We start from the raw sequence: 57671 nt of genomic DNA on the forward strand, positions 1-57671 counted from the left end.
AATCTAATGAAGTATTAGACTATCAAAGTTTAATCGAGTTAATATCAAAAAACAAGCTATGTAGGTATGGACTCTATATTGAAACAAACAAACACAAACGTGTCAATAAAATCATAGAATATATTTTAAACTTAAGAATAGTTAGAATATATTTCAAAAAATACATTCCGAGCTTTTACGAGTCTTTATATGTATTAAATAATAAAAACAAAAAAATAAGTAATTTTAATAATAAGTCAATAATTAAAAATATAAATAATGATTGGGTAAATAAATATGAAAAAACTATCGAACGTATATTAGATAGTAACGGTTGTAAATATTATAGTAAATTTGATATAAAAATTGGAATTATATGTGATGAAATATATTTTAATTCTATTGAAAATATAGCTAATTTCACATATTTAACACCAACAAATTGGAAAAATCAATTAAGTAATATTGATGCTTTTATGATTGTATCTACTTGGCGCGGACTAAATGAAGAATGGTTAGGATTAGCAAATAAAACAAGCATAAACAAAATTATAGTACTCGAAATTTTAGATTACTGCAAGAACAATAATATAAAAAGTATATTTTATTCTAAAGAAGACCCACCAAGCTATGAGCAATTTTTAGACTATGCTAAAAAATGTGATTACATTTTAACATCAGATAATGGTAGTGTTGAAAATTATAAAAAAGACTGTAAAAATAATGAAGTATATACTATGAGCTTTTGTATCAATCCAACTCTACATAATCCAATTGGATTAAATGTAATTACTAATAAAGAAAAAGTAGTATTATTTTCTGGTTCGTGGGTAAAAAAATTTTCACAAAGATGCGAGGATTTGACCATACTGTTTGATGGCATCATTAATAGCGACTATAAATTAAAAATTATAGATAGAAATTACCCAAAATTTCAACAATACAGTTATCCAGATAAGTATATTCAATATTTATCACCTAGTGTTGATGTTAAAAAACTATATAAACTACATAAGTTATTTGATTATGCAATAAATGTTAATTCTGTAAAATACTCTGAAACAATGTTTGCTAATAGAGTTATAGAATTGCAAGCATGTGGAATTTTGCTATTTTCTAACTATAACACTGCTATTAGCAATATCGTTCCAACAACAATAATAAATGAAGATTCGCAAGAATTAGTTGCATATATAAACAACCAGAATAACGATTATCTATACGAAAGAAAAATTAATAATATACGGTATATTATCGATAACTTTACTTCATTTGAACTATATAATAGTTTATTTCAATTGATAAAAAAACAAAAACAACAGAATGCAAGATCTATATTGGTAATTTTAAATACAAAAAACGATAGAGTACTAAGAATGTTTCACTGCCAAGATTATCAAAATAAAACATTTATAGAACATAATAAACTTACCGCAGAAATCACAAATCAATATGATATAATAACTTGGTTTAACGAAAAATCTACTTATGATGAATTTTATTTAACAGATATGATAAATGGCTTTAAGTACACAAATGCTAGTTTTATCACAAAAAATACATTCTATGATGCAGACAAACTAATACAAAACAATGAACATAACTATACAAATTTTTTTATCTGTAAAACACATACTATTTTCTGGACAAAAGACTTTCAATATAGTGAGCTGATAGAATTACAAGAAAATACTAAATATACATATAAAAATGGGTATAGCATAGATAGGTTTAATTATAACAAACAAATAGCGGAAAAGAAGCTGCATGATACCCAATACTTAATTTCTATCATAATACCAATTTATAACACTGGACATTATTTATTACATAGATTATTACCAACTCTTATAAATTTACCGTTATTTAAGCAACTAGAAATAATATTAGTAGATGATGGTTCTGATACTCAAACAAAAAATATATTATCATATATTAACAAAAAATTTTTAAATGTGAAGCTTTATAATTTTAGCACATCTAGCGGCTCTGCATCAAAACCAAGAAACAAAGGTATTGAAATAGCTACTTCAAAATATATTGCTTTTTTAGATCCGGATGATGATATTTTAATCGATGGTTATTCTAAATTAATTCAACAAGCTATTGATGGCGATTATGATTTATGTATAGGTAATTTGTTAAAATATCAAAATAATAAGAAAATAAAATTTAATAATTATTTAATATTGCAAAATAAAATAGGAGATAACATACTAGAAAATGTTAACTTTCATGCTCCAAACTTGCAAACAATGATTATCAAAAAATCTTTGCTTAAAAACAACAATTTAATAAACATAGAAGGCGCTGTAGGTGAAGATACTTTACTATCATGGCAATTAATATATACAGCAAAAAATATTAAACTTATCAACACAACAGTTTATGTGTATTATGGTTATCTAACAGATTCCATAACAAATAATATAAAAAAAGATTATTTTGATAAATTACTACGTTTACAAAAACACAAAATTAAATGGTTAAAAAGCACCAATAATCTAGAAAAATTTATGCAATTAAAATATAATCAATATACGGAAAATTGGGTTTTCGATAGAATTTTAAGAGTCAAAGAAGAGGATTTGAATGCTTCTATCAGACTTGTATATGAATATTTAATGATTTATAATGAGTTTTATAATAAAAATAGTATTTTAATAAATAAATTTATTCAACTATATAACAAAAAAGCACTAGCAATTGAAATTATAAATTATATAAAAGAAAAAAAAGGAAAACAATGAAATTTAATTTTATTATGCCTATCATTTATAACAAAGACTTTAATCAACAAATAAAAAATGCATTAAATTGCACATATTACAGTGTAATGCAATCAGCTAATTTTGTTGACTATAATATCGATGTTAATTTCATTGTAGTAGGAACAGATGAAAAATTAATAAGTCAAGATAATATTTTTTATATTAATGCAAATAGCAATATAGAAAAACCAGTTTTAGATAGAGAAAATAAAAGATTAATTGGTTTAAAATACGTATTAAAAAACAATCATAATAGTTGGAATATGTATTTAGAGGCTGGTGATTTAATATCAGAAAACTTCTTTATATTAATATGTGAATATATAAAAAACAATATAAATAGTAAAGCTTTTATATTTAAAAGTGGATATATTAAAACTGAACAAGAAGTGTTATTTGTTAAAGGAAACAATAAAAAATTTTATAAGAATTTCCAATCTTCTATTATTTTTCACGTAAATAGTTTAGATACCATATTTTATCAATTGAATTCTCTAATAAAATCAGTAGAGTTTTTAGTCAATAACAATATTAATTTTATCTTTATAGATGAACCAATAGTATGCTCATTAATCGATAGTAAAGTTTCTTATAATTATTTTTTTTATAATGAAACAACAATAAACAATATAACAAAAGTATTTCAAACCAAAGAGTCTATAAAATCTAATTTTAGATTATATTTCTAAATAAATTAAATGGAGTGTTTTATGAACTATACATTAATTCAAGCGATTAATAATTCTGAAAATGAAGTAATTTCTTATCTAAATAATCTAAAAGAATTAGATATTTTATATAAAGAAATTTTATTTTTAAGAAGTAATATTTATACTAATCCTAATATTTATTATAAATTTAAAAAAATAATTATGAATAACATAGTTATTATTAATCCAAAATATAAGGAATTTTTTAATTTATATTTTTTAATTTCAAATATTAACATAGAAAATATTGAGTATATAAGAATTGAATTAGGAAATCGTTTTTTACATCTGTTACTTTTATCCGAACTTGGCAAAAATCATGAACTAATACAAAAATATATCACAAAATATTTAATAAATTTTGATGAAAAATTGATATATTTATTTAGACAATATTTATGCTCTAAAAATATTTCTTTCTCTGAAATAGACTCAATTTTACAAAATAAAAATAAAAAAGGCAACCTAAGCATTGCTTTAATGGTAAGTGGGCAAATAAGAGGGATTGAACTTGCTGTTCAATCTTGGATAAAAAAATTAGGTCTAGAAGATAACAATATGGAAATAGATGTTTACATATCTACTTGGGATATTAGTTATAGACCTAATAGTATTGATTTTTCTAGAATCGGTAACCAAACAATTATAAACAATTTAAATTTAGAGTTAAGTAAATTTATTAATGATAAAGAAAAATTACATTATCTTAAACAATACCTACCGCCATTGCGTATTACAAAAAGCTATCTATACAAAGTATTCTCAAAAATTGAAAATATTAATAATATTTATATAGATATTGAAGATGAGAAACTTTTTTCAAATTTTACAAATTCTATGAAAATGTATTATAAAATCAATAGATGTTTTAATCAAATAAGTAAACAATATGATTTATACTTAAGAATAAGGCCTGATTTATACATAGAAAATACTAAAATAGACTTATTTGATATCTATGAAGATATATTGAATATGCCTAAAATTTATACTTGCTATCCATATGTATATGAATACTATGGTTTTGGAGTTGATGATAAATTAGCTATATCAAATTACACACTAATGAATACATACTGCAATTGTTGGAATTTATCAAAAAATAAACATAGTCTTATTGGTCACAGAGATTTAGCTGAAAAATTATTTGAAAATAAAATACAAGTTAAAGCAATTTCTGAAATTAAAACAATATTTGTAAATTACAATTTATTAAACAAGGATTAAGCTGTGAAAACCTTAATAATAGATTTAGATGGAACCATAACAGTTGACACAGATTGTGAGTATGATGATAAACCAGTCAATCAAGAAGTAGTTAAAAGACTAATGGAATATAAAAAAATGGGATTTAAATTAGTTATCAACACAAGTAGAAATATGAAAACTTATAAAGGAAATATAGGCAAGATAAATATTAACACTTTACCTAAAATAATAGAGTGGTTAAATAAACACAATGTCCCATATGATGAAATAATTATTGGAAAACCTTGGTGCGGAGAAGATGGATTTTATATAGATGATAAAGCTATTAGACCTAGTGAATTTATATCTAAAAGTTATGACGAAATAAAAGAATTGCTAAATAAAGAAGCTTTGCATCAAAAATCAAATAATTCAAGCGACCATAAAGTTACAAACATTAGTGGGGGGGGGTATAAATGATTATCATAACCTCTGCTCGTTATGTAAATCCGGAACTAGAAACAGAATTTGGAAAAGTACCACCATCGTTTCTACCAGTAGGCGGAAAAAAATTATATGAATACCAATCTTCATTATTTAAAAATATAAATGATAAAATTATACTAACTATACCAAAAAGTTACGAACTAAATAAATATGATAACCTAAAATTAAAAGAACTTAAAATAAATATTCTAAGACTAGATGAAAACTTAACATTAGGGCAATCATTATCTCAGGCAATTTGTTTAAATTTAACTAATACAAATTTAAAAAAAGGTTTAAAAATTTTACATGGTGATACATTTTTTAAAAATTTAAACTTTTTAGATAATAGCATAGGAGTATCAAGAAGCAATGATAATTATAATTGGACTTATCTACTTAAAGATACAAAGCCTATATTCCATATAAAAAATAATCAAGAATTGAATACTAAAGATATACTCAATGGTTTTTTTGAAGTTCAAAACATAAATTATTTTTTAAAATGCCTAATTGAATGCGATTATGATTTTAAACAAACACTATTAAATTATTCAAAAAAATATAATTTTAATTTAAACACAAATCAAACTTGGCTTGATTGTGGTATTGCGACAAATTATTTTAATACCAAAAAGACTATAACCACAGAAAGAGCATTTAATTCCTTAAAAATCATCAATGGTTATGTATGTAAAAGTTCTTCTATGGATAATAGGATAAAAGCAGAACAAAATTGGTTTGGCTCTTTACCAAAGGAATTATCTTTATATATACCTCATTTTTATTTAGAAAATAACAAATACTATACAGAATATCTTTATTTAAATACATTATCAGAGCTTTATGTTTTTGGAAAAATCAATAAAATTACCTGGGAAAGAATATTTTTAAGTTTAAAAAATTTTCTAACTATATTACATAGTCATAAAACAAAAGAAGCAGTTAGCTATGATTATAAATTCAAAACACAACAAAGATTAAAAGAATTCTCTAAAGAAGCTAACTTTAACATTGATAAAAACATTATTTTTAATCAAAAAATTAATACTAGTATAAATGAAATTATAAAGGACATTGATAGTAATCTTATAGAGCAAAAACAAAATAGTTTTATTCACGGAGACTTTTGTTTTAGCAATATTTTATATGATTTTAAATCTGCTTCTATAAAAACAATTGATCCTAGAGGAATGGATTTCAAAAACAACATAACACCTTACGGAAATAGTTCGTATGATTATGCTAAGTTATTTCATTCAATTATTGGACTATATGATTTTATAATTGCAAAACACTATAAATTAAAATTTAAAAACACAAATGACAATTACATAATAGATTTTAGTTTATATAAAAATAAAAGTATTGATGAAATACAAAGTAAATTTTTAGAAATTTTTCAAAATACTTTTAATATAAAAGAGATTTATATTATAACAATTCATCTTTTTTTATCAATGCTTCCGCTTCACAGCGATGATTTAAAAAAACAATATGCCTTACTTGCAAACGCAATAAGATTATATATAGAATTTAAGGAATTATAATGACAATAATATTTCCAATGGCAGGACTTAGTAGTAGATTTTTTAAAGCAGGATATAAAATACCAAAATATATGCTTCTTATAAATAACAATACTTTATTTTATGAAGTAATAAGTGGCTTTAATAAGTATTTTAATGGCTGTAATTTTTTATTTATTTGTAAAAAAGATTATAGCACTAAAGATTTTATTATTAAAGAATGTAAAAAGTTAAATTTAAAAACTTATATGGTTATTGAACTAGATTTTGATACTTTAGGTCAAGCGCATACCGTATACTTAGGTTTAGAAAAGTCTAATATAAAAGATGATATTTTAATTTTTAATATAGATACAATTAGACCTAATTTTCAATTACCAAATGAAGAATTTTTAGCCAATTGTGATGGCTATTTAGAAGTTTTTGAAGCAGATGGAGATAATTGGTCGTTTATTCTACCTGGCACTGATAACTTAGTCTTAAAGACAACAGAAAAAGAACGCATATCATCTTTATGTAGTAGTGGGCTTTATTATTTTAAAAACTCAAACGATTTTATAACAATTTTTCAAACAATGTTAGTAAATAATGAAACTTCAAAAAATGAATATTATATAGCACCTATGTATAACTATCTTATAAAAGATAAAAAAGTAATTAAATACTACCAGATAAAACAAAACGAAATTATCCCCTGTGGAACACCTAATGAATATGAAATGATAATAAAAGAAATTGAAAGCTATAAATAATTTTTTAATATTCAACAAAACTAATTAAAAATTAATTTTTAAATTCTCTTTTAGTATTTTAATAACTTCTGAAATATTTGCACAAATATCACCGAAACCATGCTTATGATAATCAAAATAACCTTTATCATAAATATGGCTATAATATTCTTCTTCGCTAAATTGAAAATATATAATTTTCTTTTTAAGTAATGCAAAATCAAAAGCTATTGATGAATAATCCGTTATTAAAATACTAGCTTTGCATAAATATTCTTGAATATCAATATCTTGCATATTTACAACTTCTACAAAAGAAGATAATTTAAAATCATCTAAATATTCAAGCATTGCAAAATGTGGCATAAAAACTACTTTATATCCATTATTTTTACACAATTCTTCCAATTCTTTACCGGTTAAAAGTTCTTTATAATTTTGATAATATAAACTAGTATAAAATTTATCATTTTTCTTTCTTTTATATGTTTGTTTATCAATTTTATCTGCCAAATACTCTCTCCAAGTAGGAAAAATCAAAATCATCTTTTCTTGTTTAATCGCCCTACTTTTTTCTATAAGTTTTTCAAACCTAGGCATGCCAGTAAGCACAACTTCTTTTGAACTTAGCTTATAATCAGAATAATCACTAACAATAGAATTATATTCATCAGTTGTGCTTGTAATTATTAGCGAAATATCTTTAAAATTAAGCCAGTTTGATATATTATCCTTAGTTACTCCATGTTGTAAAAATATATAATCTTTATTAAATAAAGTATATTTACCAATACCTTTTAATAAATAATTATCAGTATGTGAACTTATAATCTTTCTAGCTTTAAACAATTGTATTTTAAACCAAATTCCAGAACTAGATACTACATTAAAATTCTTGTTTTTTAATCTTATATAATCAGATGAGTTCTTGTCTATGACAAAGGCAATTTTTTGTTCTGGATGATTTTTTTGAATATATTCATAAAGATACTCTGCATTATCATTTGCTTTATACTTCCTATCAGCAAATAACCATAATTCATGTTTTTTATATCCTAAATGATGTCGTATTTCTTGATATATCGCTTCATTTATTTGAATATTTTTACTAAAGCTTTTATTGTTTATATATTCCATAAATTCAAAATTATCTGATTTTATCGTTGTATCATACTGAATACCCAATTGTAAAAAATACTTGATTTTATAATAACTTTTATCTTTATTAACCAATGTTTGATTATTTAACACTACTTCTATATTTTTTATATACCCTACTTCTTTAAGATATATAATTTTCTTATAAATAACAAATTCATCTAATAAATTAATTTGTTGAATTTTAATCAAATCTATATTAAATTTTTTATTGTTTATAAAAATTTCTAGTTTATCTTCTTTTGTAACAGAATAATAACTTATTCTTAAATATTTTTTTGTGTATTTTTCTAAAACACAAGCATTTGTATATTCTAAATAATTTTTATATTTTTTTAAAACTCCTAATAATAAATAATTATTTCTTAATAAAAAAGAATTCTTAATCACATCAACATCTAAATACTTAAATATATCTATTAGTATATTTTCAAGACATTTTTTTTCCTCAATAGCTAAACTAATAACTTTTAAATAATTTTCAATTAGCTCCTTTATCATCCAATAAACATCATAAATAATAGTCTGCTGTATAAAATTAGGGATATACCCTAACTCATTTTGTGTATATTCAAGTAAAGCTAAGTATCCACGAGATGAAACATCTAAAAAATATCTTTTATCTTTTAATTTTTTATCAAGCGTAGAATTACCATCAACTCTTTTTCTATAAAAATATCTAGCATTTTCAATAAATATTGCATCTTTTTCTAAATTATCCAATAAATACTCATTTATAAATTTAGCATCTTCAAAACAAGGTTTTAAATCTTCATCAAATTTAAATTCCTTTATTAATTCAATTTTTATAATTGCACTAGCAGCTGAAAGCTGTATATTTTTATCCAAATCCTTAATTTTAATTGATTTTTTATTTTTATATTTATAATTTAGTGGGTGATTGTCTTTATAAAAATTATCTTTTTCATGGTAAAAAATAATATTTGAACTTACCATCGCTAAATTATTATTTTTTGATATTTCTATATCTATATTTTTAAAAAAGTCTTTATCTAAAAAATCATCAGGGTCTGTAAAAGTCACCCAAGGAGTTTTAACGTATTTTAGTCCAAGATTTCTAGCACTTGCTTGTCCGCCGTTTTCTTTATAAATATAAGTAATATTGTTTGGGTATAGTTTTTGATACCTTTTAATAATATTAACTGAATTATCACTAGAACCATCATCTACCATTATTAATTGAATTGATTTTTCAAACCCTATACTTTGATTTATTATTGAAGTAAAAAAATCATCTAAATATTTTTCTACATTATAAACAGCTGAGACTATTGTGTAGGTTGAATATGATTTATAAGGTAGTTTAAATATTTGTTTTTTAAATAATTTAATTTTAAAATCATAAAAAAATTCATTTAAATGTGTAATTTTATATTTGTATGTCATAATAACCTTTAAAAATTTTTAATATTTTAGGATAAAAATGCAAATCAGTATAATTTCAACTGTGTGTTATAAAAATAAAAAACATTTCATATATAAAAGAGCATTAGAGTTAATTGAATATTTTAAAAATACAAACTATGAATTTATAATATCTGATGCTAGTAAAAATAAAATATTAAAATCTAACTACCCAAATATAAAAATTATACACACTAAATATCAAAATCCATTTTCTCCAGGAATCGCTAGAAACCAAGCAATAATACATTCTAGTAAAAAATATATATTATTTTACGATATTGATTTATTAAATGATGATAATTTTTTTATTAAATTATCAAATAAAGTAAATCAAGAATTAGAAACTAATATAAAAAAATTTATTTTAATTCCATTTGTATATCTAACCAAAACAGGAACACAAGAATTTGAAACAAACAAAAATTTATCTATATTAAAAAATAGCTATTTAGAAGGTTCTAGAAAACTTATAGAAAATATAGGTCTTAATGGGGTTATTATGATTATTAACAAGGAGTATTTAAAAAATATAGGCTTATTTGATATAAATTTTCAAGGCCATGGTGGCGAAGACCTAGAATTAGTTCATAGATTAATTGCAAACAACCCTATCGCAAAAAAACCAAATGATTATTATATTAATGAAACTTCAAATATAGTTGCAAACCTAAAAGGTTTTAGAAAGTATATGGCGTACTATACACTTCCATTATTTTTTGAAGATTTAATATTAATTCATAGATGGCATGATAGACCATTATTTAATAAATTTTATTTCAAAAAATCAACTAACCAAGACTTACTTATAAAAAAAATGAAAGAGTATGATTATAAAAATAATAATGTTTGGAAAGATGAAAGAGAATTACCAGAATTTATAACCTATTTAAAACAATTATGTAAAAAATATAACATTGAAAATAGCATAGGTTTATATTCTTATGATAAAAAATATAATAAATATAGCTTAAAATCTAAATTAAGAAAATTAATTACTAGACCAAAAGATTTTTTTAAAGATATTAAATTAAGGAAAACAAAATGAAGCACATATTTAGAGAATACGATATTAGGGGGATATTTGGCACTGAGATTAGTCCTAGTTTTACTAAGGCTTTAGGTTTTATTTTAGGTAAAATTATGCTAAATAAAAATGCAAAAAGTGTAAGCGTAGGCTATGATGCAAGACTTAGTAATAAAGTCTTAAATAATGCTTTAATTTATGGGCTAAATCGTGCAGGAATTAAGGTTTATTCACTTGGACTTGTTCCTACTCCACTTGGGTATTTTAGCAATTACGCTTATGAAATTGATGCAAATATTATGATAACAGCATCACATAACCCTAAAGAATACAATGGCTTTAAAATCACTATAAATAAAGAAAGTTTTTTTGCAAAAGAGCTTAGTGATATTTATACTGAAGTTGCAAATCACATAAAAGATTTTGATAATAAGATTGAAAATGTCGAATATGAAGAATTAGATATTAAAACAAAATATATTGAGTTTTTGCAAAAAGAATTCGCTCATCTTAAAAACGCCAATATAAATCTAGCAATTGATACGGCTAGTGGTGCAGCTTGTGAAGTTGTAGCAAACATTTTAGATATTTTAAATATTAAATACGCTCACTATTTTAGTGAATTTGATGGCGAGTTTAAATCTCACGAGCCAGACCCAACAGAAGAAGAAAATCTATTTGCTATTAAAAATGAGCTTAATTTTAGCAATTTTTCTCATCATTGCCCTACTCCACTTTATAAAAATAACTATGTTAAAAATACTGCAACACTTGGCTTTGGTTTTGATGGAGATGCTGATAGAATTGTATGTGTTTTAAAAGATAAAATCATTAAAGGTGATGAGCTTTGCTATCTATTTGCAAATAATATTAAAAATCCTAAAATCCTTTGTGAAGTTAAATGCTCAAAAGTGATTTTTGATAAAATTAACGAGCTAGGAACTTGCTCAATGTGTAAAACAGGTCATTCAAATATCAAAAAAGCCATAAAAGAATTAAATGTGGATTTAGCAGCAGAACTTAGCGGACATGTATTTTTTAATGACAAATATTATGGATACGATGATGCGATTTATTCTATGCTAAGAATTATTGAGCTATATTTAAAAAATAATAATTTTATTGATATTTTAAACAACTTACCTAAAGCATATTCAAGTAATGAAATAAAAATAAAAGTAAATGAAAGTGATAAATTTAATATAATAAATACTTATAAAGAAAAAATAAAATCTCTTAATCTAAATGCTAAGCTAATTGAAATTGATGGAGTGAGATTAGAATTTGAAAATGGATTTTCACTACTTCGCGCAAGTAATACTAGTCCTTATTTAGTAGCTAGATTTGAAAGTATTAGTGAAGATAAATTAAAAGAAATCAATGATTTTACCTTTAAACTTTTAAATGAAATAATTAAAAATTAATTAGTTAATAAGTTTAGGTTAATATAACTAAAAAATTTAAAAATACCCCCCCCCACGCTCAATATTACTAAATTGTGGGGGTAGTATTCTAAGTGAAAGAAAGTATGAATATAAATAGTTTAATAAGTAAATTTAATAATGAAAATATTTTATTTTTACAAGGACCTTTAGGGCCTTTTTTTAAGCGTTTTAGCAAATACCTTAATAAAAACAATAAAATATATAAAATTAATTTTACGGCGGGTGATTTTATATTTTATCCATCAAAATATAATTACAAAGGAAGTTTAAACAATCTTAAATCATACTTAGATAATTTTTATAAACTCAATAAAATCACTTGCATTATATTATTCGGCGATACTAGGCCAATTCATGAAATAGCAATTAATTTAGCTAAAAAACTAAATATAAAAATATATGTATTTGAAGAAGGATATTTAAGGCCAAATTATATTACTTGCGAAATGACTGGCGTTAATGCAAACTCACTTATGAGTAAAAATAAAAATGATTATAAAAAACTAAATACTTATAAAGAAAACTCAAAACTATTTAAGTCTAGTTTTAAAATAATGGCTTTTTATGCTTTAATGTATTATACATTTAGCATTATATTTCAAGTATTTTATAATAACAAAAACTATCATAGACCACTAAATATAATGGAGCTTTTTAGATGGTTTAGACATTTTTATAGAAAAGCTAAATATTCAATTTTAGAAAAAAATGTAGATAATTTAGCTAAAAAATATTCCAAAAAATACTTTTTAGCAGTTCTTCAAGTGCATAACGATAGTCAAATAAAAAAGCATTTTAAAGACAAAGGTATGAAAAAATTCATAGTTAAAACCATAAAATCATTTGCTAAAAATAGAGCGAATAATAATGTTTTGATATTTAAACACCACCCATTAGATATTGCATATACTGATTATTCAAATATTATAAATGAACTTACCAAAAGACTTGGTATAAATGATAAGGTGTTTTATATTCATCGTGGAAATATCCCAAATCTTTTAAAAAATGCTAAAGGCTGTATATGTATAAATAGCACGGTGGGAATGCAAGCACTTTATCATAATTGCCCTACTATAGTATTGGGTAATGCAATTTATAATATAGATGGTTTAGTCTATAAAAATGACCTTGATAGCTTTTGGCAAAATGCTCATAATTTCGTAAGCGATTATGATTTATACTTGAAATTCCAAGGGTATTTATTAAAAAACAATCAATATAATGCAAATTTTTACTTAAATTTCAAAGAATTTGAAATAGGAAATTAAATGTGGCATATAATAAACGCGCTTATTTTAAGAGAGCTTAAAACTAGATTTGGTAAAAACCCAACTTTAGGTTATGTATGGGTTATACTTGAACCTATGATGCATGTTTTGTTTATGCTAGTAATTTTTACTTTAATTAGAAATAGATTATTACCACAAGTTCCTTTTAGCTTATTTTTAATAACAGGTATGGTTCCGTTTTTTATGTTTAGAAATATTGTTAATTTTATAATGAATGGAATTGAAGCTAATAAAAGTTTATTTACTTATAAACCCGTTCGCCCTATTCATGTATTTTTAGCTAGAGCCTTACTAGAAGGTATTTTATATTTTGTTATTTTTTGTATTTTAATGATTACAACGGGATTTTTTATAAACTATAATATTATCCCATTTAATATTGTTTATAGTCTTTTAATGTTTATTTGGCTAGTTATTATTGCATTTGCTTTAGGACTTTTACTAGCTGTTGTTTTTTATGGTAGAGATGTTATAAAAAATATTATAGGCTATGCACTTACTATGATGTATTTTGGTTCTGCTATTATGTTTCCTTTATGGATAGTCCCAAACCAAATGATAGATATTCTAGCTTATAACCCAATCTTGCATATAATTGAACTTTTTAAAGAAAATTATTTTGAAACCTACCCTATAGTAACTCAAATTAATATTGAATATCCTTTAATTTGCACTTTAGTTTTATTATTTTTTAGTCTTGGCTTATATTATAAAAAAAGAGTGGAGCTTGGCACTGCATGATTAGACTTGAAAATATCACAAAATACTTTGTATTAAACAATAAAAAAAAGCATTATATTTTTAAGGATTTAAATTTTACTTTTCCTGATAATTGCTCAATCGGTCTAATGGGAAAAAATGGTGCAGGAAAATCTACAATGCTAAGAATTTTAGGCGGACTTGACATTCCTAATCGTGGTAAGGTAATAATTGATAAGAGTATTTCTTGGCCTGTTGGATTTGCAGGTGGATTTCAAGGAAGCTTGAGTGCTAGAGATAATATCAAATTCATAGCTAGAATCTACGGATATAGTGGAGAAGCTTTAAAAGAAAAAATAGAATATGTAAAAGAATTTGCTGAACTTGGAGATTATTTTGATGAGCCTATTAGAAGCTATTCATCAGGTATGAGAAGTAGAATTTCATTTGGTCTTAGTATGGCTTTTGATTTTGATTATTATCTAATAGATGAAGCAGGAGCAGTTGGCGATCCATCTTTTAGGGCAAAAAGCCGTGCAATATATGAAGAAAAATTATCAAAATCAAAGGTAATTATGGTTTCACACGATATTAACGAAATAAAAACTTGGTGTGATAAAATAGTTTTTTTAGACAATGGAATAGCCACAATCTATGATGATGTAGATGAAGGAATTAATAAATATAAAGAAAGTTGCTAATGAAAAAAAAGATTATAAAATTTATAACAAGCTTTAAAATTATTATAGTTTTAAGCTTAATTTCACTGATTTATTTTGCTTTTATAGCAAGTTCAAGATATGAAAGCACAGCAATAATTGGAGTAAAATCTACAAGCACTACCACTGATACATCTAGCCTAATACCAATAATAGGACTTACAAGTTCATCTAAAGAAGATTTAATGTATCTTAAAGAATATATAAATTCATACGATATGCTAACAATTTTGCAAAAAGATATAAATATCAAAGCTATGTATGAAGGAAAAATTGATTATGAATTATTTTTGAAAAATCTTGATGTAAAAGAAGATTTTTTAAAATATTATCAAAGTAGAATAAAGGTAGTTTATGATGATATTACCGGACTTTTAAGTATTAAAATTAACGCATTTTCTCCAGAAGATTCTAAAAAAATAGCCGATACGATACTTAAGGAAAGTGAAAATTTCATAAACGAAATATCACATAAAATCGCAAGAGAGCAAATGAGTTTTGCAAAAGAAGAATTAGAAAAAGCTAGTTTAGAGCTAAGTAAAGCCCAAGATGAAATAAATAAATTTCAAAATACAAATTCTATGTTAGACCCTGTAAGTCAAGCAAAAACCCAATCAGCCATAAAAACACAAATAGAAGAAAAAATAATAGCAAAAGAAGTAGAACTTGCCACATTAAATAGTTACTTAAACTCAAATACTCCACAAGTAAAAGCATTAAAATCAGAATTAGACGCACTAAAATCTCAATTAAAAAAAGAAGCTAATAAATTAACTTCAAAAGATAAAAATGATAAATTAAATTATTTAGCAATTGATTTTAGCAATCTTAGTTTTAAATTAAAATTCGCTGAAGATGCTTATAAATTAGCTCTAGCATCTTATGAAAAATCAAGACTAGAAGCTAATAAAAAGTTAAAACAAGTTATTATAATTTCTTCGCCGGTTTTATCAGAAATTGCAATATATCCAAATGTAATTTATGATGTATTCTCAGTATTTTTTATATTAACATTAGTTTTTGGAATTATTAAATTTACATATTCAATAATAGAGGAGCATAGATATTAATGAAAAAAATATTTTATATATTAGTATTTTCAATATTAGCATTTGCAGTTGATGTAGCAAATATAGCAGTAAATAATACTCAAGAAGAAATATCGCAACAAGTGAATAATAAAACATTTGGAGCACACCTATTCTCAGGTAATTTTAAGCAATTTAGCAAACATATTTATAATCCAGATTATAAAATCGCAATAGGAGATATAATAAATATTAAGCTTTGGGGTGCAGTAGAATTACAACAAAAATCAAGCGTTGATTCTCAAGGAAATATATTTATTCCACAAGTTGGAGTTATTCATTTGTTAGGAGTTAGCAATAAAGATTTAGTAAATATTATTCAAAATAAAGTAAGAAATACTTATAAATCAAATGTATATTCATACGCAGATATGGATACTTACCAAAATATTTCAGTATTTGTTACGGGAAATGTAAATAAACCAGGACTTTATGAAGGGCTTAGCTCGGATTCTTTAATTCAATACATTGATAAAGCAGGTGGAATAAATCTTGAATATGGAAGCTTTAGAAATATTCAAATTCTAAGAAACAACCAACTAATTAAACAAATAGACTTGTATGATTTTTTATTAAATGGCAAATTAGATTATTCTATGTTTAAGAATGGCGATGTAATTTTAGTAAAACAAATCAATGGCTATGCAAGTGCTAGTGGTGATGTATTAAAGCCTTATAGATTTGAATTAGGAGAGAATTTAAAAACATTAAATGATTTAGCTATTTTATCTAATGCAAAACCAACTGCAACAAATGCAATCATAAAAAGTTATGATGAAAATAACAAACTCCGTATAAATGCTTATAAAAAAAGTGAATTTGAAAATGTATATATTAATAATGCCGATGAAGTTGAATTTAGACCAGATTACACAGCAGATAAAATAAACATAAAAATTGAAGGCGAACATAATAGCTTACATTCATTAGTTTTAGATAAAGGAACTACATTGCAAGAAGCTCTTAGTTTATTAAATATGAATGATTTATCTAATAAACAAGCAGTGCAAGTGTATAGAAAAAGCGTAGCAGCTCTTCAAAAAAAATTAATTGAAGCCCAATTAAAAGAGTTAGAAACCTTAGCACTAACCACAACTTCAGCTACTTCAGAAGAAGCAAAAATTAGAGATAATTGGGGAACTAATATTTTAAAGTTTATTGAAAGAGCTAGAGCAATTGAGCCTAAAGGACAAATAGTAATTGATGATGAAAAATTATATTCTTCAATTGTTCTTGAAAATGATGATGTTATTAATATACCTAGCAAAAATAATTTAGTTGTAATTCAAGGAGAAGTTGCTCTTCCTGGTGCATTTATTCATCAAGATAAATTAAAAATAAAAGATTATATTAAAATGGCTGGGGATTTAAATACTAGAGCTGATAAAAAAAGAATTTTATTAATACATGCTAATGGAAAAGCAGATAAAATAAGCTTAGGAACTTTTAGCAGTGATAAAAATGCTAAAGTCTATGAAGGAGATTCAGTATTAGTATTACCTAAAATTGAAACTTACAACCTTCAAGTAACCGGTGTAATAACTCAGATTTTATACCAAATTGCAGTAGCAACTAAAGTAATTTTAGATATTTAATTTTATGAAAGGAAACACTATGAAAAAATTATTTTTAATTATAGGAGCACCTGGTAGTGGTAAAACTACTGATGCTAGCATAATTGCTAAAAACGAAAACTACACACACTATTCAACAGGCGATTTATTAAGAGCTGAAGTTGCAAGTGGAAGCGAATTAGGAAAACAAATAAACGAGCTTATCTCAAAAGGAAATCTAGTGCCTTTACAAATAGTTGTAAATACAATTATGAGCGCACTTAAAAAAGCTCCAAGTGATGTTATATTAATAGATGGTTACCCAAGAAGCGTTGAACAAATGCACGCACTTGATAATGAATTAGCTAAATCAAACGAAGTAAATCTTAGTGCTGTTATTGAAGTATTTGTAAGCGAACAAGTAGCAAAAGATAGAGTTTTAGGTCGTGCTAGGGGTGCTGATGATAATGAAGAAGTATTTAATAATCGTATGAAAGTATATACCGAGCCTTTAGCTGATATTTTAGATTTTTATAAAGCAAAAAATCTACATATACAAATCAACGGCGAACGCACAATTGAAGAAATTGTTGCAAATATGAGTGAAGAAATTAAGAAAAAAATCTAATCAAGGAGAAAAAAAATGGATATTACAAAAATTAAAAGTGGAAATGCAGAGAAATTAAATGCAGTTATAGAAATTCCTTATGGCTCAAATATTAAATATGAGCTAGATAAAGATAGTGGGGCAATCATGGTTGATAGAGTTATGTATTCGGCTATGTTTTACCCAGCAAATTATGGTTTCGTGCCAAATACACTTGCAGCTGATGGTGATCCTGTTGATGTGCTTGTATTAAATGAATACCCAGTTCAAGCAGGTGCTGTTATTCCTTGCCGTTTAATTGGTGTTTTAATTATGGAAGATGAAAGCGGTATGGATGAAAAATTACTTGCAGTTCCTGTTAGCAAAATTGATCCAAGCTATGATAATATCAAATCTTTAGAAGACCTAGCACCACACAAACTTGCAAAAATCAAAAACTTTTTTGAAACATACAAAGCATTAGAAAAAGGTAAATGGGTAAAAGTTCAAGATTTTAAAGGCATAGCTGAAGCTACAAAAATACTTGAAGAATCAATCAAAAACTATAAATAATGTTAGCAGTCTTTAAAGACTGCTTTTAAATTAATTTTATCAAATGTTCTTATTTCTTATAAAAATTACAAATCATAATAATCTAATTTAAAATATACGAAATCTCATTAATAACACATAAGCAAAAATATTATTATACTTAATTTTATAAGTGAATACTAATTTTGTTGCTAGTATTATTTATAAATGCGTATATTTTAAATCATTGAGCATATTATTAATTTCTTTATAAAATTATTAATTTTAATATTAATACTCATTAAAAATCATATAATTTAACTATATTTTAAATTATAATTAAAAGTATTTTTAGATTTTGATTTATTTTAAAAATTAACTTAAAACTGCGTTGTATTAGAATTGCAAGGAATTTTATAAAGTATATTTTTTAACTTTATTTTAACACTAGCTAAAACCTTAAACCATATTCAAAATCACAAAAATACTCATTTATAGGATTTATATTATATATTTTGTAAAGTTTCATAAAAAAATATATATTATAAGTGCATGGTTTTATATATTAATTTTAAAGCTTTAAAACTCTATTATACAAAGTTTTAAGCAATTTTTACAATCAAATATTTTAAAAATTTTGCTATATGTAACATACACCCATTACAAATATACTTACAACAACCAATAAAAATATAAAATAATTGAGCTTGAATAATTAAAAAAAATAATAATTAAATTAAAAATTCTAATAATTTTGAATATTATAAAAAGATAAAAGCTTGAGCTAGTTATTACTAGCTCAAGTTATATATTAAGAGTGGTGGTTTATATTATTAAATTCATCTAAATGTGTTAATTCTTTAGAAGCCGCATCAAATGCAACTGAACCTAGTTTTAGATTAATATAACCCTCTTGAACTTGTGTTGGTTGAGCTATAGTTTCATTAAAGATATCTTTTTGAGTATCTAAAATATCCCCAACATTTACTTTAGTTTCATCTTTAGCTTCAACTTTTTCTTCTTTAATAGTTGGAATACTAATTCCAGCATCATCTCCTAAAATTGCACTTGGGTTAAGGTTAATAAAGTTACCTGCATTGATTTCAAAAGTATGACTAATTGCTGGTTCGCCAACTGGTTTGCACGCTACACAATCAAATACTTCATAATGATATGAGTTGCCTTTTTCACCTGTTAAGCCGATTTCAAATTTACCGCTATCCCAAATTGTAATATTTGTCCAGCTTTCAACCTTACCTGTAGCATCATTAACTAGATTTACTATTAATTCTGAACCTGGTTTTGCAGTTCCTGTAATAACTGGGCTTACGCTATCAGTTACATAACCATTAATTTTTTCAATAGCACTATTGCTATTTGCTTGATAGTAAATACCTTCATTGATTGTAATATGATTATTACTTACAACAACTTCACTTGGAACAACCACATCTACATTAGCATTGTTATCATTAGCTACTTCATCTTTAGCTGTATTTAGGTCTATTGTAAATGCAAATTCTTTAACAAGTCCTGTTTTTAAGCTTGATAAATATACTTTATATGTTCCAACTTCCCAACCACTACCATCTACTCTGTTTGTTAAATCAGGAGTATATGTAAATGTTCCATCTGGTGCAGCTTGAAATTCTTTCATAATTAATTCATCTTGTCCTGTTGCATTATTAGCTTTTACAAATCCTAATACTATTGTATCATTAGCAACTGATTTACCAACAAATGTTGGAGTAGTATCAAATGTTCTACCACCATTTGGAATTTCAGTTAAGTTGTTGAAATATCCACCTTCATCACCTTGTAATACTTTAAAGTTAAATACATTGTTATCTTGGCTATTGCTATCCACAACCACATCACTTGTAGTATTATCTACGCTAGGTGTATTTGTTTGAGTATCAGCAACAAGTTTTAAGCTAGCTTCACCTTTAATATCAGTTCCAATTACATTAAATGTAAACTTATAATCTCCAAAGTTATTGCAACCTAATTCTGGAACATATTTAAATTTACCATCAACAGCAAGAACTGAATCAGTTTTAATTAACTTATCATTATAAGTGATAAATACTTGCATTGCTTTAACACCACTAGCATTAATCTCACCTTTAAATAAAGGATTAGCATCTACTGTAGTTGAACCATTGCTAATTTCTTTTAAGTTATTGTGATCGCCTGATTCATCACCTTCAAATATAGATACTTTAATTCCATTTCCAACACTTGGAACAATTACTTCAGGAGTTGTTGTATTATTAACCACTTCATCTTTAGCTGTATTTAAATCTAAACTAAATGAGTATTCTTTCATTTCTCCTGTTTTTAAGCTTGATAAATATACTTTATATGTTCCAACTTCCCAACCACTACCATCTACTCTGTTTGTTAAATCAGGAGTATATGTAAATGTTCCATCTGGTGCAGCTTGGAATTCTTTCATAATTGCTTCATCTTTACCTGTAGCATTATTTGGTTTTACAAATAATAATACTAAAGTATCATTAGCAACTGATTTACCTATAAATGTTGGAGTAGTATCAAATGTTCTACCACCATTTGGAATTTCAGTTAAGTTGTTGAAATATCCATCTTCATCGCCTTGGAATACTTTAAATTCTAAAGCAGATTTGTTTTGTGTATTATCTGTTTCTTCACTTGGCTTAATATTAATAATTCCGTTTTCTGAATCACTAGTATTTCCATTTGTAGTATTATCAACACTTGGAACTTTATTTGCATCTTCACTTGGTTTAATATTAATAATTCCGTTTTCTGAACCTACAACCACATCACTTGTAGTATTATCTACGCTAGGTGTATTTGTTTGAGTATCAGCAACAAGTTTTAAGCTAGCTTCACCTTTAATATCAGTTCCAATTACATTAAATGTAAACTTATAATCTCCAAAGTTATTGCAACCTAATTCTGGAACATATTTAAATTTACCATCAACAGCAAGAACTGAATCAGTTTTAATTAACTTATCATTATAAGTGATAAATACTTGCATTGCTTTAACACCACTAGCATTAATCTCACCTTTAAATAAAGGATTAGCATCTACTGTAGTTGAACCATTGCTAATTTCTTTTAAGTTATTGTGATCGCCTGATTCATCACCTTCAAATATAGATACTTTAATTCCATTTCCAACACTTGGAACAATTACTTCAGGAGTTGTTGTATTATTAACCACTTCATCTTTAGCTGTATTTAAATCTAAACTAAATGAGTATTCTTTCATTTCTCCTGTTTTTAAGCTTGATAAATATACTTTATATGTTCCAACTTCCCAACCACTACCATCTACTCTGTTTGTTAAATCAGGAGTATATGTAAATGTTCCATCTGGTGCAGCTTGGAATTCTTTCATAATTGCTTCATCTTTACCTGTAGCATTATTTGGTTTTACAAATAATAATACTAAAGTATCATTAGCAACTGATTTACCTATAAATGTTGGAGTAGTATCAAATGTTCTACCACCATTTGGAATTTCAGTTAAGTTGTTGAAATATCCATCTTCATCGCCTTGGAATACTTTAAATTCTAAAGTGCCTTCTTTAGTATCTAACTTAGCGTTTATTGTACCAACATTGCTAATATTTCCAGCTTCATCTTTAGCTACTAATTCTAATTTTTCACCATCTTTTACATCATTTAATGTTGCTTTAAAGTTACCATCAGCATCAGCTTTTACTTCAGTTTTACCATTTATTGTTACCACTGCATTTGGCTCTGTTTTACCTTCTACAACATAATTACCATTTAAATCTGGAGTTCCTGTTAATTCTCCTAATAATGGAGCTGTAGTGTCTATTGTCGTTGTAGCAACATCAGATACTATTTTATCATTTACATTATAAGTTACTTCTACCTTAACTTCTCCATCTTTTTCTGGAGTATAAGTAGTTGTAAATGAGCCATCTTTATTAAATGTAACATCAACAACTTTATCATTAATTTTAACAAGAGCTTTATTTTCAACAAATTCAACAGCATTTCCATTAGCATCAACTGGCTTAATTGTTCCACTAATTGTAAGAACCTTATTATTATTTAAAGTATTTTCAACATTAACACCATTGCCTGCAATTTCAACATCAACTTTAGCATCTACTTCTTTACTTGCAGCTTCTAATATAGTAACAACATCTGCTTTACCTTCAAATTTAACTTGAATTAAACCAATATTATTACCAATAATATTCGCATCAAGATTGATTGTAAATGTGCCATCTGCATCAATGTGTCCAACAACTTTAATATCATTTACAACACTATTTAATATATTACTTTGAATATCAAATTCGTAATCTCCTGCTACGCCTTGATAATTTTCTAATTTACCTTTAAGCACTAAGCTATTGCTATCAACTGTTGCTGAATGATCTTTTATAGTATCATCACCATTTACTTCTGTAATAACAAGTTTATCAAATACTGGAGCTACTGGCTTATCTTCAGGTTTAACTTCTGGAGTTACAACATCTTCAGTTTTATCTTCTTCAGGTTGTTTATTGTCTTCAGTGTTTTCAGGTTTATCTTCAGGTTTAACTTCTGGAGTTACAACATCTTCAGTTTTATCTTCTTCAGGTTGTTTATTGTCTTCAGTGTTTTCAGGTTTATCTTCAGGTTTAACTTCTGGAGTTACAACATCTTCAGTTTTATCTTCTTCAGGTTTATTTTCAGAAGCTGGAACTTCAATAATTGCTGGATTTACACTTGTATTGCCAACTTTATCAGTTGCACTAATTTCTACCTTATCACTAGCATTTGGAATAGTAATTACAAAATTACCATCTTTGTCAGCCGTCGCCTTATCTCCATTAGGAGTTGAAACTACCGCTTCTGGCTCTGTTTTACCTGATACTACTACATTTCCTTCTACAACTTCTACTTTAGTATCTGTTATTACAGGAGCTATATTATCTACACTAAATGAGCTATCTACACTATTATTACCATTCTCAACATGATATTTATATAATAATTCAGCATTTGATAAGTCAAAAGTATAGTTATAATCACCATTAGCATCAGCTGTAACTTTTACAGGGAAATGGATTTGAGCTACATTGTTACCATCTAATGTATAACCAATAACATTTATTGTTACTTCAGAATTAGGTGTAGCTCCACTACCTTTTATAGTAAATTCTGTTCCATTTGTTAATTTACCATCTACAATATTAGAATCTTTATCATATACATTTGCAGTTAAATTTAATGGTTTTTCTTCAGGTTTAACTTCAGGTTGAGTATTATCTTCAGTTTTATCTTCTTCAGGTTTAACTTCTGGAGTTACAACATCTTCGGTATTTTCAGGTTTTTCTTCAGGTTTAACTTCAGGTTGAGTATTGTTTCCTGTATTATTTTCTGGATTTTCAGGAACTACATTGTCATTAGCACCATTATTTCCTGGAATTGTAGGAATTTCGCCATTGTTAGCTTCTCCATTAATTTCAGGTGTTACTTGATTACCTTGTGCTAATAAATCATTAAGATTTGCAGCACCTAAGCCGTTGTTGTTAAAGTTAGTAATAACATTATTATCAACTTCTCTTGATAATACATCTGCATAAACTGTGCTTTCGCTACCTGATTGGTCAAATACAACATCATTTAATGTTCCAGTAGCACCAGCAGCACCAGCTTCACCAGCAGCAGTTGCGTCTAATTCTATTTCTCCATTGTTATTTACTAAGTTATTGATTAAGTTATTGATTTTATCATCAATTGCAGCTTCATTTTCAAAGCTTTCACTTGTTAAAATACTATTATCAATCTTTGCAACATTATCTCCTACAATATGTAAAACTTTGCCACTGCTAAGTTCTATATCAACACTTGTATCTTTTCCGATTGTTCTAATAGTATCATTTAGTGATACTGCATCGCCTACATTTAGTGACTTCTCACCATTAACATTAATAGCTTTAACATCGCCTATTAATTTAATAATTTTTCCAGCTTCCGCCATAATATTTCTCCTTGTTGAATTTCAAAACAAGGTTAATTTAACGAAAATATATAAATTCTATTATTGCCCTTCAGTGCAAAAAATATAATTTTTACAAAAAAAGGCAAAAAAATGTATAAAATATTAATTACAAGCTTTAGTAAAACCTAATTCGCAAGCTTTTTGAAAGAATTTTTTTGATTTAGAAGAATCTGTTTTGATATATGTCTTATCATTATCTTTTAATCCATCTTCATACATATATCCAAGTCTAGAACAAGAATAACCATCGCCAATCTTACAAGATTTTTCATAGTTTTTTATAGCTTTTTCAAAATCATTATTATGTTCTTGTAATACCGCTAAGCTAGCACAAGAATCTTTATCATCTAATTCACATCCTTGCTCATAATACATTTGAGTTTTTTCTATATTGTTTAAATATCTATAAACATCTCCTATTGACTTGCAAGCTTTATAATTTTTATTATTACACTCTTTATCGCTTAAATCAGAAAAATTAGATATTTTATTATTAACAACTTGGGTAGTTAAATACCAATTTGACACCATCTGACAACCATAATCATCACCTAAACCACAAGCTCTTAAATAAAAATCAATTCCTTGATTAGGATTTAAATTATTAGCAAGTTCTATACAAGAATTAGCAATTCCACCATTGCAAGCTTTAAATAATTCGTCTTGTTTAAATTCTTTATATTCTTTTTTTTGTAAATAAGCATAATTATCACAAGCTTCATAAATATCATTCTTACAAGCATTATCTAATAAATCATTCGCTTTTTTTATATCCTTATTAACGCCAAGTCCTAGATAATACATTTTTCCAAGACTTCCACAAGCTTTTTTATTATTCAAATCACAAGATTTTTTATAATATTTATAAGCATAAGAATAAGAAATTCCAGTTCCTAATCCAAATTCATTCATCTCTCCTAATCTATAACAAGCATTAGAATTATCTTTATTACATTCTTGTTTAAAATTAGGATAAGCTTTTTTATATTCACCCTTTTCAAACAAACTTTCATTAGCACTTAAAGATACCAAAATACCTAAAGCTAATAATATTTTTCTCATACAATCTCCTTAAAAAATATCAAATAAATTAAAGTAAAAATAATATGTAAAAATCGTAAATATTGAAGAGATTAAAAGGGTTGCATTTAGGAGTATAGTTGAAAAATGATTAACGATTTATTAGCTGCAACCCTTTAAAACAAGGAATGGCGTATTATAACCACACAATTATTAAAATAATATTAAACTAAATAAAAATTTTATAAATATTTTATTTTTTATATTATTTATAAATTATTTTCTAAATCTATACTAAATAAATCATAGTTTTTCCTATAATCTTTTGTAGAAATATTAAAAAACCCTAATAAAGAACTAAATAAATTATCTTGAGATAGTTTAAAATCAAGTTTATCTTTATTGTTATACTCATAATTAGTCCATAAAATAGCCGGAATTTGAATTTGCTCTTTTGGTGCTAAATAATATGGCATTCCGTGCAAATAAAACCCATTTTCTCCTAAACTTTCTCCGTGATCACTTAGATAAAATAAAGCTTTTTTATCAGCATTATCAGTCTTTAAAACATCAATCAAACTAGCCACTATAAAATCAGTATAAAGCAAGGTGTTATCATAAGTGTTATATAAATTATCTTCGCTACATTCTTGCAATTTATTTGTATTACAAGTTGGAGTAAATTTTTCAAATTCTTTTGGATATCTAAGATAATAACTTGGCCCATGAGAACCTTGCAAATGCACTATTATTAATGTATTTTTATCTTTTTTACTTTTTAATATATTCTTAGTTTCATCAACTAACCATCCATCATAATCTTTACTTTTAATAATAGAATTAATGTCATTACAAACATTTTGACAACCACCAGAATTATTATCTATCCAACGCACATCAATAAAACGATTTAAAAGATTTAAAACATTCTCATAATTTTCACCTTTTTTAAAATCCACCCTATCATGCAATGAAAACATACAAGGTAAAGATTGAGCAGTGGCAGTCCCGCAAGATGTAAAATTACTAAAATAATTAATATTTAAATTCTTAGTATAAAAATTAGTATCGTTTTTAGTATATCCGCCTAAAGAATAATTCTTTGCCCTTGCAGTTTCTCCTACTACTAAAATAAAAGTTTTACTCTCATTATCATCTTGAATAGAAGCATCAAGCCCTATTTTTACCATCTCTTCTTTAGGAGTGAATTTTGATTTTGTTATTTTGATAGCAGAATATATTTGATGAAAAGGCACATTGTAATATCTTATGTTATCATTAGTTCTAATAAAAGGTATAAAAGTTCTAGAATTAGTAAATACTATGACAAAAATCAATATAGCACTTAAAATAATTGAAACTATTTTAGCTAGATAATAACCTTTTTTTATACTGATAAATCTTAGCAAAATTATTGGTAATACAACGCTTAATAATATAAAAAATACAAAGGATAAAGAAAATAAATCGCTCATTTCTCTTTTGTCTGTTAAAAATACATTAGCTACCATATTTCCATCAATAACTACATTGTAAGTTTTAATAAAATATATACTAAATCCAGTGCATATTATTAAAATAATAGAACAAATATAAGCCAAAATTCTAAAAAAACATAATATATTAACAACTAAAAATATCAATGTAAAATATATAATATTTACTATTGTAAAAAAATAAATATCACTTATTTTATTACTCAAAAATGCAAGCATAGAAAAATAATTCAAAGCAATTATATATGCACTTAAAACAAAATTAAATAAAATTGGATTTATCTTTAACATTTACTACCTTTTTGTATAGTTTTTATCATTATAAATAACTTAATTTAAGGAATAGTTTTGAGATTAATTTCGTGGAATGTAAATGGTTTAAGAGCAATTTGTGATAAAGATGGGTTTTCGTTTTTAGAAAAATACCCTACTGATTTTTTAGGTATTCAAGAGATAAAAGCAACACCTGATAAATTTCCAAAAGATATAAACAATTTAGGCTTTAAAGATATTAAATCAAATTCAGCAAAAAGAGCTGGATATTCTGGTGTTATGAGCTTTTTAAATTTTGAATGCGAGAGTAGATTTGCCCAATTTTTTCCTGATGATGAAGGAAGAGTTTTAGAGCATAGTTTTAAAGATATTGTTTTGTTTAATATATATTTTCCAAACGGACAAAGCGGTGATGAAAGATTAGATTATAAAATGAAATTCTATGATGATTTTTTAGAATATTTAAAAAAATTATTATTAGAAGGTAAAAAAATCATAATTTGTGGAGATGTAAATACAGCACACCGCCCAATAGATTTAACTCACCCAAAAGCTAATGAAAAAACAAGTGGATTTTTACCAATTGAGCGTGAGTGGATTGATAGATTGCTTGATGCTGGGTTTGTTGATACATTTAGATATATAAACGGAGATATTCCTGAAAAATATTCGTGGTGGAGCTATCGTGCAGCTGCTAGAAATAGAAATGTTGGTTGGAGAATTGATTATTTTTTCATATCAAATAATCTTACCCCTTATTTAAAAGACGCCTTTATATTAAGCGATGTAATGGGCTCTGATCATTGTCCTGTTGGTATTGATATTGAAATCTAAAATAAATGAGTTTTTAAATTCTAACAATATTTGCGTAGTTTCTACAAATGAGCCTTATTCGGCTACTTTATTTTATAAATTTGATGAGATTAATGAAGCATTGCTTTTTATCTCATCGCCTACTTCAAGGCATATTAAATTAGATGAATTATTAAGTGCAGCAATTTATACAAACAATCCAATTAAAGGCGTTCAAATAATAGGAAAATTATTATTAGCAAATGAAACCCAAAAAAGGCTTTATTTAAATACATATAAGGCTGCTAATTTTGCACTAAATCACAAAATTTATGCACTAAAGCTAAAATATTTAAAATACACAGATAATACCCTAATGCTACCTAAAAAAACGGAGATTTTTTATGAATGAATTTATACTTGATATAAGTGCTACTTTATTTTTTAGTTTTTTACTAATTTATTTTGTAATTAAAAGGATAAAAAAATGAAAGCATTAATTATTTGTGATAGCTTTAAAGGCTCTCTTAGTTCAAAACAAGCAAACGAAGCTATCAAAAAATCTTGCGATAAATTAAATATAAACTCAATTCAACTAGCTATTTCTGATGGTGGAGAAGGTTTTTTAGAAAGTATAAATGATAAAATCAATGCTACAAAACTCTATTTAAACTTAAAAAATGCTTATGGTATTAGAGATTATAAGGGTTATTATCTTTTAAAAGAAAATAAAGCATATTTTGAAATGGCAGAATTTGCAGGATTAATCGCTCTTAATGAAAATGAAAAAAATCCTTGCAAAACTAGCACAATTTCACTAGGTATTGCTATAAAAGACGCTATTAATAATGGTGCAAATGAGTTTATAATAGGCATTGGTGGCTCGGCTACAAATGATGCTGGAATAGGAATGCTAAGTGCTTTAGGATACGAATTTTTAGATGAATTTGAAAATATTTTAAAACCTATCGGAGAAAATCTAATAAAAATTGCAAAAATAAATGATAAAAATGTATTAAAAGAGCTTAAAAACTGCAGCTTTAAAATAGCTTGTGATGTGAAAAATCCACTATATGGAGAAAATGGTGCAGCGTATGTCTATGCAAGGCAAAAAGGTGCAAATGATGATGAAATTAAAATGCTTGATTTGGGTTTAAAAAATTTTGCAAAAGTTTGTAAAAAATATTTAACTAAAGATTATTCACAATTTCAAGGTTGTGGGGCTGCTGGTGGGCTTGGATTTGGCTTTAAAGCATTTTTAAATGCAGAATTTGAAAGTGGATTTTCATACATTAAAAACCTTTTAAATCTTGAAGAATTGATTAAAAACTCTGATTTAATAATAACAGGAGAAGGTGCTTTTGATAATCAAAGTTTGATGGGAAAAGTAATCGGAGAAATTAATCAAATTTGTAAAATTTATGATAAAAAATTAATAATATTTTGTGGTTTAAATAATAGTGATTTTAAAAATTGCTTTTCTTTAACAAAAGCATTTTCTAATAAAACAAAAAATGAATTAATGCAAAATAGCATTGCCTATCAATGCTTAAATGAGCTTTCGTTTAATGTATTGCAAACTTTTCTTGCTAAAAAATAATTTTTAACAAGGAGATATTATGCTTAAAAAAATTATAACTCACGAGCTTTTTGCTCCAATTTTATTGATTTTTATGACTATACTTGCTTTAGCTCTTAAAAATTCAAATCTAAACACTTATTATGAACTCATTACTAATTATAAAGCAGGTGTGATTTTTGGAGATTTAAACCTTATAAAACCACTTACTTTATGGGTAAATGATGGGCTTATGGCTATATTTTTCTTTTGGGTTGGATTAGAAGTTAAAAAAGAAATTCTAATAGGAGAATTAAGCAATATAAAAGCTGCTAGTTTGCCACTAATTGCAGCACTTGGCGGAGTAATTGTCCCTGCTATAATTTATAGTTTAATTAATATAAACGATAGCTTTGCTTTACAAGGCTTTGCGATACCGACTGCAACTGATATTGCTTTTGCTTTAGGAGTTTTATTATTACTTGGAAATAAAATTCCAAAATCTTTAACAATATTTTTACTAAGCCTTGCAATATTTGATGATGTTGCTGCAATTATTATAATCGCTTTATTTTATACAAATGAGCTAAGTATTTTAAGTCTTAGCCTTGCTACTTGTGGTTTAGCTATTTTGCTATTATTAAATTATTTGCATATTTGTATAAAAAGCCTTTATGTGATTATTGGTGCATTTATTTGGGTTTGCGTTCTTAAAAGTGGAGTTCATGCGACTTTAGCTGGTATGGCGTGTGCGTTTTTCATACCATTAAATACTAAAGATAATAAAGAATTTTTAGAACACATAATGCACGATTTGACACCTTATATAAATTATTTTATATTGCCTTTATTTGCTTTATTTAATGCTGGAGTTTTGATTAATGGTCTTAATTTAAATGATTTTAATGCAGTATTTTTTGGAGTATTTTTAGGTCTATTTTTAGGCAAACAATTAGGTGTTTTTAGCTTTTGCTTAATTGCTAGTAAATTTGGCTTTAAATTACCATCAAATAAAGTTCAATTATACGGGGTTTGCATACTAACAGGTATTGGTTTTACTATGAGCTTTTTTATAAACACTCTTGTATTTGAAAATAATCCTGAATTATTTAATAGCGCAAAATTAGCAATACTTAGCGCTTCTTTTGTATCAGCTGTATTAGGCTATATTTGGCTAAGATTTATAAGCAAATAATCATATTAACTCCTATAAAAAGGAGTTAATTTAAATTTTATTGTATTTATAATAAGCAGCACAAGCACCTTCACTACTTACCATACAACTTCCTATTGGATTATTAGGCGTGCATAAATTACCAAAAACTTTGCAATCAGTTGGCTTTGCAAGTCCTTTTAAAATCTTAGGGCATAGACAGGCTTTGTTTTCTGCTTTTGTATTTGTTTTTATATCAAATACTTTTTTTGCGTTTATATAATCATATTCATCTTTTAGCTCCAAACCGCCATTACTAATAACACCTAAGCCACGGAATTCAAAATCATCACGCCTAAAGTATTTTTCAATTAATTCTTTAGCTTTTTCATTACCATTTTTACTAACTAATCTTGAATATTCATTATAAACATTATGAGTTTTATTCTTAAATTGTAAGCTTAAATTTAATAGTGAGTGCATTAAATCAACAGGCTCAAAACCACTTATAGCAAATGGTTTTTTATAAGTATTAGCCATATTTAAATATGCGTTTTCTCCTATTATCACACTTACATGCGATGGGGCTAAAAAGCCATCAATATTACAATCTTTATCATTTAATAAGGCTTCAACAGGCTCAGGAACTCTTACATGATTTATATGAAAAAATACATTTTTAAGTCCCATTTCAAGCACTTTTTCAATCAAAATCGCACTCATAGGAGTTGTAGTTTCAAAACCTATTGCAAAAAATATAATCTTTTTATCTTTATTTTCATTTGCGATTTTTAATACTTCTAGTGGGCTATAAAGCGCTCTAATATCCTTGCCTTGTGCTCTTAATTTTTCTAAACTCGTATTACTAGCAGGAACTTTAATCAAATCAGCAAGCGTGCAAAAAATAGCACCTTCCATACTTGCTAAAAAAATAGCTTCATCAAGCCTACTTTTTGGCATTACACAAACAGGACAACCTGGCCCATGAATAAAATTAATATTAGGCAAAAGAGAAGGGATTGAGTATTTTATAAGCGAATGTGTGTGCCCGCCACAAATCTCCATTACATTATAAACCCTATCAAGCTTAACATTATTAATTAGTTTTTTTAAATTATTAATAATATTTGCGTCTTTATATTCTTTTATGTAATTCATAAAAACCTACTTTCAATCTCTTCGCTACCTATCTCATCTGCAATTTGCTTATATAATTCTAAGCTTTCTTTAGCAGCTGCTTCATCAATTTTTTGCATAGCAAAACCAACATGAATTAATACAAAATCTCCCACATTAACCTGCTCAGGTATCAAATCAAGGCTAACCCCACGCTTAATCCCTAAAGTATCAACCATAGCAAAATTATTTTCATCAACACTTAAAACTTTTGATGGTATAGATAAACACATATTAACTCCTTAAAGATTTAAAATATTCACAAAGTTCGGCAATTCCTTCGCCTGTAGTGCTGCTTACGCAAAAGATTTTTACATTTGGATTTAATTTTTTTGCTTCTTGTGTGATAGTTTCTAGGCTAAAATCAAAATATTTTGCTATATCCATTTTAGTTAAAACTATTACATCAGCTCTTTTAAACATAACAGGATATTTTGCTACTTTATCACTTCCTTCAGGACTTGATAAAAGCACAACATTTAAATTCTCGCCCAATTTATATGATGCAGGGCATACTAAGTTGCCTATATTTTCTATTACACAAAACTCTGAATTACTAATATCAAGATTTTTTAGAGCTAAATCTATCATTTTTGCGTCTAAATGGCAGCTTTGACCTGTGCTTATTTGATATGCTTTAGCACCTGCTTTGATAATCCTATCAGCGTCCTTATTAGTCTCTAAATCCCCTTCAATTACGCATAATTTTAATAAATTATTTTTTATAATATACTCAAGTAGAGTGGTTTTACCACTACCAGGAGAGCTCATAAAATTAAGGCAATATAAATTAGATTTTTTAAAAAACTCTTGATTGATTTTTGCTTGATTTTCGTTTTCAGCCATAATTTTTGCTTTTGCTTCAATGATTACTTTCATTACCTACTCCTTAAATTTTTCACATTTTACTAAGTAAAAGTATTTACAATGGCAACAAAAATCATTTTATAAATAATAGACCAAATTCCAAGTAAAAAATTTAATACTAATATTTAAATTAATTAAAACTTAATTTTTAAAATTAATTTAAATATTTAACTTTTAAATATAAAATTTATCAATTTTTTTTAATTAAAGGATAAAAAAATGGATATTCTTATGAATTTACCTAATTCTTTACAATTTGCTATACAACTAGCTATTGTATGTATTTGCCTATTTTATGGCTCAAAAAAAGGTGGAATTACTCTTGGAATGTTAGGTGGCGTTGGGCTTATTGTGATGATTTTTGGCTTTGGTGTAAAACCAGGAAAACCAGCAATTGATGTTATGCTAACTATTTTAGCAGTTGTTGTGGCTAGCGCAACACTTCAAACCAGTGGTGGTCTTGATGTAATGCTTCAAATAGCTGAAAAAATTCTTAGAAAAAATCCAAAATATATTAGTATTTTAGCTCCAATTACGACTTGCACCCTAACAATTCTTTGTGGCACAGGGCATGTTGTTTATACAATTTTACCTATTGTATATGACATAGCCATTAAAAACAATATTAGACCTGAAAGACCGATGGCAGCAAGTAGTGTTTCAGCACAACTTGGAATAATTGCTAGCCCAGTATCAGTGGCTGTAGTAACTCTAACAGCATTTATTATTAATAGTAATCATCACTTAGCAGGATTTGATGGATATTTGGACTTACTTAAAATTACAATACCATCAACTTATTTAGGAGTGCTTTGCGTTGGAATATTTAGCTGGTTTAGGGGTAAAGATTTAGATAAAGATAGTGAATTTCAAGAAAAAATTAAAGATGAAGAATTTAAAAAATATGTTTATGGTGGTGGGTGCAAATCATTAATAGGTGAAAAATTACCTAATAGTGCTTGGTTATCAATGTGGATATTTTTAGGTGCTATTGCCTTAGTTGCTATTTTAGGATATTTTTCAAATCTACGACCTGCATTTAATACAAAAGTTGATTCAGCAAGTATTTTAATCGTAGATAATAATGCTAAAACAATGAAAGAAATACCTATTAAGAATTCAAATCTCATAATTACTTATAATGAATTAAATAAAACTATTAAAGATGGTAAAGTAAAAAACACGAAAGAAAATATAAAAGCAATTAGCATTGATAATAATCTACAAATAACACAAGAAAATAACTATGTAATTATTAATAATGAAAAATTTGAAAATGCAAAAATTATTTTTAGCGATAAAAAAGAACAAGCAAAACCTTTAGGAATGGTTGAAGTAATTCAAATTTTTATGCTTTTGGCAGGTTCATTAATAATAATCTTTACAAAAACTAATGCAAATAATATTTCAAAAAGTGAGATATTTAAATCAGGAATGGTTGCTCTTGTGGCTGTATTTGGAATCTCTTGGATGGCTGATAGTATGGTTGCAACACATACTCAAATGATAAAAGATAGCTTAGGAAATATATTAAGCGAATATCCTTGGACTTACGCAATAGTTTTAATAATAATTTCTAAATTAGTAAATTCTCAAGCAGCCGCACTTGTAGCGTTTGTGCCACTAGCTTTAAATATAGGAGTTAATCCAGCTGTTATTTTAGCATTCGCACCAGCTTGTTATGGCTATTTTATTTTGCCAACATATCCAAGTGATTTAGCAGCTATTCAATTTGATAGAAGTGGAACAACTCGTATAGGAAGATTTGTAATAAATCATAGTTTTATTATTCCTGGTTTTATAGGTGTTATTACTTCAAGTATTTTTGGATATTTTCTTGCGAGTTTTTATGGTTCCTTATAAATTTTGCCCTATTTTAGGGCAAAATTAAGATTTTAATTTTGCTAATATTTAACTAGAATTTAAAATATTATTTTCCAATAAAACTATAATTTAAAACCTAGAAACTATAATCTCAATTATCTTATCATCTTCTAATTCAAGCCTAATGCTAACACTTTTGCCCAAAAGTATTTTAGTAAAATAAAAATATTCATTTTTCATTTTAAATTCTAACTGGCTTAAAGTCTTTTGTATCTCATTATAGCTTTTGCCTTTTATATCATTATTTATATCATCTAATACACTTTTATCAAGTACAAGGCAAACTCTTTCAAGGTTACTACACTTTAGGTCTGATTTTAAAATCCTTGTTATAAGCTCATTGGGTTGTTTTAAAAAATCATCATAATACCACCAAGCACAAAGCATAGCCAAAGTTAAAGCTAAGTATTTTTTAAAATAAACATTATAGTTTTTTCTAGCAGTATATAAATATACAAAGCCAAATATCGCAAATGGCACGAGATTTTTAAGAGTATCAATGCTCTTATAAACGCTTTTATCATAAAAACAAAAATTATAAATAATCTTAGCAAGGCAAACACACGATATAAAAAGCGAAATATGTCTTAAAAGTAAATAAAACTTATCTTGCAAGATTATCTTACTATCTAAATCATCTTGAGATAGCAAAAGATAAATCCTAGAAAAAAGAAAAGCAAATATAAAGCAAGAAATATAACTAAAATCTCCTATATAAAATGGTATAAAAAACAAAAATCAAGCTAGATAAAAAAGCGTATTTTTAAAAATCACATTAGCTTTTGCTAAAAAACCTTTTAAAGCCACTTTGTTATCCTTAAAAGTAAAAATATTTAAATTTAAAAATCACTAAAAATAAAATTGAAATTCCTAATTTAAATACCTTTTAAAATATCTTGAAAATACATTAAATTTTAACGGAATTTAAAATCGGAATTTCAATATTTTTTATCCTTTAATATCCTAATTATTCAGCCTTTTTATCCAAAAAATTATCAATATTTTTTGTAATATACATAAGAACATATAAAACTATCATTATAAGAATTGTTCCAGTAATTAGTGCGAATTGCTCCATTTGAAGCACAGAAAACAATACTGCATAAACACCGCCTAAAAATAGCAGCATTCCAAAACCAAATTTTTTGCTATTTGTAAGAGCTTTTATATAAAGTGCGTTTGGTATTACGACCATTAATGTAGCGATAATATAGGCAAGTTCAAAACTAAAATATTCTGACATTGAAAGCAAAACCAAATAAAACAAAGTTAGCGAAAATCCAACAACTCCGTATTGGATATAATGAGTTGGTTTTTTGCCTAAAATTTCAAAAACATAAACCACAAATAAGCTAAGCATTATAAATAATATGCCGTATTTAGCAGCTCTTATTACTTGTCTGTAATGAGTAATGCCTTCGTATAGATTAATACCGATTAGATTATCATTTAGATAATGATTTGAATTATTTATAGCTTTTTGATAATTCATAGTAAATGGCATAATTTCATATTTTGCATTAAAGCCGTTATTATCAAGATTTTTGCTAACAGGCAATGTCCCATAAAAACTCGGTTTGCTTTCTTTTGAATTAATATCTAAGGTATTCTTTTGCGCTAAAGGAAGTATCTCTATACCTTTTGAGCCCCTTAATGTGAAAGAAATTTCAAAAGGTGTATTATTTTTCAACATATTTTTATTAATTAGTGATGAAATTCCATATCTTAAATGAGAATTTTTACTATTTGTCCCTGCATTTGGTTTTAAATCAATGCTATTTAGTTTAAAAGTTGAGATATTTACTAATGATTTTGCATCTAATAAACCTAAAGATAAATAAATTTCATCAAAGTCTTGCGGTAATTTTTCATCTAAATCAGCAAAATTACCACCAATGTTAATATTTGCGTTATAAACACTAGCTTTATATATTCCTTTTTGTCTAACCTCATCTAAAATATCAATTTTTACATCAATTTGGCTTGGGATTATGATTTTTTCGTAAGGGACTTTTTGCGTAATCGTATTGCCTTCTTCATCTTTTATTTTTTGTTCTTTAGTGCCATTTATTACTAGAAAAATCCCGTGTATTGTTTGCTTTTGACCCCATTCATTACCTAGAGTATCAACCATATTTTCATAAGTATCATTTCTCTCATTTATTATTCCGTTTATAAAAAACAATGGTATTTGAAGTAATATTGCAAGTAAAAATATAAAACCTACTTTTTTAGTTATTGAATTAGATGGTATTTTGATCATTTTATTTCCTTTTAATTTTTAAAATATTTATCATATACAAAATAAGCTTAAATTACAAACACCAAACGCAATTCCTATTTTAAATTCCACTGCAGATAATTGAAATTTATATTTATTAAAATCACTAAACGATTTTTCGTTTATTATATTTTTCCACAAAGCTTAAATACCTAGCTTTTTTAAAAGTTCGCTTGATTTTGCTAGGTTTTTGCTAAGTGAGTTTAGAATTTCATCTACGCTTCTTAGCTCTTTTTCTTCTTTTATGTTTGGATTTTTTGCACTTAAATCATAGTTTTTAAGAGCAAGTTCGCTTTTGCTTACTAGCCATGAGTTTTCAGTGATTTTACGCTCCTTAACACAAGTTAGAAAATCTTTAAAATGCTCATACTCTAAAGGCTTATTTTTAGTGAGTTTATAAGGTGGCACTAGCTCATAATAATACACCTCATCACTATAATTTAAAAACCTTTTGCCAAGCGAGAAAAACAGCACATTAGTCTTCACTGCACTATAAGGCAAAAACACCCCACTAGGAAGGCTTAAAACGCACTCTAAATTATACTCATTTACCAAATCTTGCTTTACACTCGTAAAGGCGTTTGAGTTTTGAAACAGTACTCCTTCAGGCACTACCATAGCACATTTGCCGTTTATCTTAAGGCTTTTTAGGATATGTTGCAAAAATAGTAGCTCAGTGGCGTTTGATTTTACTAAAAAGTTGTTTTGGATTTGCTCTTTTTCTTTGCCACCAAATGGTGGATTTGCTAGGATTATTTCATATCTATCATCTTCGCTTATATCGGTGATTTTTTTATTTAGGGTGTTTGTTTTGATGATATTTGGAGATTTTATGCCGTGTAAAATCATATTCATAACACCCATTGCATAGCTTAGTGGGGTCTTTTCTTTGCCGTGCAAGGCATCATTTTGCATAAAATCTATCTCATCATTGCTAAGGCTTGTTTTATCCCTCATCACATGCAAAAAACTCTCACACAAAAACCCACAACTACCACAGGCAGGATCATACACACGCTCATTTGCCTTTGGGTCTATCACTTCAACGATAGCTTTTATAAGTGGTCTTGGGGTATAAAATTCCCCACTATTCCCCCCCCCATCGCTCCCCATATCTTTTAGCAGTTTTTCATACACTAGGCTTAGTGCAAACACATCATCATCTTTACTAAAGTTACATTCATCAATGATATTTATGATATCTCTTAGCGTGTGTCCGCTACTTATTCTGTTGTCAATATTTTCAAAAATACCACCGATTTTATACTCAATGCTTTTAAAATCATCGTTATTTTTAAAACTTTTTAGATAGACAAAAAGCTCATTATTTACAAAATTAGTCAAATCATCACCACTTAAAGCGTTTTTAATATCTAGTGTGCCATCTTCTTTTTTAGGTGCTGCCCAACTACTCCACGCAAATTTGCTATCAAGTATACTTACATATTCTTTATCATCATAAAACGCCTTATCTTCAAGCTCTTTTTCATAATCATCTAAGAATTTTAAAAATAGTATCCAGCTAATTTGCTCCGTATAATGCATAGCCCCACTAATACCATCATCACGCCTTAAAATGTCTGTTATTTGGTCTATTTTATTTTGCATTTTTGTCCTTTACCCATCATACTTTTAAATATTTATCATCAAGTAAAAATCAAGTAGATTTATAGTAAAAGTCTATCATTATCGTAAAATTAAGTAGATTAACTTTAATAAAAGTTATCTTTTATGTTTATTAAAGATTGTTTTTCTTGAGCCTTTTTTTCTTCGCTTGACATACTGAAAGCTGATTAAATATATATCCTTTCATCTGATTTGTTTATTACAAAATCAACTTCTAAAGATTTATTAATGTTTTTCCCATATTACATTTATACACTTCTATCACACCCACATATACCATATATCCACGAGATTTAAACTCTTTGTAGATTATATTTTCTTAATATGTGTTTTAATTTTATTTGTCTATACTTTAACATAACGTTTCTTAAGCCTATATCTTCATAATAGTATTTAAGTGGAGTGCCTATATATTTTCGCCCTTTTACATCATAACGATTTGCACTACTTATCAAAAAACAATCTTGTAAAAAATCTATATAATTTTTAATAGTTACATTGCTTATCTTTATGCCTTTACTAGCAAATGTTTTTTTCTATGGTGCTAGGGTTTGCAAGTGCTCCTATATTTGAAGCCAAAATATCTAACAAGCTTTCTAGTTCATAAGTTTTGCTGATATTGTTTCTTTCAATTAAATCTTTTAAATAAACTTCCTTAAAAAGATTTTGCAAATAAGCACTTTTTTGCTCTTATGTAGGCAGAGTCGCCACAAATGGCATTCCGCCCCATACTATTATTCATTCCAAGCTGTATTTATATCATCTTTTGTTTGCATAAATTCTTTAAAGCTAAGTGGGTATAAATATAGCTCATCTCCTCTACCACAAAACTCCGTTATAACATCGCTTGATAAAAACTTAGAATACCGCCCGTTACATACACATCAACATTGTCAAAATATAAAAGCGTGTTTAAAACCTCTTCAAAGTTTTTTAAAAACTAAACTTCATCAAGCATAATATAATGCATTTTTTCATCTTTTATAAGTGATTTTATATGATTTAATAAATTAGCAGGTTCTCTTAAATACTTATAATCAAACTTATCAAGTTAAATAATGATTATATACCCAATTACAAATTAAGAAAACTTAACAAACAACATAAAAACGAAAATACGATTAAATACATATTCTAAGTTATATTAGAACTTTTACAAACTTGTAGTGTTATTTAAAAATGAGTTTATTTAGATAAATATCTGTTTTTATTTGTACTTTTCTAACTTACATTTATTAAAAATCGATGTAAGTTAGAAAAATTTTTATCATAAAATTGTCTTTTAATCATAAAGAATAAAATTCTATTTCCGAAGTTGATTTAAATAGAAAAACTCAATAAACACCATTAACTTATTATATATATAATTATAAGAATATAACTAAAATAGGAGGAATTATGTATAAGATAATTGATGGAAAACAATATAATAAACATAGTGGTATTAAGGATATTAAAATTCCAGATTGTTTTGTATATCCTAACAATAAAAATGGCTGTGGTCATGGGGAAGCAAAATTATATATAAGTGTTAATTCTTGCGAAGACATAGAGGCCTTCTTTGAAATAGAAAAAGGTATTGGTACAGTGAATTGTATAATTGAAAAAGCTGATTTATTAAACTATTTAAATGTCAATAAAAATAACTATGATAGTGGAATATACGATATTAGAAAAAAAGAAATAGAAAATATTAAAGATGAAAATTTATTTTTTACGTTATTCTTACCTAAATTGGACGGTAGTAGAGATTATATAAACTCAAAAGATGAAAATTATCATCTTATTAGAAAAGTAGCTTTAAAAAATATAGGTTCTATATCAATAGAAAAGCTTATATATATTAATAATCATCTAAACATAAGATTAGTGTATTTTCAATTAAAGGTATTAACTAAGTGATAATGTATTACGAATTTAAATTTACTATACAATACCTTTAAAGGTTTGAAATTTAGATTTTTGAATATAAGGTACTCTTGCTATTATAGTAATTGTACCCTTCTAATAAATCTAAATCATAAAATCTATTGCATAATCACTAAGTTTAGTATCCTACCATCAGTGAAATAATACTCTTTCCTAATGTTTTCCTTAAGCCACCCAGCGTTTTCTAGCTTTATATCAATATATTTTGCTCTAGTTTCGTTTTCTAACATTTAAATCCGCCAATAATTTATGAAATTTATTAGAAATATATATAAAATTATTAAAAATTACAAATATTAAAATAATTTTTATATTAATAATCTTTTAATAAATGTAATAAATTACTTATAAAAATTTGTTCTTTGCTTTTTAATTCTAATATTGGACTTTCATCTTCTTTGATACTATTTAAGTTAATCCCTAAAATAGCCATTTTGCTATCTTTACCAGTTACTTGCTCCATAGCCATATCATCAGTGTTTGGAGATAAAAATATCCCCAAAGGTGCGTTAAATCTATAAATATAAGCACTCATTTGATACAAGTCTTCTCTACTTATAGCACCATCCACACAAGATATTTGACCAAAACAAGAATAATTTTTATATTTTGCATCTAGCACAGCTACGAGCTTACTATCTTTATAGATAAAAAAATCAGGTCTAAGCTCTCTTTTATTATCATTAAAAAGATAATTTTTACTAGCAAAATTACCATTAACAACCTTAAAACCTTGCAAATTTTTACTCATTAGCTTATATAAATACCCTTCCCAAACTTCGCTTAAATCCAAAAAATATCCAAAACCATTTGAATTATTAAAACTTGATTTTGAGCCTTGATTTTTGATGATTAGCTCACTTAAAGATACTACCTTTTGATAAGCTTTATTTAGCGGGGTATAGTGTATGCTTTTTAACTCATCTAATCTCACATCATCACTTACTCCAAAATCTCTTAGCATTTGAATGTGTGATGAAACGCTGTTTAGCATACCACTAAAACCTAGCTTTAAAAGATGATCGTATGCTTTTAAAATAGCTCTATTTATAGGGGTATTATAAGTTTGCTTTGAGTAAGAACAATAAAATCTATTAGCATTTACAAGGTTGTGTTTTATGTGGTTTGCTACATCTAGGCTACCTTTAAAATACTTTTGATTTTTCTTTATTCTTTCGTAGTTTTTAGGGATATTTGATTTGTTTAAGGCGTATTCAAGCGAGCCAACCCAAAGCATACATAAAAGCCAGTGATTATGTTCAGAACTTGCCGAACCTGTAACGCTTTTAGGTAAATAAAGCCCTAAAGCGTATGAGTAAAGATAATTCCTAATAGTATTTCCAAAGCGTGGAGAAATAGTAATATTTACAGTGCCTTTTGAGTAAAAGCCTACATAATAAGAAGTTTTTAAAATGATATTATTTTCATCAATATAATCACAATCAATTATATCAACATCATCTTTTTTATAAGCATTCGCACTAATGCTTATAAAATCTAGCTTATTGTCTTTTAGCTCTTTTATAGTTTTTTGAATTAGCCCTACATTTGTCTTGACTGCAAACTTACATTCACGCTCACCACAATCAAATAAGGCTATATTTTTAATTTCTTTTGCATTTTCTTTGATTGTTAAATCATTCATTCTTCATCTAACTTTTTTGTAAAATATTCTTTTATTTTGCCAATTCTTTCTTTGATGTTATTATCATCATAACTTAATCCTAGATATTCCATCAAAAGTGGCTCAATATGATAAATCCAAAGCTTTTCTAAGTGGCTTCGGTTGATATTTTTTTCATCATCTTTTATAAAGCTTTTTATTTTCATAAAATACGCATGACCGATTTTGTAATAATCTTGAGTATTTTCTAGCTTTATAGCTTCTAACTCTTTCTTTTTCTTATCTTCATAATCGCTTAAATCTTCATCACCTGATAAAAAATAATTTAGTTCTATACATCTTTGAACATAGCTATCTATATTATTAAAATTATCTTTTTCATCATTTGATTGTTTATATTCTTTAAAAGCTTCATGTATTGCACCATAATCCACACCCACTTCATAAAAACCAAATCTTCTTCTAAGTGCTAAATCAAATGTAGCCAAGCTTTTATCTACATTATTCATAGTGCCTATGATATAGACATTGCTAGGTATACAAAACTCATCAAAATTAGCCACACTTACATTCTCATCACGATATTCAAGAGCATAAAGTAACTCCCCAAATACTTCGCTAAGATTAGCCCTATTTATCTCATCTATTATAAAAATAAAATCCTTTTCTTTATTTTCTTTTGCACAATCGCAAAACTTCTTAAATATCCCATCATTTAGCTTATAAGATAAACTACCATCATTTTTTACATTTGGAGCTATACCACCTATAAAATCTTGATAAGAATAATTTGGATGAAACTGCACTATATCCCATATTATATTTGTATCTTTACTGAAATTTTTATATTTTTCTTCATCTTTTTTATTTTGATTTTTATCTACAAGTAGTTTGCTAAATTTACAATCATCTAGCTCATTTTTCTCATCAGCTTTAGCTTTTTCTACTAAGCTTTCTGCTTGTGATTTGGTTTGCCATTCTTTTATAATCTCTTTAGCTGAATAAGTCTTACCTGTCCCTGGCACTCCATAAAGTATGATTTGCTTATGAGTTTTAAGTAAATCTGAGATATTTTTCATATCAGTTTCGCCTATACATAAAAGAGATATAACTTTTGATAGTTTTTGTAAATGATCTTCTGTTATTTTTACATCTTTTCCAAAAATTTTTTTATAAATTTTATTACTTACGCTTTGCCAAATTTTCGGGAAACTATCAAAATGACAATCTGTAATAATTTCAGCATATTTTTCTAAATCAAATTTTTTAAAATCATCTTCTGTTTCTTTTTTATTATCTTTGCCTTTTAATTTGCATTTTAATATTTTGAAGTTTTCATCTTTTGGTAACTCTTTAAAAATCTCTTGCATAAAATCAGATTTTAAAAAGTTCCTAAAAGCATCTAAGCTTATAGGATGGATTACATTATCAGCATTCGCCCACATCCACATGAACTTATACGGAAAGCGATAGTTTAAAATCTCTTGTTGTTTGTTATAATCGTTTTTTATGTTATCAGGGTTGTCAAAATCGTTAGTGTTTATATTGGTTACCCTACCTGGATAGCATAACGCTATATTTGTTCTACCTATGTTAGCACCATCATATTTCTCTTTACAATTTTTTATAAAATCAACAAATTCTATAAACAAAGTATTATCAGAAAAATGAGAATTGATCCAAGCACAAGTCCCTTGAGAGTATGTAGAACCTTCAAAATCATATTCTTTTTGTTTATTACTTAAAATTCTATATTCATTTATAACTTTTGGTGTAACATTTGGGTTTTCAGTAAAATCAAAACCACCCATAATGCTAAGTAAATGAGTGATAAAATTGTATTGTTTTATATAATTTTTATCGTTTTTTATACTTTGCAGTAAAAACTTTTGTAGTTCTTTATTCTGCTCTTTAATACCATGAAACCTAGTATCATTAATAAAAATTCTAGCCAAGTCTCTATTATCATTATCATCATCTATAAGCTTTTTAACATTATTATTTGAATTACTATAAAGTTTTTTTACCTTATCAATAATTGCTGGTTTGTCAAAATTATTGTTTTTATCAGTAATAATTTCAAAAACTTCCTTTACACTATCAAATCTTTTATTAATAGCTTTCTTGCTATTTTCTAGTTTCTTATAATCATCATCATTTAAATAAAATTTTAAAGTATTTTCATCTATATACATTTTTTCTCCTTAATTATTTTATAATTACAAAAATACTAGCATTTCATAAATCTTGTAATTTCTATTTTAAATTCTTAATCAAAATATCAAAATTTAATCCCAATTGTTTTTACCTTACCATCAAATTTATAATCATCTGGGTTTAGTGCTTCAACCCTTTTAAACTCTTCACAGGCTATATCAAGTCCTTTTTCACAAGCTATTTCATAATATCTTTTAAGTGTTTTGATATTACCTTCAAAATCAAATTGTAAAAATTGCTCTACAAATTTAGCTTTTTGCATACAAACATTAACATTAATTTCACAAGCTTTTAAACTATATTCATCATATTTTCCATTATTTTTACTAGCGTTTAATTCAGCGTATCTTAAACAAGCTTTTTCATTTTTGTTTTCACATAGTTTTAATAAAATTTCTTGATTTTTTGTGCCTTCATTAAAAGCTTTTTCACAATTATTATTTTGTAAGCATTCAGTTTCTGCTAACGCTAAATTATTGTTTTTTAATTTTATATATTCAAGCTCAACACAAGCATTATAATTTCCCGCATTGCACGATTTTTCAACATATTTAACATTATCTACCATTTTATGCTCAACCAATAAATCGCAAGCTTTTATATAATCTATTTCGCAAGCCATAGATAAACTTTCTTCTATTATAGTATTAGAAAGATGTCTTTGAGCATATATAAAATCAATGCAAACTTTTGGAAAATCCATATATAACTTATCTCTTAATTCCTTAGCTTGATATTGATGAGCAACTCTTGTAATATCATAAAAATATTCAGCACAAGTTTTTTTATAATTAAACTCTTCAACATTTTGACAAAAATCAATAGGTGAAGGACTACTTTTTATCACTTTATAACAAGCATTTAAATCATTATTTTTACATTCATAATCATCATCTACATAACAACAAAACAAGTATAAAAATAAAATTAAAATCTTTTTCATAATTCCTCCTTATAAATATCTTTTAGATAATTAATTGATAATTCTTTACATAAATCATTATTTTTTAAACATATATAATCTATAAAATATTTTGCTCTTTTATAATTTTTCATTTTATATTCAATCATAACAGCATCTTTACAAAACATAATATTGCTATTTAAACACAAATTCTCATATATTTTAGAATAATTATTGTAAAAATCCTTGTTTAAATTAGTAGTATTTTCTATATATTTTTTACAAGAATTTAGTTTTGTTATATCGCATTCATCTTTATAAATATTAAGCATATTATCTTGATTAAAATCATAACTATAACAACTTCCACCATACTTACAAGCTAATTTCATATAATACTTTAAAGCTTTATAATCCTTTTTATCCTTAAATTCTTTAGCTAAAATTTCACAAGCTTTAGCATATTTATTATCACACGCTTTTTTATAATCTTTTATTAGCATACAAGCTTCATTTATATTATTACCACAAGCTCTTCTTAAATATTTAGCCTTTTTAATTTCATCTTTATTAACTGCTAATTCATAACAAGTGCTAGGGTTTTTCTCACACATCAAATCATCATTAGTTTTATATTTATAATTTATAAAAACATAGCAAAACCTACTATCTTCATTACATTTATTTTCAAGCAATTTATAAAAATATTCTTGATTTTTAGAATTCTCATTTATTAAAGCATAAACTATATCAAAACAAGAATTATTATCATAACAACCCAGCTCTAATGCTCTAAAATAAATATTTTTATCAGTAATTAAAGAATTTAAATAAAGTTGTTTTAAATAATCACAATATTTATAATTTTTATCATTACAATGTTTTAAATATATTTCATTTATTTTGTATTTTTCTTTATTATCTAAACTTAAATAAATCTCATTTATTGCTTTACATTTATCCTTAAATTTATCTATAAAATCATAATCTTTTACATATTTTTTAACCAAAATATCACAAAACTCATTAGCATTTATATTAATAAAAAATATCATAATAATTATAAAAATTCTCATTTATTATCCTTTAAAAACATACAAGCCTTACTCTCACCTAATTCACAAGATTTTTTATATAAAATATCACTAAAAATATTTATATTATTTAGTTCTAATGCAAGAGTAAAACAAGCTTTAGAATTATCTTCTTTACATAATTTATAAAGCCTTTCATAATTTTTATCAGAAACTACAAAATAATCAATTTTATTATGTTTTATGCTTTCTTTTCTAAGAAAATCACAAGTATATTTTTTATTTTTTCTGCAATATTTAGCTAGTCTATCAAAATCAATAGAATCTGTATCAAACGAAGCTAAACAATCAAAATCATTACCATACTCGCAAGATAATTTATTATAAAACCTATTTTTATTTATATCTAAAATATAAATATCAGCTAATTTATTGCAAGCATTTGCATATCCTAAATCACACGATTTTATAAATAATTTTTCATTATTAAAATATTCTAAACCTAGCTTATAACAAGCTAAAGCATAGTTTAAGTCGCAATAATATTTATAAATTTTAATAGCTTGATTTTTATCGTTAATATTAGAAGATTGTGTTAATTTATCAATATTTTCTATAGAACTTATAAAAAATAAAAATATAATTAATTTTTTAATAATTAGCATAAAATCTCCCTTTAAATTAGGAGATTATAGCTAATACTAATAAAATTAGTTTTTATTTTTTAATAAATCTCTGATTTCTGTTAGCAGCACTATATCTTCGCTTGGAGCTGGAGCAGGAGCTGGTTTTTCTTCTTCTTTTTCTGCTTTTTTAAGCTTATTGATTAGCTTTACAACAACGAAAATTGAAAACGCAATGATTAAAAAATCAACTATATTTTGAATAAATAAACCATAATTAACGGTTACATTTTCAGCTTCTTTAGCACCTTCTTTAATAACCAATTTTAAATCACTAAAATCAACTCCGCCTGTTAAAACTCCAACAATAGGCATAATAATATCAGCCACAAGTGAGCTTACAATCTTACCAAAAGCAGTTCCTATAACCACACCCACAGCTAAATCTACAACATTTCCACGCATTGCAAATGTTTTAAATTCTTGTAATATTTTCATATTCTCTCCTTGAAAAAAAGGCGAGATTTTAACAATAAATAATAAATTAATCCTTAAATTCCATATTGTTTAAGAAATAGTTTAACTGCCCTAAAGCTATGCAACCATCGTTTATCGCTTCGTTTTTTGGAGTATAGAATTTGTATTCTTTATCATTTAGCAAAAGATTTAAAATGCTTTTATTACAAAACACCCCGCCACTTAAAATCGCCCTTTTATTAGGACTTAAAAACTTAACAATATAAACAATGGTATTAATGAATTTTGAACAAGCTAAAACCTTGCTTTCATTTAAGCAAGTTGCAAAAATATCCTTATAAATAATCTTATTATTTTTAAACTCAATTTTGTAAATATCTTTGATATTTTCATCATAAAAACTCTCAATAAGCATTCCTGAATGTGCTTCAAATTCGTTTTTTTTGACCCCTAAAACTAAAAATGCAAAAGCATCAATAATTCTACCTAATGAGCTAGTATTTATAGTGCAATTTTGCAATGCTATATCATAATTTAGATTAGTTTCACACGGAATTTCGTATTTTTTTAAAATACTATAAGCTAATAGTTCATTATTTTTTACATTAACTAGTTTAAACTCATCAAAACAAAAAGCTGTATTTATAGTGTTTTTAGTAATATCTAGCACTTCGCCACCACTTATATGATGATTATTTTTATATCCTGTGCCATCAAAACAAAAGGCTCTAATATTTCTTAGTCCAATACTCATCGCATGGGCTGCGTGATGGTAGATTTTTATAATCTTTGTCTTTTTGCTAATTCCTATTTCAAATTCTTTTGTGATTTTTTCGCTATGAATGAAATGTGGGTGTAAATCACACAAAACATAATCAAATTTAATCTTATAATTTTTCACAAAAAATCTTAGAGTTTTTACAAAATGATTATAAACACTAATATCCTTTAAATCCCCAATATAAGGCGAATTAATACAAAGCCCGTTTATGTATATTAAAAACTCGTTTTTTTCTTCCATTCCAAGAGCTAGGATATTTATATTTTTTTTAATTTTATGCTCGTAATAAAAAGGTCTAAAGCCCCTAGCACTTCTTAAATGATGGTATTTATTGGCTACAACTTGCCCTACACTATCATCAATTTTATTAATTATTTTTCTATTATGATTTATTATTAAATCAGGTTTTAAAATCTTAAAATCGCTTTTTTTAGAATAAATCATCTCGCCACTTCTGTTTGCACTTGTAGCTACTATTGCAAAATCAAGCTCTTTAAATAATATATGAAATATTGGAGCGCTTGGCAAAAATACTCCGATATTTTTAAAATCAAAATGTATATTAAAAGCACTCTGATTAAGGCTTTTTAGTAGCAATATAGGTCGCTCTTTGCTCTTTAAAATACGTTCTTCAAACTTAGTAAAACTAGCATATTTTTTCGCCATTTTTATATCTTTAACCATTATTGCAAGTGGTTTTAAAGCTCTATTTTTTAGCATTCTTAATTTATTTACCGCATTAAAATCATTAGCATTGCATAATAAATTAAACCCACCAACGCCTTTTAAAGCTACTATTTTTCCAGCTTTTAGATATTTAACAGCCTTTGCCAAATCAAAATTAAGCTTAGCCCCGCAATCATTACAAGCAATAGGCTCTGCGTAAAATCTCCTATCATTAAGATTATTATATTCACTATCGCAATTTTTACACATTTTAAAAACACTCATAGAAGTGTTTGTTCTATCGTAAGGGATTTTAGAAATTACACTAAATCTAGTGCCGCAATTAGTGCAATTTATAAAGGCGTGATTAAATCTTCTTTTTAATTTAGGATTATTAAGCTCTTTTATACAATCCTTACAAGGGGCGAAATCAGGCAAAATCACTGCAAGATTATGCTTATCTTTGCTTGGTTTTTTAATAACAAAATCATTATAAGTTTCATTTGTTTTAATTATTTTTACTTTTTCTATACTTGCTAATGGACGATTTTTTTTAAGAATTTGTTTTAAGTCTTTTATAAAAACTTTTGCTATTTTTTCATCACAATCAAGTGCTAAGCTAACTCCTAAAGTATCATTTAAGATATAGCCATTTAGCTTTTTTGCTTTGGCTAATTTGCAAACTTCAGGGCGAAATCCAACTCCTTGCACCCTGCCACTAAGTTTAATTAAAACACTCACAATTAGCCCATTTACTGAACTTAAATTGCTTGTTTAAAAACGCATTGTAATTTAAAAAACTCTGATAATTCATAAGCATTGAGCAAATCTCACGCTCGTTTTCATTAAGTTTTCCTATCATTAAAACAAGTGCTTCAAAAACACCAACTTCTATTAAAGCTGCATTTGCTAATCTAAAGCTCATAATTGATGAGATAAACTTAGCTACATTTAAGCCATCTTCATTAATCTCACAATCAATTCTAACTCCCTTTGTATAAGTATTTGGCACTACTTTTAAAATATCAGAATCTAGCAAAATATCTGCTAATTTTATTAATGAAAATATATTTTTATTTTCTAAACTAAACTCATTTAAAATGAACTTTTCTTGATAATTTTTTAATAATTTTTCGCCTTGTTCTAAACTAAGTAATAATTTTATTAATTCATCTTTATTTTTAGGGACATTAAAGCTTAATTTATCAATATTAAAAGCAGTTGATAATTGATTTGAATACGGATTATTAATTACACAAAATGTATCAGCAAAAGGAGCTATTAATAATAAATCTTTAGGCTTTTTTACAAAATAAAGCTCATCTGTATTTTTTAACTCGTTAAAAAGCTTTTTGCTATTAGCAAATGATACATATAAAAAATCTCCTAAATTATGTGCTTTTTTATAAAGTGGTTTTAAAGCTAATTTTACAAATGGTTTTTCATAAGCATTAAGTAAAATTTGAGTATTTTTATCACAAATAAAAACCTTTTGTAATAATTCATAATTAGCAATTATTACAAAATCACTTTTTGTTGTTTTAATATAATCTAACTCATTTAAACCTAAATCATCAAAAACTTCATCACATAAGTTTAAAGGCAATCTTGGAATTTCAATTTCAAATTCTTTTGTTTTTTGTGTATTTTCTAGCTCTATTTTAAAATCTTCTAAAAATAAAAAATAAGGTATTTTTTTAAAATATTCATTAAAGGCTAAAACCTTATCTTCATTATCATCTATAACTAAAGAAAACTCATCATCTTCATAATAAAGCTTATAATTTACATTATTTATCTTGGCAATTTTTAGTAAAAATAATCCGAAATCTTTTAATTTTATTTTGAAATCATATCTAATTAACACTGCTTAAATTCCTATAATTTTCTATCGCTTGTTCTATACTAAAATCATTTTTAAATTCTAACAAAAATCCATCTTTACTAAGCTCTTCTAAAAGACATTTTTGCATTAAAGCAAAAGATTTTTTAACCTCATCGCTTAAAGATATTTTCATAGGTTCAAGTCTTTTAGGCACAATACCTAATATTTTGCAAGCTGGCAAATCACCTACTAAACTCATAAAATTAAGCATCATTTGCATTTCAAGTTCGTGAGCACTTCCTTGATAATTTATATTACTTGGCACTTTGTCATAGTCAAAAAACACAACATCGCCCACTTCTAAATCATCAGCATTTATACAATCAATCACATAAACCTTATCAAAATCAGCAATTATATGAGCTAAATTCATAGCCATCGTCCCACCATCTAAGAATACCAATTGATGCAAATCTTGATTTTTAAATTCTTCTTTAATATAAATATTAGGAGCTAGGTTTTTCCTAAAATACTCAAGAAAAATAACTCCAGCTCCTTCATCTCCTATTAAAATATTTCCAATTCCTAGGACTAAAACTCTCATTTGTATTTATATCCACTAAAAATAGCGTCCATTGCACCATCTTTACCTTTAATTGCATTAAACACTGCCATATAAATATGAACACCAACAAAAATCATAGTAACCCAAGTTAAAATATGATGAATTATCCTAATATTTGCAAGTCCGCCAAATATTGCTTCAAATGGTTTAACAAAAGGAGTTATTGCACCAGCAAAACCCTCGTGATAAACATTAATATATAACACAAAACCTGTGATTATTAATAATGCTAAAACAATATAAAAGAAAAAATAACTCACAAATTGAAGTGGATTATATACACCTTTTAAATACGGGTGTTTTCCTAAAAATAAATAAAACTTAATTTGCTCTATCCATACTCTTAAACTAAAGCAATCTTTAATACTAACTCTTTCTTTTTTACTAAGCTTATCAAATATAAAAAGATAAAGTTTAAAAATAAAACAAGCTAATAAAACAAACCCAGCTACATTATGCACGAAACGAAATTTAGCCTGCATAAATAGATTTGGCTCGGTTGATTTATCAGGTGCAATAAACACACTAGCAATATAAAAGCCACTTATACAAAGGGCTAAAATAGCAAATGCTCTTAGCCAATGAGTTGCTCTAAGCCCTATTGAAAACTCATAATGTTTCATATCAAACTCCTACTTTATATTCGCCTAACTTATTACCTTTTTTATCTAATACATGCACAGCACAAGCAATGCAAGGGTCATACGAATGGATTTTTCTAATAATTTCAAGTGGCTTGGTTAAATCTTCAATCTTTAGACCAATTAAACAAGCTTCATAAGTTCCCATTTTACCATTTGCATCTTTAGGACTTGCATTCCAAGTAGATGGAACTACTGCTTGATAATTTTGCACTATGCCATCTTTAATTCTAATCCAATGACTTAGCATTCCCCTAGGAGCATTACCTATAAAGCGACCTTTGTATTCTTTAGAATTATCTATTTTATATGGAGCGCAAGTGCTTTGATCTACTTTTAGATTTTCAACTAAACTATCAAGAGCTTTAAGTGCGTGTTCGCTTATTATTTTTGCTTCAATCATTCTTGCTGCAGTTCTTCCTAAAGTGCTAAGTAAGTCTTTAAGCTCAATATTTAATTCAGCTAATAAAGCGTCAACTTCTTTTGTAACGATTGGATTTTTAGCTAAATAATTTACAACTATAGTAGCAAGTGGTCCTACTTGAACAGGTAAATTATCATATCTTGGAGCTTTAATCCAGCTATATTTTCCATTCATATCAAATACTTTAGAATCTTCTAATTCGCCTTTAGCGTTTAGAGTTTTTTCATCTTTTAGACCTGTATAATTTGGCTCTTGTTCGCCATCATAAGGGTGTAATGCTTTATCGTTTTTATACCAAGACCTTGTTGCTTCTTCTGTGATTTTGCTCTCATCAATAGCACCTAATACAGGATTGCTTAGCATATTAGTTACAATTCCACCTTTAAATAAATAATCATCTCCTAAATAAAACTCATCAGCACACATGAAATTATCAACGCCAACATCATTCATTACACTTGGCTCATTTTTATAAACAGCTGCAGCCATCTTAATATCAGCTAAATAAGCACGATGAATAAAATCGCTAATTTCTAAGAATTTAGTTTTATACTCGCCAATTCTAGCAGGGTCAAGTATATCCATAACGCAAGTTACACCACCTACGGTTAAGCTTTGTGGGTGTGGTTGTTTTGCACCAAAAATAGCCATTAATTGTGCTGCTGTTCTTTGCACTTTTAAACATTCTAAATAATGGCTTAACGCTACTAAGTTTTGCTCTGGGCTAAAGCGATAAGTTTTATGTCCCCAATAAGCATTCGCAAATATTCCTAATTCTCCTTTATCTACGAATGTTTTTAATTTTTCTTGAACTGCTTTAAGTTCTCCTACACCACAAACTAAAGGCTTATCACACCATTTTAAAGCTTCAGCTTCAGCTTTTGCTGGGTCAGCACTTAAAGCACTCACTACATCAACAAAATCAAGCCCGTGTAATTGATAAAAATGCACACAATGATCGTGCATATATAAAGCTGCATTCATTAATGTTCTTGTAAGTTTTGCATTTTTTGGTGGAACTATACCTAAAGCATTTTCAGCCGCTTCAATACCTGCTCTATAATGCGAATAAGTGCAAACTCCACAAATTCTTTGAGTCATAAAGCCAACATCTCTAGGGTCTCTTCCTTTTACAATAGTTTCAATTCCACGCCATAATGTTGAACCCGCATAAGCATCAGTTACTACATTTGCATCATCAACTATTACTTCTACTCTTAAATGTCCTTCAATTCTTGTAATTGGATCTACTACTATTTTTTGCATTTTTTATTCCTTGTCTTTTTTAATTGCTGAAATTGTTGCGTGAGCAGCTATTGCTACTCCTGTTAGAGTTAAAACACCAATGCCTATTTTATCACTCATAGCATCAGCACCCATTCCGCTAAATACACTTTGAAATAAATGTGATTTTAAAGGTTCTTCGTAAGTTCTCATACTATCCCAAAAATCAGGCTCAGAGCAACCTATACACCCATGTCCTGCACCAATAGGCCAATTTATGTGCTGATTAAATCTTTGCTTAGCACAATTATTAAATGTATATGGACCTTTACATCCTACTTTATAAAGACAATAGCCTTTCTTTGCACCTTCATCGCCAAAACTTTCTACGAACTCACCCGCATCAAAATGTCCCCTACGCTCACAATAATCGTGAATTCTATGCTCGTATGCCCATTTTGGACGATTAAAATTATCAAGTGGCATTGTTCCGAATAATAATATTTGTAAGATTGAACCTACGATATTTTTTTCACTAGGCGGACAACCTGGGACATTAATTACGCTTTTATTTGTGATTTTACTAATTGGCACAGCATTTGTTGGATTTGGTGCTGCTGCTTGAATACCACCAAAGCTTGAGCAAGTGCCAATTGCTAAAATAGCAGCTGCATTAGCACAGGCATTTTTTGCTATTTCTTCGCCTGTATGCCCTTTAGCACCTAAAGTTAGATAAAAACTAGAGCTTCCTGTAGGAACTGCACCTTCTACTAATAATACATATTTTCCTGCGTGTTTTTTAATAGCGTTTTCTAAATTCTCATCAGCTTGATGACCACTTGCTGCCATAACAGTTTCGTGATATTCAATATTTAAATAATCAAATATCAAACTATCAATAGTAGGTGCATCGCTTCTTAATAAACTCTCACTACAGCCTGTGCATTCTGCCATATGAAGCCAAATTACTGGGGTGTTGCTAGCATTATTTTCAACAGCATTTGCAATACTTGGTGCAAAAGTAGCTCCAAGTCCTAGCATAGTAGCCATTCCACTAGACCATTTCAAAAAATCTCTTCTACTAAAGCCGTGTTCGCCTAGTATTTGCATTAAATCTTTTTTATTATTAGGATTTATTTGCATAATCTCTCCTTAAAAAAATTTATTAATGATAGTATTTTTTTAAAATCTAAAAGTTACAAAAAAGACAAAATAAATCTTAAAATTATTTAATTTTGATAATTGAATTTCTTATAAAATTCTTACATTTAAACTTAAAAATATTATTTTATTAAAGTTTTTGTTTGATTGGTTTATGCTGATTTAAATTCTAATCTTACTAATGTTTTTAAGTAAAGAATTTAATTTTTATAGGCTTAGTTTTCGCACTAAGCCTACTTATAAATAAAAACCTTATAAAGTATTTTTTAACTCTAAAGTTTTTCTTGCAATATTCGTGATTTCATCCCAATTTTTAGCCTTTATTAGCTCTTTTGGTGCAAGCCAAGAACCACCAACGCAAAGCACATTTGGTTGGCTTAAATATTCTTTAGCATTATTTTCGCTAATACCACCCGTAGGACAAAATCTAACATCACTAAATGGCCCATAAATAGCCTTTAACATAGGCACTCCACCAACAACACTAGCAGGAAATAATTTAAAGGTATCAAGCCCATATTCAAGCCCAAGCATTAGCTCTGCTGGACTTGCAATACCTGCTATTAAAGGGATTTTATAATCAATCTCTTTTAATAATTTTTCAGTAATACCTGGACTTATTGCAAACTTTGCACCAGCACTAACAACATCTTTATATTGCTTAGCATTAATTACTGTTCCTGCTCCAACGATTGCTTCAGGAACTTCTTTACTAATTAACTCAATTGCTTTTAGCCCTGCAGGAGTTCTAAGAGTAATTTCAAGCACTCTTACTCCACCTGAAACTAAAGCCTTAGCTAAAGGTAAGGCATCATTTATATCATCAATTGCTATCACAGGAATTACTGGATTTATTTTTAAAATTTCTCTTGCGTTCATTATTTTTTCCTTAAAAACTTACTCCGCCTTCTTCGGCGCTTAAACAACTATTTCTTAAAGCTTTAAAAAGCTCTCTACCACTACCTAACTCATTTGCACTTAAATCAATATGCTTAATTTCTCTAGTTAAGAAATCATCTTCTAATACATTTAAAGTGCCATTGATTGCGTCAAATTCTATCAAATCCCCATCTTTAATCTTAGAAATATTTCCATTTAATAAGGCTTCAGGACTTGTATGAATTGCTGCAGGAACTTTTCCACTAGCCCCGCTCATTCTACCATCAGTAATTAATGCAACTTTATATCCTTTAGACATTAATACCCCTAAAGGCGGAATTAATTTATGAAGTTCAGGCATTCCATTTGCTCTTGGGCCTTGATATTTTACAACTGCTATGAAGTCTTTATTTAATTCGCCTTTTTCGTAAGCTTTCATTAACTCAAGTTGGTCGTTAAATACGATAGCTCTTTGTTTAATATATAAATTATCATCGCTTACAGCACTTACTTTAATTACCGAACGACCAATATTTCCACTTAAAACTTTTAGCCCACCTGTAGTGCTAAATGGCTTATCATAAGTCGTGATTATTTCAACATTTCTGCTATTTTCAAGGCATTTTTCATAAGTAATTTCATCATCTTTTAAGATAGGGTCTTTCGTATAATTACTAAGCCCAAATCCTGCTATAGTATTTACATCATCATGTAATGCACCATTATTTAATAATTCATTAATTACAAACGACAATCCACCCGCTTCATAAAAATCATTTATATCAGCCTTACCATTAGGATAAACCTTAGCTAAAAGTGGAGTAATATTTGAAATATCATTAAAATCGTCCCAATTAATAATAATTCCCGCAGCCTTTGCAATTGCAATTAAGTGTAAAGTATGATTGGTTGAGCCACCTGTTGCCATAAGCCCTACTATTGCATTTACTATACTTTTTTCATCTATCATTTTGCCTATTGGTAAAATACTTTTATCTTTTACACCTTTTGCAAAATGTCTAGCACTAAAATCAATTATTTTTTCTCTTAGCTTTGTATTTGGATTAATAAAAGCAGAATTTGGCATATGAAGACCTAATAATTCAATCATAACTTGATTTGAATTAGCAGTTCCATAAAAGGTGCAAGTGCCTGAACTATGATACATTTTCATTTCAGTATTTAATAAATCTTGCTTAGAAATAAGTCCTTGAGCATATTTTTCTCTAGCAATACTTTTATCAGAATTACTAAGTCCTGTTGGCATAGGACCACTTGGAATAAACATAGCAGGTAATTGCCCAAATCTTAACGCTCCCATTAAAAGCCCAGGAACTATCTTATCACACACTCCAAGATAAAACGCCCCATCAAAAATATTATGAGATAATCCAATCGCTGTGCTCATAGCTATTACATCACGAGAATAAAGGCTAAGTTGCATACCATCATAGCCTTGAGTAATACCATCACACATTGAAGGAGTGCAGCTTGCAACTTGAACACTTACACCTTCTTTTATACAAGATTGCTTTAATTTTAAAGGATAATCCTTGTAAGGTTCGTGAGCTG

The 57671-nt window shown here is 26.7% G+C and carries 46 protein-coding genes and 1 pseudogene (2 of these 47 cut by a window edge); 21 read left to right on the plus strand and 26 right to left on the minus strand.

Going from position 1 to position 57671, the window contains the following annotated elements:
* The 6 genes in view from AVBRAN_RS05345 to AVBRAN_RS05370 are tightly spaced (at most 21 nt apart) and all read left to right on the plus strand, a layout consistent with a single transcriptional unit that may run on beyond the window.
* Positions 1-2729 carry the 3' portion of a glycosyltransferase gene (locus tag AVBRAN_RS05345; protein ID WP_239802659.1) on the plus strand. The gene continues 124 nt to the left of window position 1, outside the view, so the window shows 2729 of its 2853 coding nt (coding positions 125-2853); its start codon lies beyond the left edge, outside the window; its stop codon occupies positions 2727-2729.
* The gene (locus AVBRAN_RS05350) at positions 2726-3439 is read left to right on the plus strand and encodes a hypothetical protein (RefSeq protein WP_239802660.1); all 714 of its coding nucleotides are present in this window, start codon (positions 2726-2728) and stop codon (positions 3437-3439) included. Before AVBRAN_RS05345 ends, AVBRAN_RS05350 begins: the two co-directional genes overlap by 4 nt.
* 21 nt (positions 3440-3460) lie before the next feature.
* Entirely contained in the window at positions 3461-4687 is a 1227-nt protein-coding gene (locus AVBRAN_RS05355; RefSeq protein WP_239802661.1) for a hypothetical protein, read from the plus strand.
* Between the two features lie 3 nt (positions 4688-4690).
* Positions 4691-5128 (plus strand): HAD-IIIC family phosphatase, encoded by a 438-nt coding sequence (locus AVBRAN_RS05360; protein ID WP_239802662.1) that lies wholly within the window; start codon positions 4691-4693, stop codon positions 5126-5128.
* The gene (locus tag AVBRAN_RS05365) at positions 5125-6684 is read left to right on the plus strand and encodes a capsular biosynthesis protein (RefSeq protein ID WP_239802663.1); all 1560 of its coding nucleotides are present in this window, start codon (positions 5125-5127) and stop codon (positions 6682-6684) included. The genes AVBRAN_RS05360 and AVBRAN_RS05365 overlap by 4 nt, the downstream gene beginning before the upstream one ends.
* Positions 6684-7415, plus strand: a complete 732-nt coding sequence (locus AVBRAN_RS05370; protein WP_239802664.1) for a glycosyltransferase family 2 protein — start codon at positions 6684-6686, stop codon at positions 7413-7415. The genes AVBRAN_RS05365 and AVBRAN_RS05370 overlap by 1 nt, the downstream gene beginning before the upstream one ends.
* A gap of 24 nt (positions 7416-7439) precedes the next feature.
* Here the strand turns inward: AVBRAN_RS05370 and AVBRAN_RS05375 are convergent, their stop codons facing one another.
* Positions 7440-9959, minus strand: a complete 2520-nt coding sequence (locus AVBRAN_RS05375) for a CDP-glycerol glycerophosphotransferase family protein (RefSeq protein ID WP_239802665.1) — start codon at positions 9957-9959, stop codon at positions 7440-7442.
* Between the two features lie 37 nt (positions 9960-9996).
* Between AVBRAN_RS05375 and AVBRAN_RS05380 the strand changes: the two genes are divergently transcribed.
* The 9 genes from AVBRAN_RS05380 (at position 9997) to ppa (ending at position 18959) form a co-directional block, all read left to right on the plus strand.
* A complete protein-coding gene (locus tag AVBRAN_RS05380) occupies positions 9997-11025 on the plus strand; it encodes a glycosyltransferase (RefSeq protein ID WP_239802666.1) in 1029 nt (342 codons plus the stop codon).
* Positions 11022-12428 carry a phosphomannomutase/phosphoglucomutase gene (locus tag AVBRAN_RS05385; protein ID WP_239802667.1) on the plus strand — a complete coding sequence of 469 codons (1407 nt, stop codon included), beginning with the start codon at positions 11022-11024 and terminating at the stop codon, positions 12426-12428. The genes AVBRAN_RS05380 and AVBRAN_RS05385 overlap by 4 nt, the downstream gene beginning before the upstream one ends.
* A gap of 92 nt (positions 12429-12520) precedes the next feature.
* A complete protein-coding gene (locus tag AVBRAN_RS05390; RefSeq protein WP_239802668.1) occupies positions 12521-13720 on the plus strand; it encodes a capsular biosynthesis protein in 1200 nt (399 codons plus the stop codon).
* A complete protein-coding gene (locus AVBRAN_RS05395; RefSeq protein WP_239802669.1) occupies positions 13721-14482 on the plus strand; it encodes an ABC transporter permease in 762 nt (253 codons plus the stop codon).
* The gene (locus AVBRAN_RS05400; RefSeq protein WP_239802670.1) at positions 14479-15141 is read left to right on the plus strand and encodes an ABC transporter ATP-binding protein; all 663 of its coding nucleotides are present in this window, start codon (positions 14479-14481) and stop codon (positions 15139-15141) included. Before AVBRAN_RS05395 ends, AVBRAN_RS05400 begins: the two co-directional genes overlap by 4 nt.
* Positions 15141-16229 carry a capsule biosynthesis protein gene (locus tag AVBRAN_RS05405; RefSeq protein ID WP_239802671.1) on the plus strand — a complete coding sequence of 363 codons (1089 nt, stop codon included), beginning with the start codon at positions 15141-15143 and terminating at the stop codon, positions 16227-16229. Before AVBRAN_RS05400 ends, AVBRAN_RS05405 begins: the two co-directional genes overlap by 1 nt.
* Positions 16229-17842: a polysaccharide biosynthesis/export family protein gene (locus tag AVBRAN_RS05410; protein WP_214120547.1), complete on the plus strand. Its 1614-nt coding sequence runs from the start codon at positions 16229-16231 to the stop codon at positions 17840-17842. Before AVBRAN_RS05405 ends, AVBRAN_RS05410 begins: the two co-directional genes overlap by 1 nt.
* Positions 17843-17861: 19 nt before the next feature.
* Positions 17862-18428: an adenylate kinase gene (locus AVBRAN_RS05415; protein WP_214118960.1), complete on the plus strand. Its 567-nt coding sequence runs from the start codon at positions 17862-17864 to the stop codon at positions 18426-18428.
* A 15-nt stretch (positions 18429-18443) separates the two neighbouring features.
* Positions 18444-18959 carry an inorganic diphosphatase gene (gene ppa, locus AVBRAN_RS05420; RefSeq protein WP_214118956.1) on the plus strand — a complete coding sequence of 172 codons (516 nt, stop codon included), beginning with the start codon at positions 18444-18446 and terminating at the stop codon, positions 18957-18959.
* A 769-nt stretch (positions 18960-19728) separates the two neighbouring features.
* Here ppa and AVBRAN_RS05425 read toward each other — a convergent pair.
* The 3 genes from AVBRAN_RS05425 to AVBRAN_RS05435 all read right to left on the minus strand — a co-directional run bounded on the left by AVBRAN_RS05425 (position 19729) and on the right by AVBRAN_RS05435 (position 27746).
* Positions 19729-24918 carry an Ig-like domain-containing protein gene (locus tag AVBRAN_RS05425; protein WP_239802672.1) on the minus strand — a complete coding sequence of 1730 codons (5190 nt, stop codon included), beginning with the start codon at positions 24916-24918 and terminating at the stop codon, positions 19729-19731.
* 123 nt (positions 24919-25041) lie between these two features.
* The gene (locus AVBRAN_RS05430; RefSeq protein WP_214117959.1) at positions 25042-26001 is read right to left on the minus strand and encodes a tetratricopeptide repeat protein; all 960 of its coding nucleotides are present in this window, start codon (positions 25999-26001) and stop codon (positions 25042-25044) included.
* A gap of 227 nt (positions 26002-26228) precedes the next feature.
* Positions 26229-27746, minus strand: coding sequence for a phosphoethanolamine--lipid A transferase (locus tag AVBRAN_RS05435; protein WP_239802673.1), 1518 nt, complete (start codon positions 27744-27746; stop codon positions 26229-26231).
* Positions 27747-27803: 57 nt separating this feature from the next.
* Here AVBRAN_RS05435 and AVBRAN_RS05440 point away from each other — a divergent pair, with 57 nt between their 5' ends.
* The 4 genes from AVBRAN_RS05440 to nhaA all read left to right on the plus strand — a co-directional run bounded on the left by AVBRAN_RS05440 (position 27804) and on the right by nhaA (position 31273).
* On the plus strand, positions 27804-28562 hold the full coding sequence (locus AVBRAN_RS05440) for an exodeoxyribonuclease III (RefSeq protein ID WP_214117957.1): 759 nt from the start codon (positions 27804-27806) through the stop codon (positions 28560-28562).
* Complete coding sequence (locus tag AVBRAN_RS05445) at positions 28552-28932, plus strand: hypothetical protein (protein ID WP_214150058.1); 381 nt, start codon at positions 28552-28554, stop codon at positions 28930-28932. Before AVBRAN_RS05440 ends, AVBRAN_RS05445 begins: the two co-directional genes overlap by 11 nt.
* 75 nt (positions 28933-29007) lie before the next feature.
* A complete protein-coding gene (locus AVBRAN_RS05450; RefSeq protein ID WP_239802674.1) occupies positions 29008-30120 on the plus strand; it encodes a glycerate kinase in 1113 nt (370 codons plus the stop codon).
* A gap of 19 nt (positions 30121-30139) precedes the next feature.
* On the plus strand, positions 30140-31273 hold the full coding sequence (nhaA, locus tag AVBRAN_RS05455; protein WP_214117954.1) for a Na+/H+ antiporter NhaA: 1134 nt from the start codon (positions 30140-30142) through the stop codon (positions 31271-31273).
* Between the two features lie 30 nt (positions 31274-31303).
* On the opposite strand, the gene hypD is transcribed toward nhaA, so the two are convergent.
* From hypD to hypB, 3 genes are read right to left on the minus strand one after another with little or no spacing between them, the layout of a single operon-like run.
* On the minus strand, positions 31304-32389 hold the full coding sequence (gene hypD / locus AVBRAN_RS05460; RefSeq protein WP_239802675.1) for a hydrogenase formation protein HypD: 1086 nt from the start codon (positions 32387-32389) through the stop codon (positions 31304-31306).
* The gene (locus AVBRAN_RS05465) at positions 32386-32640 is read right to left on the minus strand and encodes a HypC/HybG/HupF family hydrogenase formation chaperone (RefSeq protein WP_239802676.1); all 255 of its coding nucleotides are present in this window, start codon (positions 32638-32640) and stop codon (positions 32386-32388) included. Before AVBRAN_RS05465 ends, hypD begins: the two co-directional genes overlap by 4 nt.
* Position 32641: 1 nt before the next feature.
* Positions 32642-33286 (minus strand): hydrogenase nickel incorporation protein HypB, encoded by a 645-nt coding sequence (gene hypB / locus AVBRAN_RS05470; protein ID WP_214117951.1) that lies wholly within the window; start codon positions 33284-33286, stop codon positions 32642-32644.
* Positions 33287-33493: 207 nt separating this feature from the next.
* On the opposite strand from hypB, the gene AVBRAN_RS05475 reads away from it, so the two are divergent.
* Complete coding sequence (locus tag AVBRAN_RS05475) at positions 33494-35137, plus strand: anaerobic C4-dicarboxylate transporter (protein ID WP_239802677.1); 1644 nt, start codon at positions 33494-33496, stop codon at positions 35135-35137.
* Positions 35138-35227: 90 nt separating this feature from the next.
* Here the strand turns inward: AVBRAN_RS05475 and AVBRAN_RS05480 are convergent, their stop codons facing one another.
* The 4 genes from AVBRAN_RS05480 to AVBRAN_RS05495 all read right to left on the minus strand — a co-directional run bounded on the left by AVBRAN_RS05480 (position 35228) and on the right by AVBRAN_RS05495 (position 39737).
* Entirely contained in the window at positions 35228-35893 is a 666-nt protein-coding gene (locus AVBRAN_RS05480; RefSeq protein WP_239802678.1) for a hypothetical protein, read from the minus strand.
* Positions 35894-36125: 232 nt separating this feature from the next.
* Positions 36126-37421, minus strand: a complete 1296-nt coding sequence (creD, locus tag AVBRAN_RS05485; RefSeq protein WP_239802679.1) for a cell envelope integrity protein CreD — start codon at positions 37419-37421, stop codon at positions 36126-36128.
* A 162-nt stretch (positions 37422-37583) separates the two neighbouring features.
* The gene (locus tag AVBRAN_RS05490) at positions 37584-39047 is read right to left on the minus strand and encodes a type I restriction-modification system subunit M (protein WP_239802680.1); all 1464 of its coding nucleotides are present in this window, start codon (positions 39045-39047) and stop codon (positions 37584-37586) included.
* A 537-nt stretch (positions 39048-39584) separates the two neighbouring features.
* The gene (locus tag AVBRAN_RS05495) at positions 39585-39737 is read right to left on the minus strand and encodes a hypothetical protein (protein ID WP_239802681.1); all 153 of its coding nucleotides are present in this window, start codon (positions 39735-39737) and stop codon (positions 39585-39587) included.
* Positions 39738-40463: 726 nt separating this feature from the next.
* On the opposite strand from AVBRAN_RS05495, the gene AVBRAN_RS05500 reads away from it, so the two are divergent.
* Entirely contained in the window at positions 40464-40967 is a 504-nt protein-coding gene (locus tag AVBRAN_RS05500; RefSeq protein WP_239802682.1) for a hypothetical protein, read from the plus strand.
* A gap of 125 nt (positions 40968-41092) precedes the next feature.
* On the opposite strand, the gene AVBRAN_RS11050 is transcribed toward AVBRAN_RS05500, so the two are convergent.
* The 15 genes and pseudogenes from AVBRAN_RS11050 to edd form a co-directional block, all read right to left on the minus strand.
* On the minus strand, positions 41093-41224 hold the full coding sequence (locus AVBRAN_RS11050) for a hypothetical protein (protein ID WP_275591980.1): 132 nt from the start codon (positions 41222-41224) through the stop codon (positions 41093-41095).
* Positions 41225-41307: 83 nt separating this feature from the next.
* Positions 41308-42639, minus strand: a complete 1332-nt coding sequence (locus tag AVBRAN_RS05505; RefSeq protein WP_239802683.1) for an McrC family protein — start codon at positions 42637-42639, stop codon at positions 41308-41310.
* The gene (locus AVBRAN_RS05510) at positions 42636-44813 is read right to left on the minus strand and encodes an AAA family ATPase (RefSeq protein WP_239802684.1); all 2178 of its coding nucleotides are present in this window, start codon (positions 44811-44813) and stop codon (positions 42636-42638) included. The genes AVBRAN_RS05505 and AVBRAN_RS05510 overlap by 4 nt, the downstream gene beginning before the upstream one ends.
* Before the next feature lie 86 nt (positions 44814-44899).
* Entirely contained in the window at positions 44900-45778 is an 879-nt protein-coding gene (locus tag AVBRAN_RS05515) for a hypothetical protein (RefSeq protein ID WP_239802685.1), read from the minus strand.
* On the minus strand, positions 45775-46815 hold the full coding sequence (locus AVBRAN_RS05520) for a hypothetical protein (RefSeq protein ID WP_239802686.1): 1041 nt from the start codon (positions 46813-46815) through the stop codon (positions 45775-45777). The genes AVBRAN_RS05515 and AVBRAN_RS05520 overlap by 4 nt, the downstream gene beginning before the upstream one ends.
* Positions 46812-47438: a hypothetical protein gene (locus AVBRAN_RS05525; protein WP_239802687.1), complete on the minus strand. Its 627-nt coding sequence runs from the start codon at positions 47436-47438 to the stop codon at positions 46812-46814. Before AVBRAN_RS05525 ends, AVBRAN_RS05520 begins: the two co-directional genes overlap by 4 nt.
* Positions 47439-47483: 45 nt before the next feature.
* Complete coding sequence (gene mscL / locus AVBRAN_RS05530) at positions 47484-47894, minus strand: large-conductance mechanosensitive channel protein MscL (protein ID WP_214150124.1); 411 nt, start codon at positions 47892-47894, stop codon at positions 47484-47486.
* 46 nt (positions 47895-47940) lie between these two features.
* Complete coding sequence (hypF, locus tag AVBRAN_RS05535) at positions 47941-50061, minus strand: carbamoyltransferase HypF (RefSeq protein ID WP_239802688.1); 2121 nt, start codon at positions 50059-50061, stop codon at positions 47941-47943.
* Positions 50045-51187 (minus strand): hypothetical protein, encoded by a 1143-nt coding sequence (locus AVBRAN_RS05540; protein WP_239802689.1) that lies wholly within the window; start codon positions 51185-51187, stop codon positions 50045-50047. The genes hypF and AVBRAN_RS05540 overlap by 17 nt, the downstream gene beginning before the upstream one ends.
* A complete protein-coding gene (locus tag AVBRAN_RS05545; protein ID WP_239802690.1) occupies positions 51177-51749 on the minus strand; it encodes a HyaD/HybD family hydrogenase maturation endopeptidase in 573 nt (190 codons plus the stop codon). Before AVBRAN_RS05545 ends, AVBRAN_RS05540 begins: the two co-directional genes overlap by 11 nt.
* Complete coding sequence (gene cybH / locus AVBRAN_RS05550) at positions 51746-52393, minus strand: Ni/Fe-hydrogenase, b-type cytochrome subunit (RefSeq protein ID WP_239802691.1); 648 nt, start codon at positions 52391-52393, stop codon at positions 51746-51748. Before cybH ends, AVBRAN_RS05545 begins: the two co-directional genes overlap by 4 nt.
* Position 52394: 1 nt before the next feature.
* Complete coding sequence (locus AVBRAN_RS05555; RefSeq protein ID WP_214120223.1) at positions 52395-54101, minus strand: nickel-dependent hydrogenase large subunit; 1707 nt, start codon at positions 54099-54101, stop codon at positions 52395-52397.
* A gap of 3 nt (positions 54102-54104) precedes the next feature.
* Positions 54105-55225: pseudogene (locus tag AVBRAN_RS05560) on the minus strand (hydrogenase small subunit).
* Positions 55226-55472: 247 nt separating this feature from the next.
* Positions 55473-56099 carry a bifunctional 4-hydroxy-2-oxoglutarate aldolase/2-dehydro-3-deoxy-phosphogluconate aldolase gene (locus tag AVBRAN_RS05565; RefSeq protein WP_239802693.1) on the minus strand — a complete coding sequence of 209 codons (627 nt, stop codon included), beginning with the start codon at positions 56097-56099 and terminating at the stop codon, positions 55473-55475.
* A gap of 10 nt (positions 56100-56109) precedes the next feature.
* Positions 56110-57671: the 3' portion of a phosphogluconate dehydratase gene (gene edd, locus AVBRAN_RS05570; protein ID WP_239802694.1), read on the minus strand. It continues 235 nt past the right edge of the window; only the last 1562 of its 1797 coding nucleotides appear in the window; the start codon falls outside the window, past its right edge; its stop codon occupies positions 56110-56112.

Source organism: Campylobacter sp. RM12651 (assembly GCF_022369475.1).
GTDB lineage: Bacteria > Campylobacterota > Campylobacteria > Campylobacterales > Campylobacteraceae > Campylobacter_E.

Bases quoted from the DNA above. Each gene is read 5' to 3' on its own strand.
- AVBRAN_RS05350 (WP_239802660.1), top strand. From the start codon at position 2,726: ATGAAATTTAATTTTATTATGCCTATCATTTATAACAAAGACTTTAAT.
- AVBRAN_RS05355 (WP_239802661.1), top strand. From the start codon at position 3,461: ATGAACTATACATTAATTCAAGCGATTAATAATTCTGAAAATGAAGTA.
- AVBRAN_RS05365 (WP_239802663.1), top strand. From the start codon at position 5,125: ATGATTATCATAACCTCTGCTCGTTATGTAAATCCGGAACTAGAAACA.
- AVBRAN_RS05370 (WP_239802664.1), top strand. From the start codon at position 6,684: ATGACAATAATATTTCCAATGGCAGGACTTAGTAGTAGATTTTTTAAA.
- AVBRAN_RS05375 (WP_239802665.1), bottom strand. From the start codon at position 9,959: ATGACATACAAATATAAAATTACACATTTAAATGAATTTTTTTATGAT.
- AVBRAN_RS05380 (WP_239802666.1), top strand. From the start codon at position 9,997: ATGCAAATCAGTATAATTTCAACTGTGTGTTATAAAAATAAAAAACAT.
- AVBRAN_RS05385 (WP_239802667.1), top strand. From the start codon at position 11,022: ATGAAGCACATATTTAGAGAATACGATATTAGGGGGATATTTGGCACT.
- AVBRAN_RS05395 (WP_239802669.1), top strand. From the start codon at position 13,721: ATGTGGCATATAATAAACGCGCTTATTTTAAGAGAGCTTAAAACTAGA.
- AVBRAN_RS05400 (WP_239802670.1), top strand. From the start codon at position 14,479: ATGATTAGACTTGAAAATATCACAAAATACTTTGTATTAAACAATAAA.
- AVBRAN_RS05405 (WP_239802671.1), top strand. From the start codon at position 15,141: ATGAAAAAAAAGATTATAAAATTTATAACAAGCTTTAAAATTATTATA.
- AVBRAN_RS05410 (WP_214120547.1), top strand. From the start codon at position 16,229: ATGAAAAAAATATTTTATATATTAGTATTTTCAATATTAGCATTTGCA.
- AVBRAN_RS05415 (WP_214118960.1), top strand. From the start codon at position 17,862: ATGAAAAAATTATTTTTAATTATAGGAGCACCTGGTAGTGGTAAAACT.
- ppa (WP_214118956.1), top strand. From the start codon at position 18,444: ATGGATATTACAAAAATTAAAAGTGGAAATGCAGAGAAATTAAATGCA.
- AVBRAN_RS05425 (WP_239802672.1), bottom strand. From the start codon at position 24,918: ATGGCGGAAGCTGGAAAAATTATTAAATTAATAGGCGATGTTAAAGCT.
- AVBRAN_RS05430 (WP_214117959.1), bottom strand. From the start codon at position 26,001: ATGAGAAAAATATTATTAGCTTTAGGTATTTTGGTATCTTTAAGTGCT.
- AVBRAN_RS05435 (WP_239802673.1), bottom strand. From the start codon at position 27,746: ATGTTAAAGATAAATCCAATTTTATTTAATTTTGTTTTAAGTGCATAT.
- AVBRAN_RS05450 (WP_239802674.1), top strand. From the start codon at position 29,008: ATGAAAGCATTAATTATTTGTGATAGCTTTAAAGGCTCTCTTAGTTCA.
- nhaA (WP_214117954.1), top strand. From the start codon at position 30,140: ATGCTTAAAAAAATTATAACTCACGAGCTTTTTGCTCCAATTTTATTG.
- hypD (WP_239802675.1), bottom strand. From the start codon at position 32,389: ATGAATTACATAAAAGAATATAAAGACGCAAATATTATTAATAATTTA.
- AVBRAN_RS05465 (WP_239802676.1), bottom strand. From the start codon at position 32,640: ATGTGTTTATCTATACCATCAAAAGTTTTAAGTGTTGATGAAAATAAT.
- hypB (WP_214117951.1), bottom strand. From the start codon at position 33,286: ATGAAAGTAATCATTGAAGCAAAAGCAAAAATTATGGCTGAAAACGAA.
- AVBRAN_RS05475 (WP_239802677.1), top strand. From the start codon at position 33,494: ATGGATATTCTTATGAATTTACCTAATTCTTTACAATTTGCTATACAA.
- creD (WP_239802679.1), bottom strand. From the start codon at position 37,421: ATGATCAAAATACCATCTAATTCAATAACTAAAAAAGTAGGTTTTATA.
- AVBRAN_RS05490 (WP_239802680.1), bottom strand. From the start codon at position 39,047: ATGCAAAATAAAATAGACCAAATAACAGACATTTTAAGGCGTGATGAT.
- AVBRAN_RS05500 (WP_239802682.1), top strand. From the start codon at position 40,464: ATGTATAAGATAATTGATGGAAAACAATATAATAAACATAGTGGTATT.
- AVBRAN_RS11050 (WP_275591980.1), bottom strand. From the start codon at position 41,224: ATGTTAGAAAACGAAACTAGAGCAAAATATATTGATATAAAGCTAGAA.
- AVBRAN_RS05505 (WP_239802683.1), bottom strand. From the start codon at position 42,639: ATGAATGATTTAACAATCAAAGAAAATGCAAAAGAAATTAAAAATATA.
- AVBRAN_RS05510 (WP_239802684.1), bottom strand. From the start codon at position 44,813: ATGTATATAGATGAAAATACTTTAAAATTTTATTTAAATGATGATGAT.
- AVBRAN_RS05515 (WP_239802685.1), bottom strand. From the start codon at position 45,778: ATGAAAAAGATTTTAATTTTATTTTTATACTTGTTTTGTTGTTATGTA.
- AVBRAN_RS05520 (WP_239802686.1), bottom strand. From the start codon at position 46,815: ATGAGAATTTTTATAATTATTATGATATTTTTTATTAATATAAATGCT.
- AVBRAN_RS05525 (WP_239802687.1), bottom strand. From the start codon at position 47,438: ATGCTAATTATTAAAAAATTAATTATATTTTTATTTTTTATAAGTTCT.
- mscL (WP_214150124.1), bottom strand. From the start codon at position 47,894: ATGAAAATATTACAAGAATTTAAAACATTTGCAATGCGTGGAAATGTT.
- AVBRAN_RS05545 (WP_239802690.1), bottom strand. From the start codon at position 51,749: ATGAGAGTTTTAGTCCTAGGAATTGGAAATATTTTAATAGGAGATGAA.
- cybH (WP_239802691.1), bottom strand. From the start codon at position 52,393: ATGAAACATTATGAGTTTTCAATAGGGCTTAGAGCAACTCATTGGCTA.
- AVBRAN_RS05555 (WP_214120223.1), bottom strand. From the start codon at position 54,101: ATGCAAAAAATAGTAGTAGATCCAATTACAAGAATTGAAGGACATTTA.
- AVBRAN_RS05565 (WP_239802693.1), bottom strand. From the start codon at position 56,099: ATGAACGCAAGAGAAATTTTAAAAATAAATCCAGTAATTCCTGTGATA.